The sequence below is a fragment of the Pseudaminobacter sp. Soil_N_29 genome (assembly GCF_057656055.1).
Genome location: NZ_JBDGLC010000010.1, coordinates 55,230 through 112,094, shown reverse-complemented (window position 1 = coordinate 112,094; position 56,865 = coordinate 55,230). Strand labels below are relative to the sequence as shown.

At 61.7% G+C, this 56,865-nt stretch carries 51 protein-coding genes and 2 pseudogenes (1 of these 53 cut by a window edge); 25 read left to right on the top strand and 28 right to left on the bottom strand.

Features of this window, described 5'->3' with window-relative positions; translation table 11 throughout:
* Positions 1–264: 264 nt before the first annotated feature.
* The gene (locus AC3A4H_RS20890) at positions 265–570 is read right to left on the bottom strand and encodes a hypothetical protein (protein ID WP_487768432.1); all 306 of its coding nucleotides are present in this window, start codon (positions 568–570) and stop codon (positions 265–267) included.
* 754 nt (positions 571–1,324) lie between these two features.
* Between AC3A4H_RS20890 and AC3A4H_RS20885 the strand changes: the two genes are divergently transcribed.
* From AC3A4H_RS20885 to AC3A4H_RS20840, 10 genes are all read left to right on the top strand, one after another.
* The gene (locus tag AC3A4H_RS20885) at positions 1,325–1,957 is read left to right on the top strand and encodes a site-specific integrase (RefSeq protein WP_487768431.1); all 633 of its coding nucleotides are present in this window, start codon (positions 1,325–1,327) and stop codon (positions 1,955–1,957) included.
* 237 nt (positions 1,958–2,194) lie between these two features.
* Positions 2,195–3,340 (top strand): hypothetical protein, encoded by a 1,146-nt coding sequence (locus AC3A4H_RS20880; RefSeq protein ID WP_487768430.1) that lies wholly within the window; start codon positions 2,195–2,197, stop codon positions 3,338–3,340.
* A 300-nt stretch (positions 3,341–3,640) separates the two neighbouring features.
* On the top strand, positions 3,641–4,216 hold the full coding sequence (locus tag AC3A4H_RS20875; RefSeq protein WP_487768429.1) for a hypothetical protein: 576 nt from the start codon (positions 3,641–3,643) through the stop codon (positions 4,214–4,216).
* A 6-nt stretch (positions 4,217–4,222) separates the two neighbouring features.
* Complete coding sequence (locus AC3A4H_RS20870; protein ID WP_487768428.1) at positions 4,223–5,533, top strand: plasmid recombination protein; 1,311 nt, start codon at positions 4,223–4,225, stop codon at positions 5,531–5,533.
* A 511-nt stretch (positions 5,534–6,044) separates the two neighbouring features.
* Positions 6,045–6,176: a hypothetical protein gene (locus tag AC3A4H_RS20865; protein WP_487768427.1), complete on the top strand. Its 132-nt coding sequence runs from the start codon at positions 6,045–6,047 to the stop codon at positions 6,174–6,176.
* Between the two features lie 51 nt (positions 6,177–6,227).
* Complete coding sequence (locus AC3A4H_RS20860) at positions 6,228–7,853, top strand: site-specific DNA-methyltransferase (RefSeq protein WP_487768426.1); 1,626 nt, start codon at positions 6,228–6,230, stop codon at positions 7,851–7,853.
* Between the two features lie 5 nt (positions 7,854–7,858).
* A complete protein-coding gene (locus AC3A4H_RS20855) occupies positions 7,859–10,468 on the top strand; it encodes a DEAD/DEAH box helicase (protein ID WP_487768425.1) in 2,610 nt (869 codons plus the stop codon).
* 169 nt (positions 10,469–10,637) lie between these two features.
* Complete coding sequence (locus AC3A4H_RS20850) at positions 10,638–11,144, top strand: hypothetical protein (protein ID WP_487768424.1); 507 nt, start codon at positions 10,638–10,640, stop codon at positions 11,142–11,144.
* Between the two features lie 322 nt (positions 11,145–11,466).
* Complete coding sequence (locus AC3A4H_RS20845; RefSeq protein WP_487768423.1) at positions 11,467–11,703, top strand: hypothetical protein; 237 nt, start codon at positions 11,467–11,469, stop codon at positions 11,701–11,703.
* Positions 11,704–12,072: 369 nt separating this feature from the next.
* Positions 12,073–12,636 (top strand): hypothetical protein, encoded by a 564-nt coding sequence (locus AC3A4H_RS20840; RefSeq protein ID WP_487768422.1) that lies wholly within the window; start codon positions 12,073–12,075, stop codon positions 12,634–12,636.
* Here AC3A4H_RS20840 and AC3A4H_RS20835 read toward each other — a convergent pair.
* Together AC3A4H_RS20835 and AC3A4H_RS20830 are read right to left on the bottom strand one after the other, a co-directional pair.
* Positions 12,611–13,321, bottom strand: a complete 711-nt coding sequence (locus AC3A4H_RS20835; protein WP_487768421.1) for a helix-turn-helix transcriptional regulator — start codon at positions 13,319–13,321, stop codon at positions 12,611–12,613. The genes AC3A4H_RS20840 and AC3A4H_RS20835 overlap by 26 nt on opposite strands.
* 468 nt (positions 13,322–13,789) lie before the next feature.
* Positions 13,790–14,308 carry a hypothetical protein gene (locus tag AC3A4H_RS20830; protein ID WP_487768420.1) on the bottom strand — a complete coding sequence of 173 codons (519 nt, stop codon included), beginning with the start codon at positions 14,306–14,308 and terminating at the stop codon, positions 13,790–13,792.
* A 401-nt stretch (positions 14,309–14,709) separates the two neighbouring features.
* Here AC3A4H_RS20830 and AC3A4H_RS20825 point away from each other — a divergent pair, with 401 nt between their 5' ends.
* A complete protein-coding gene (locus AC3A4H_RS20825) occupies positions 14,710–16,026 on the top strand; it encodes a hypothetical protein (RefSeq protein WP_487768419.1) in 1,317 nt (438 codons plus the stop codon).
* A 249-nt stretch (positions 16,027–16,275) separates the two neighbouring features.
* Here the strand turns inward: AC3A4H_RS20825 and AC3A4H_RS20820 are convergent, their stop codons facing one another.
* From AC3A4H_RS20820 to menC, 5 genes are all read right to left on the bottom strand, one after another.
* Positions 16,276–16,401 (bottom strand): hypothetical protein, encoded by a 126-nt coding sequence (locus AC3A4H_RS20820; protein ID WP_487768418.1) that lies wholly within the window; start codon positions 16,399–16,401, stop codon positions 16,276–16,278.
* Positions 16,402–17,079: 678 nt separating this feature from the next.
* Positions 17,080–17,475 (bottom strand): hypothetical protein, encoded by a 396-nt coding sequence (locus tag AC3A4H_RS20815; RefSeq protein ID WP_487768417.1) that lies wholly within the window; start codon positions 17,473–17,475, stop codon positions 17,080–17,082.
* 65 nt (positions 17,476–17,540) lie between these two features.
* Positions 17,541–17,861: a hypothetical protein gene (locus tag AC3A4H_RS20810; RefSeq protein WP_487768416.1), complete on the bottom strand. Its 321-nt coding sequence runs from the start codon at positions 17,859–17,861 to the stop codon at positions 17,541–17,543.
* Positions 17,862–18,179: 318 nt separating this feature from the next.
* Entirely contained in the window at positions 18,180–18,911 is a 732-nt protein-coding gene (locus AC3A4H_RS20805) for a GNAT family N-acetyltransferase (protein WP_487768415.1), read from the bottom strand.
* 29 nt (positions 18,912–18,940) lie between these two features.
* Positions 18,941–20,074: an o-succinylbenzoate synthase gene (gene menC, locus AC3A4H_RS20800; protein WP_487768414.1), complete on the bottom strand. Its 1,134-nt coding sequence runs from the start codon at positions 20,072–20,074 to the stop codon at positions 18,941–18,943.
* 113 nt (positions 20,075–20,187) lie between these two features.
* Between menC and AC3A4H_RS20795 the strand changes: the two genes are divergently transcribed.
* From AC3A4H_RS20795 to AC3A4H_RS20760, 8 genes are all read left to right on the top strand, one after another.
* A complete protein-coding gene (locus AC3A4H_RS20795; RefSeq protein WP_487768413.1) occupies positions 20,188–21,120 on the top strand; it encodes a MurR/RpiR family transcriptional regulator in 933 nt (310 codons plus the stop codon).
* A gap of 29 nt (positions 21,121–21,149) precedes the next feature.
* On the top strand, positions 21,150–22,718 hold the full coding sequence (locus AC3A4H_RS20790; RefSeq protein ID WP_487768412.1) for an ABC transporter substrate-binding protein: 1,569 nt from the start codon (positions 21,150–21,152) through the stop codon (positions 22,716–22,718).
* A gap of 27 nt (positions 22,719–22,745) precedes the next feature.
* Positions 22,746–23,672: an ABC transporter permease gene (locus AC3A4H_RS20785; protein ID WP_487768411.1), complete on the top strand. Its 927-nt coding sequence runs from the start codon at positions 22,746–22,748 to the stop codon at positions 23,670–23,672.
* Positions 23,669–24,517, top strand: coding sequence for an ABC transporter permease (locus tag AC3A4H_RS20780; RefSeq protein ID WP_487768410.1), 849 nt, complete (start codon positions 23,669–23,671; stop codon positions 24,515–24,517). Before AC3A4H_RS20785 ends, AC3A4H_RS20780 begins: the two co-directional genes overlap by 4 nt.
* A complete protein-coding gene (locus AC3A4H_RS20775) occupies positions 24,514–25,473 on the top strand; it encodes an ABC transporter ATP-binding protein (protein WP_487768409.1) in 960 nt (319 codons plus the stop codon). The genes AC3A4H_RS20780 and AC3A4H_RS20775 overlap by 4 nt, the downstream gene beginning before the upstream one ends.
* Entirely contained in the window at positions 25,470–26,417 is a 948-nt protein-coding gene (locus tag AC3A4H_RS20770; protein WP_487768408.1) for an ABC transporter ATP-binding protein, read from the top strand. The genes AC3A4H_RS20775 and AC3A4H_RS20770 overlap by 4 nt, the downstream gene beginning before the upstream one ends.
* Positions 26,418–26,429: 12 nt before the next feature.
* Positions 26,430–27,935 (top strand): M81 family metallopeptidase, encoded by a 1,506-nt coding sequence (locus AC3A4H_RS20765; protein WP_487768407.1) that lies wholly within the window; start codon positions 26,430–26,432, stop codon positions 27,933–27,935.
* Between the two features lie 863 nt (positions 27,936–28,798).
* Positions 28,799–30,121 (top strand): glutamine synthetase family protein, encoded by a 1,323-nt coding sequence (locus AC3A4H_RS20760; protein ID WP_487768406.1) that lies wholly within the window; start codon positions 28,799–28,801, stop codon positions 30,119–30,121.
* Between the two features lie 73 nt (positions 30,122–30,194).
* On the opposite strand, the gene AC3A4H_RS20755 is transcribed toward AC3A4H_RS20760, so the two are convergent.
* From AC3A4H_RS20755 to AC3A4H_RS20720, 8 genes are all read right to left on the bottom strand, one after another.
* Positions 30,195–30,872, bottom strand: coding sequence for a cysteine hydrolase family protein (locus tag AC3A4H_RS20755; RefSeq protein WP_487768405.1), 678 nt, complete (start codon positions 30,870–30,872; stop codon positions 30,195–30,197).
* A gap of 51 nt (positions 30,873–30,923) precedes the next feature.
* Entirely contained in the window at positions 30,924–31,943 is a 1,020-nt protein-coding gene (locus tag AC3A4H_RS20750; RefSeq protein ID WP_487768404.1) for a branched-chain amino acid ABC transporter permease, read from the bottom strand.
* Positions 31,944–31,957: 14 nt separating this feature from the next.
* The gene (locus AC3A4H_RS20745; protein ID WP_487768403.1) at positions 31,958–32,848 is read right to left on the bottom strand and encodes a branched-chain amino acid ABC transporter permease; all 891 of its coding nucleotides are present in this window, start codon (positions 32,846–32,848) and stop codon (positions 31,958–31,960) included.
* 5 nt (positions 32,849–32,853) lie between these two features.
* Complete coding sequence (locus AC3A4H_RS20740; protein ID WP_487768402.1) at positions 32,854–33,561, bottom strand: ABC transporter ATP-binding protein; 708 nt, start codon at positions 33,559–33,561, stop codon at positions 32,854–32,856.
* Positions 33,554–34,300, bottom strand: coding sequence for an ABC transporter ATP-binding protein (locus tag AC3A4H_RS20735; protein WP_487768401.1), 747 nt, complete (start codon positions 34,298–34,300; stop codon positions 33,554–33,556). The genes AC3A4H_RS20740 and AC3A4H_RS20735 overlap by 8 nt, the downstream gene beginning before the upstream one ends.
* Positions 34,301–34,515: 215 nt before the next feature.
* Positions 34,516–35,646, bottom strand: coding sequence for an ABC transporter substrate-binding protein (locus tag AC3A4H_RS20730; protein WP_487768495.1), 1,131 nt, complete (start codon positions 35,644–35,646; stop codon positions 34,516–34,518).
* Between the two features lie 163 nt (positions 35,647–35,809).
* On the bottom strand, positions 35,810–36,421 hold the full coding sequence (locus tag AC3A4H_RS20725; RefSeq protein ID WP_487768400.1) for a helix-turn-helix domain-containing protein: 612 nt from the start codon (positions 36,419–36,421) through the stop codon (positions 35,810–35,812).
* A 211-nt stretch (positions 36,422–36,632) separates the two neighbouring features.
* Positions 36,633–36,821, bottom strand: a complete 189-nt coding sequence (locus AC3A4H_RS20720; protein WP_487768399.1) for a hypothetical protein — start codon at positions 36,819–36,821, stop codon at positions 36,633–36,635.
* A 79-nt stretch (positions 36,822–36,900) separates the two neighbouring features.
* Here AC3A4H_RS20720 and AC3A4H_RS20715 point away from each other — a divergent pair, with 79 nt between their 5' ends.
* Together AC3A4H_RS20715 and AC3A4H_RS20710 are read left to right on the top strand one after the other, a co-directional pair.
* Positions 36,901–37,215: a hypothetical protein gene (locus AC3A4H_RS20715; protein WP_487768398.1), complete on the top strand. Its 315-nt coding sequence runs from the start codon at positions 36,901–36,903 to the stop codon at positions 37,213–37,215.
* Positions 37,203–37,528, top strand: a pseudogene (locus tag AC3A4H_RS20710) (IS3 family transposase); the annotation flags it as partial. The gene AC3A4H_RS20715 and the pseudogene AC3A4H_RS20710, both read left to right, overlap by 13 nt.
* Before the next feature lie 62 nt (positions 37,529–37,590).
* On the opposite strand, the gene AC3A4H_RS20705 reads toward AC3A4H_RS20710, so the two are convergent.
* Positions 37,591–38,880, bottom strand: coding sequence for an acyl-CoA dehydrogenase family protein (locus tag AC3A4H_RS20705; RefSeq protein WP_487768397.1), 1,290 nt, complete (start codon positions 38,878–38,880; stop codon positions 37,591–37,593).
* A gap of 1,418 nt (positions 38,881–40,298) precedes the next feature.
* Here AC3A4H_RS20705 and AC3A4H_RS20700 point away from each other — a divergent pair.
* Complete coding sequence (locus AC3A4H_RS20700) at positions 40,299–41,285, top strand: hypothetical protein (RefSeq protein ID WP_487768396.1); 987 nt, start codon at positions 40,299–40,301, stop codon at positions 41,283–41,285.
* A gap of 316 nt (positions 41,286–41,601) precedes the next feature.
* On the opposite strand, the gene AC3A4H_RS20695 is transcribed toward AC3A4H_RS20700, so the two are convergent.
* Positions 41,602–41,841: a hypothetical protein gene (locus AC3A4H_RS20695; RefSeq protein WP_487768395.1), complete on the bottom strand. Its 240-nt coding sequence runs from the start codon at positions 41,839–41,841 to the stop codon at positions 41,602–41,604.
* Positions 41,842–42,355: 514 nt separating this feature from the next.
* Here AC3A4H_RS20695 and AC3A4H_RS20690 point away from each other — a divergent pair.
* Complete coding sequence (locus AC3A4H_RS20690; RefSeq protein ID WP_487768394.1) at positions 42,356–44,374, top strand: S8 family peptidase; 2,019 nt, start codon at positions 42,356–42,358, stop codon at positions 44,372–44,374.
* Between the two features lie 667 nt (positions 44,375–45,041).
* On the opposite strand, the gene AC3A4H_RS20685 is transcribed toward AC3A4H_RS20690, so the two are convergent.
* The 9 genes and pseudogenes from AC3A4H_RS20685 to AC3A4H_RS20645 all read right to left on the bottom strand — a co-directional run bounded on the left by AC3A4H_RS20685 (position 45,042) and on the right by AC3A4H_RS20645 (position 54,164).
* The gene (locus AC3A4H_RS20685; protein ID WP_487768393.1) at positions 45,042–47,420 is read right to left on the bottom strand and encodes a transketolase; all 2,379 of its coding nucleotides are present in this window, start codon (positions 47,418–47,420) and stop codon (positions 45,042–45,044) included.
* Between the two features lie 62 nt (positions 47,421–47,482).
* Positions 47,483–48,544 (bottom strand): translation initiation factor eIF-2B alpha/beta/delta subunit family protein, encoded by a 1,062-nt coding sequence (locus AC3A4H_RS20680; RefSeq protein WP_487768392.1) that lies wholly within the window; start codon positions 48,542–48,544, stop codon positions 47,483–47,485.
* An 11-nt stretch (positions 48,545–48,555) separates the two neighbouring features.
* On the bottom strand, positions 48,556–49,569 hold the full coding sequence (locus AC3A4H_RS20675; RefSeq protein WP_487768391.1) for a tetratricopeptide repeat protein: 1,014 nt from the start codon (positions 49,567–49,569) through the stop codon (positions 48,556–48,558).
* Positions 49,566–49,856, bottom strand: coding sequence for a type 2 periplasmic-binding domain-containing protein (locus AC3A4H_RS20670; protein ID WP_487768390.1), 291 nt, complete (start codon positions 49,854–49,856; stop codon positions 49,566–49,568). The genes AC3A4H_RS20675 and AC3A4H_RS20670 overlap by 4 nt, the downstream gene beginning before the upstream one ends.
* A gap of 386 nt (positions 49,857–50,242) precedes the next feature.
* Positions 50,243–51,133: a hypothetical protein gene (locus AC3A4H_RS20665; protein ID WP_487768389.1), complete on the bottom strand. Its 891-nt coding sequence runs from the start codon at positions 51,131–51,133 to the stop codon at positions 50,243–50,245.
* Complete coding sequence (locus AC3A4H_RS20660; RefSeq protein WP_487768388.1) at positions 51,133–51,837, bottom strand: hypothetical protein; 705 nt, start codon at positions 51,835–51,837, stop codon at positions 51,133–51,135. The genes AC3A4H_RS20665 and AC3A4H_RS20660 overlap by 1 nt, the downstream gene beginning before the upstream one ends.
* Positions 51,827–52,438, bottom strand: coding sequence for a hypothetical protein (locus AC3A4H_RS20655; protein WP_487768387.1), 612 nt, complete (start codon positions 52,436–52,438; stop codon positions 51,827–51,829). Before AC3A4H_RS20655 ends, AC3A4H_RS20660 begins: the two co-directional genes overlap by 11 nt.
* Positions 52,435–52,629 (bottom strand): helix-turn-helix transcriptional regulator, encoded by a 195-nt coding sequence (locus AC3A4H_RS20650; protein ID WP_487768386.1) that lies wholly within the window; start codon positions 52,627–52,629, stop codon positions 52,435–52,437. Before AC3A4H_RS20650 ends, AC3A4H_RS20655 begins: the two co-directional genes overlap by 4 nt.
* Positions 52,630–52,823: 194 nt before the next feature.
* A pseudogene (locus AC3A4H_RS20645) lies at positions 52,824–54,164 on the bottom strand (tyrosine-type recombinase/integrase).
* Between the two features lie 388 nt (positions 54,165–54,552).
* Here AC3A4H_RS20645 and AC3A4H_RS20640 point away from each other — a divergent pair.
* Positions 54,553–55,734 (top strand): MFS transporter, encoded by a 1,182-nt coding sequence (locus tag AC3A4H_RS20640; RefSeq protein ID WP_487768385.1) that lies wholly within the window; start codon positions 54,553–54,555, stop codon positions 55,732–55,734.
* On the opposite strand, the gene AC3A4H_RS20635 is transcribed toward AC3A4H_RS20640, so the two are convergent.
* Positions 55,719–56,606 carry a LysR family transcriptional regulator gene (locus AC3A4H_RS20635; protein WP_487768384.1) on the bottom strand — a complete coding sequence of 296 codons (888 nt, stop codon included), beginning with the start codon at positions 56,604–56,606 and terminating at the stop codon, positions 55,719–55,721. The genes AC3A4H_RS20640 and AC3A4H_RS20635 overlap by 16 nt on opposite strands.
* Before the next feature lie 97 nt (positions 56,607–56,703).
* On the opposite strand from AC3A4H_RS20635, the gene AC3A4H_RS20630 reads away from it, so the two are divergent.
* Positions 56,704–56,865, top strand: the 5' portion of a protein-coding gene (locus tag AC3A4H_RS20630) for an NAD-dependent epimerase/dehydratase family protein (RefSeq protein WP_487768383.1). It continues 843 nt past the right edge of the window; 162 of the gene's 1,005 nt are visible here — the first part of the coding sequence; the start codon lies at positions 56,704–56,706; its stop codon lies beyond the right edge, outside the window.

Sequence of the window (56,865 nt, the reverse complement as noted above, 5' to 3'; positions counted from 1 at the left end):
GGTTGAGCCACTCTCCGCCAATTACCCGTAAATCCTTGGTTTTCTTCCTAAAGTTCCCGTTCGCCTGCGGCTTTCCGGGGATGGAAATACATGCGGGTATCGCGCCGGGTACACCTTGGGGTATCGCTGGAGCCTGTGAATGGCGGCACTGAGGCCACGAATCGAGACAAGTTGGTAGGACGTGGGCCGGGGCCTTATCTTGCCAGATCAGGTACCGTTTACATTTTCCAGATTAAGCTGCCGAAGAACCTTGGCGGCGGGCGCTCAGGCCCTCCCGTCCGGCTGAGTCTTGGTGCATGCCCCCAGAGACGTGCGCGGTTGCTTGCCGATCTGCTTGCCGCGCGGGCGAGGCTGCTGTTCGACAGAATAAGGATGCGACGGATGATGGAGCCCGCAGAGAGCGGCAAGGATACTGATCAGGAGATGGCTCGCGAAGCTACCGCCGAAACGCTCGTGGAAGTGCGCGGCGAACTGAAAGCCTATCTCCGGATGATCGATCGCCCTGATACTCCCGCCACCTCCGAAGAATTGCAGAAGACAGCCGGGCTGCGCGATCTTGTCGGCCTGCATCAGGAACTTCGGAAACAAGAGGACGGCGAGCCGTACAACGACCTTATCGTCAGCAATGCCGAGTTGCTGAAGCAGGCGGCTCTCGCCAAGTTCGGCCCCCTCTCTTCCGAGTCCGCTTCGGCCGCCGCTATCGCCCCTGAACCTGCCGCCGTTCCTGTTCCGGTTTTGCCCGCCATCGAGAAGCCGCCTCAGTTGGCGCTGGACGAGAACGGCAAGCTGATCCCCGCTTTCAAGCTGGATCGCAGGACGGTGGCGCGCAAGCCGTCAAATCTGCCGCGTCTCAGCGAAATGATGGAGGAGTACCTTGAAAAGCGGAGACTCAGGAGTGGACCGAAAGGGGCCAAGGACATCAAGACGGCCCGCGCTCGCCTCGAGGTCTTCATCGAATTGATCGGCGACCACCCCGTCGATACGTATAATCTCACCGATCTACAGGCCTTCATCGACCTCATGCAGTATTGGCCCGGAGATAACAACGTGCGTGATTCCTCCATGTCGGCGATGCAGATCATCGACAGTAATCGTGACCTTCGCCTGCAGCCGCTTGCCCGCAAGTCGCTGGAAGAAGGCTATCTGGCCGTCGTCAAGGCTGCCGTCCGTTCTCTGATGACCACTGGGGAATACCCTGATCCCTTTTCGGGACCGAGGCTCGTCTTTCCGTCGACCGCTGCGGCGGCGGTCAAGTCGGAGCCGCTGGCGACAAGCAAGATCAGTCAGGTATTCCGCACAGGCCTCCGGGCTCATGGAGGACGTCATGCTGCCGTTGCTCGGCCATCTGACGGGCCGCCGCATCGGTCTTCTCATTCATCTGACGGGCAACGATCTTCGCGAGAAGTTCGAAGGTGTATGGGTGGCGCAGCTTGCGAGCGTCAAGAGGATCGACGGCGTTTGGGTGTCCACCCCGCACAAGACCGACGCAAGCACGAGCTATTTCGTTCTGCACGAGTTCCTGAGCGAGATCGGCTTCGTCGAATGGGCCGTCCGACAGAAAGGCCGCTTTCTCTTCCCCAATTTGATGCGGCTCGCCGATCCGAGCAAAAGTGCGTCATCATACATGGGTCGCCTGTTCCACCGCGCGGGGATCAAGCAAAAGAAGAAGGACGAAGGCAGCGGCAAGGAGGTGTTCCATTCATTGCGCGGCGGCAATATCGACGACATGCGCGATGCGAACATCGAGGGTCGCGACAGACGAATGCAGTCTGGTCATCAGGTAGGAAATGACGAGCACGACAATTACGGCTTCATGAATCTGGGCGAGCGGCAGGCGCGGCAGATTGCCCGGCTCCCCCTCGATCCGGACATCGATTTTTCCGTCTTCCGGGGGCTGGATTTCGACAGGATTGCCCGCAACGAAAGAGCACCTGGAGCGCGGCGCGGGAAAAAGTAACAGGTGCGCTTGACCCGCGTTCCGCCGACAACGACCATAAAAAAGACCGCCATCGACGGGCTGGAACCCTCCGGCGGTCTTTCTTGGAGATTGTTCAATAATGATGAACATCGGCGTTGAAATTGTAAAGACTCCTGAAACGGCTCGGTGAGCCGGGGGCTGGCAAATCAGCCAGCCCGAACATCAGAACTTCACACCTTACAGCGTCAACAAATTTGGCCGGGAGATCGGGACCGGTTGCTCTGTCTCGACTGGTCGATCGATGCAGATGAGATTCGCCAGCATGTTCCCATGCCGCCCGCAAGATCGGCGAAGGCCGCGCATGTACAGGCCGTCATTGCTGCCGATGCCGTCATGTCGGCGCGCCGCGAACCGCTTCGTCGCATCTCCTATTCCCGCCGCAAGGGATGGTGGACAGAGAGCAGCCGCTACCGGGGCCGCGAATTCACATATGATATGGTCGTGCCTGCCGTGGATGCCCTCGTTGCCGCGGGAATTCTTGTCGATCATGATCTCCAGCCCGGAGGGCGGGCGACCGGGATTCAATCGAGTTATCGCCCCGCGCCTTGGCTCGCCGGCACCAACGCGCCAAAACTCCCCCGGGCATCGGGCGAACTGATCCGGCTGAAGGATTCGGCGGGTTCTCTTGTCGGCTATAGGGATACCGAACGTACGCATCGGGAGCGCAAGCTGGTGATGAAGGTGAACCGCCTCATCGGCGAGACGGAAATCGCCCTGGACGCGCCCGATGCTGTCTTCGATGGCGACGTGATCCGGTTCGGGGATCATGCGGTCTATCCCGACATGATCGCACTTTATCGCGTGTTCAATGGTGGCTGGACGCTCGGCGGGCGCTTCTATGGCGGCTGGTGGCAGTCGGTGAAATCGAAGGATCGGCAGCACTTCATTCTCGACGGCCAGCGCACGGCGGAAGTCGATTACGAGCAACTTCACCCAAGACTGCTGTATGCGCTCGCCAGAGAGCGCCTGGATGGCGACGCCTATACACTTCATGGCTGGGACCGGAAGCTGTGCAAGATTGCCTTCAATGTGCTCCTGAATGCGTCGGGCTATCATCAGGCACATGGCGCGCTGCTTCCCTACCTCGATGGCTGCGAAGTCTCCGCCCGCGATCTGATCCGTGTCATCAAGGATCAGCATCCGAAGGTGTCCCGGTATTTCCACAGCGGCATCGGGTTGCGATTGCAGTACGTGGATTCGGAGATGTGCCGCTTCGTCTTGGCGGACATGTCCGTAAAGAAGGGGATCGTCGTGCTGCCAGTTCATGACAGTTTCATCGTGCCGGAAACGGCAAAGGATGAACTGGCCACTGCGATGAAGACGGCGTTCGAACGGGCAACAGCGGCTGTCGGAGATAGATGAGTTAATTCAAGTGGTTGGTACGGAAATGGACTACAAACGCAAGCCCGCTCCGCATGTGGGCATGGGCCTGCCTGTACGTGCCTAGCCAATGTGGCCCGTGCTTGTCGTTGACGTGACCGAAGGCTTCTTGCTGATCCCCACGGCGTGGTCCGGTTGAAGGCCTCCTCGAAGAGCCGACGCTTTGACTGGAAACCGCGCAGGGGTTGTGAAGGAAACGCATTAGTCGGTCACTAAATCTTCTTGCTCCTGGCTCCGCCGGCCAACACAATTCTGTAACCAGCAGTGTTCAGGAGGATCATCATGCAGGAATATGAACGGCAGATCGTTGTCAGCGGCTATAGCGCACCATCTTTGCCAATACTCAAAGTAAGCCGCCTGCGATCGGTATGGCTCGCTTCAATCACGCCGTGGACGAACTCGGAACAATGCTTCTCCTTCACCGACGTCGAAGAATTAAAGATGACGGAATTGAATGGGCGCTTCGTTCATCTGAACGACCGTGATTTCTTGGAACGTGTGCAGCTTGTCGCTCGCGCCACTCAAGGGATCGATTTCAGATATGTAGATCCCCTCACTCCGGGCGAGAGCTCGGCTGATAGTCCTCCGAACGAAAAGAAGCGTTCGAAGAAATGTGAAGGGCAAGCAGTCAACAGGTGCGGCGATGGGACCGTCTTGACCATCCTTCCGGTATGCGACGCCGTGCCGGATGTTCGAACGCATGACAACCGTTGGCTCTGTCTCGACTGCGCCGCATATCATTTTGGCGGATGGAGCGAATCTGACGCAGAGCAGTGGGTTGCTCGACATCGTGAGGACATCGGCTTCGATCCTGATGAGGAAAGCAACGCTCAGGCCGTCGCCTATCTGAACAGGTGATGGCGCATGGCCTTTCAATTCGTCCATCTCGAATCCTACGCCAGGAAGCCGGACGCCAAGGGGCGTTCGACAGGATTCGTTCTGGCCGAAGCGCGCCGCGATCCGGCGGCGTCTCTTCACGTCCCGTCTCGGGGAACTCCGATGGTTGTCTATGGGGCGAGCCCGGATCAGGTCGAATCCTTGCATGATGCGGCTGCCGATGTGGCCCGGACGACGCCGAAGAATGGGAAACCGCGTAAGATTCGCATCGATCAACATACCCTCCTGACCGTCGTCGCCAGCCATCCCCATACCGTCGATGAAGTCCATGCCGATCCTCAGAAGCGGACCGAAGTCGATCGCTGGGAGGAACTGACGGTGGACTGGCTCCGTGAGTTGTATGGCGATGCTCTCGTTTCCGTCGTCCGGCATGAGGATGAAAGCCACTGGCATCTTCACGCCTACATCTTGCCGCCATCGCAGAACATGAAGGCAGCGGCCCTCCATCCTGGGCAGATGGCAAAGGCCGAAGTCATGGCTGCCGGTCCCGGCGCGGATGAAGATTCAAAGACCCTGAACCAACGTGGCGACAGAGCCTACCGCGCGGCGATGCGAGCCTGGCAGGATTCGTATTTCGAGGCTGTGGGGGTCAAGTGTGGGTTGACGCGCCTCGGTCCGGCGCGACGTCGTCTTACACGCGAGGAGTGGCGGGCCGAGAGAACACAGGCGAAGGCCTTGCGCGACACCCTTAATCGGGCGGATGAAGTTCGGCGGAAGGTCGAATCCTTCGTTGCCAGCGCCAAGACTGAAACAGCAATTCTGGTGGCGAGCGCGGAAGCGGAAGCCACCAAACTCCGGGCCGAAGCGGGCGCCGCAAAGGCCGAATCCTTGCGCCAGATGGAGGCGGCGAAGAAAGCGACCGCCGCCGCATTGGACGCGCAGGATCGGGCAGTTGCCGAACAGCGGCGCGCAAGAACGATGATGACGCGTGTCCGGGCAGAGACCGAACGGGTCCAGAAGGCAGCGGCAAGGATTCAACGGCTGCCCGGCCTGTTGCGCTCGCTGTGGGACGGGTTCCGGCAATCGAAGATCAGGGCTCGTATCCGCCAGTCGGTCGATGCGGAGATGTCCCTGCTCCGGGAACAGGCAGCAGTGGCAGCCGAACGTGCCAGTGCTGCCGATGCGGCACGAAGAGCGGCAGAAGAGAAGCGCCGGAACATGGAGCACAGCCTTGCCGAAGTCGGTATCCAGCGCGATGCCGCTTGGCGGGAATTGTCGAAGCTCAGGCCTCCGGAGACGGACCCATCTCTTTCCGGGCGGCCGCGCCCAAGACCATGATTCCGGCCGAATATGGCCTGTGTCCACAAATTGAAGGCCAGATTCAGGCCCGTACAGTGCATCGGGCGGGTGCTGCCGTATACGAACCCACCCCGAAACGGTCATGAATCCTTGTTCCTGGCGCCCGGCCGGAACTTGAAGTGCAGGCAGCCGGCACATTCTCGCGCGCAGGATTCATGCTGTCGTGCCGTCACTCTTGACCGAGACCGCCGAAGAGAACCCGGAGTGATCCGGGACCCAATCATGATGAGCATATCGGAGCGTTCAGCATAGCGCCGCCATCGGCGGGAACGCAGGAATTCGCACATCCGGCGATCGGTGCCCGATGGTAGCCACAGGAGCGTCAGCGAAGCGCCGCACAGGCTGGACGCGGGACAGACTGCCCCCGACGCCGGATTCCGTACCCAGTCCCGCCAGGTCATGGACTGCGTCCCCTTCGACCTTGCGTTTTATGGCCGCAAGGATTCTAAGTGAGGCACTGATTTGATGCCGGAAGATATGGGGACCAGAGATGACTGAACTGAATTTCAAGGGGAAGGAATTCGTCTACAATCATCATCTTTCCGTTCCATTCCGCCCCCTGGAAATTCACCCGGAAAAGGGCATCGGCGAGCCACGGCTTGACGGCAACCTGATCATCTAGGGCGACAATCTCCATGCCCTGAAGGCTTTGCTACCAATCTATGCGGGCAAGGTGGACTGCATCTTCATCGACCCGCCCTACAACACGGGCAATGAAGGCTGGACCTATAATGACAACGTCAATTCGCCGGTGATCAAGGAATGGCTTTCATCCAATCCTATCGGGATCGAAGACGGCCTTCGCCATGATAAGTGGTGCGCCATGATGTGGCCGAGGCTTCGGCTCCTCGAAGAACTTCTTTCGGAAGAGGGTAGCATCTGGATCACGCTTGATGACAATGAAGTCCATCGTGCCAAATTGATGCTAGATGAAATATTCGGCGAAGATCAATTCATCGCGAATCTAATCTGGGAAAAAACAACAAGCGCCAGGAATGACGCGCAACGTTTTTCGTCGGATCACGATCACATTCTGGTTTATTGCAAGGCACCCGATTCCATAACCTTGAACAGAATAGATCGCACGGTGAGTGCCGATGCAGCATATTCAAATCCTGACGAGGACCCTCGTGGCCCCTGGAGAGAGGGGGACTACAAGTGTGCCAAATCAGCGGAAGAGAGGCCGAACCTATACTACGCCATAACGAATCCGTTCACGGGCGACGATGTTTGGCCTCGGCGAGAGCGGGTATGGGCGTACAGCCCAGAGGAAACGGAAAAAAACATCCGTGAAAACCGCCTTTGGTGGGGGAAAACTGGCAATTACACATTTCCCAAGCTCAAGCGATTTCGATCGGATGCACCGTCTGGTCTGGTTCCGAGGACTCTTTGGCGGGCGGCTGAAGTGGAGCAGACACGAACTGCCAGAACTCAACTTCAGGCAATTTTTTCCGGAGAAAACCCGTTCGCCACTCCAAAGCCTATCGAGCTCATTAAACGTATCGTCGAATTGGCGACTATGAATGATTCCATTGTGCTTGACTCTTTCGCAGGCTCTGGAACCACTGGCCACGCCGTGCTGGAGGCGAACAAGCGCGACGGCGGCAATCGCCGCTTCATCCTCGTCGAGATGGAAGATTATGCGGATCGGCTGACCGCAGAGCGCGTGCGCCGCGTCATCAAGGGATATGAGTTCAAGGGTACCCAGAAGACCGAACTTCTCCGGGAACGGATAAGCTGGCGGACGCTGGAAAAGCCCAATGCCCTGACGGACAAGGCGCAGGGAATCGAGAACCTGCGTGGTCACGAGTTCGACCGGATCAAGAAGGAAATCAAGGATTCCGAGCTGATCGTGACCGGGGAAAAGACGGTTGCCGAGCGGGCGGAAGGTCTGGGCGGTGAGTTCACCTACTGCACCCTGGGTCCAGCGGTGGAACTGGATAAGATCCTTACTGGCGAAACCTTGCCGGACGTCGCGGCCCTTGGATCGGTGTTGTTTCACACAGCAACCAACCGCGCCTTCGATCCGGCAACGGCGGACCTCGATAAAGGCTATCTTGGCTCCAGCGGCGGGCAGCATATCTGGCTCATCTACAAGCCCGACCTCGAATGGCTGAAATCCCCGGAGGCCGCACTTACCCTGTCGAAGGCAAGGGAATTCGCTGCCGCGCACCCGGAAGACAAACACCTCGTTTTCGCTCCGGCTCGCTATGTTTCCCAGAAACTGCTTGTTGAGGAAAACATTGCCGTGGAGTTCGTACCGCTGCCCTTCGCGCTCTATCGCATTGAACGGAGCTGAGGGCGATGCTTCGCGAACTCGACTATCAGAAGCGCGTCCTGGAAACGCTGGACGCCTATCTCGACGTTCTGGGCGATGAGAAAGGCAAGGCCGACAAGGTGGCGGCGCTCGTCGCCGAACAGCCCGATCTCGGCATTGAGCTCCCGGACTACGCCAAGAAGGCATGGGAGCGAATGGGAGCAACAGGCACGTTGCCAACGTCGCGCGCCGCCATTCCCTTTTCGCCCAGAGCCGACGGCGTTGGCCGGACCGTGCCGAATGTGGTCTTCAAGATTCCCACAGGTGGCGGCAAGACCTTTCTGGCGGCCAATGCGCTCTCCCGGATTTTCGGACGCTTCCTGAACCGGAATACGGGATTCGTGCTCTGGATCGTGCCGAACGAGGCCATCTACAGCCAGACACTGAAGCGGCTGAAGGATCGGCAGGACCCCTATCGGCAGGTTCTGGATCGCGCCGCTGCGGGGCGCGTGAAGATCATGGAGAAATCCGATCGGCTCGACGCCCGCGACGTGGAAGGCCAGCTCTGCATCATGTTGTTGATGCTCCAGTCGGCGAACCGCGAGACCAAGGACACATTGAAGATGTTCCGGGACCGCGGCGACGTCGCGGGTTTCACGCCCCCGGAGGGCGACCAGAAGGCGCATACCGAACTGATCAAGGCCGTAGGCAATCTCGATTGCTATGATGATCTGTTCCCAATGGTGAAGGATTCGCTGGGCAACGCGCTGCGCATCATCCGACCCGTCGTTGTCCTGGATGAAGGACACAAGGCGGTTTCCGACCTCGCCTTCAAGACGCTCTACGGATTCAATCCACGCTTCGTTCTGGAACTGACGGCGACGCCGCACGATGTCCAGCCACGTGGCGGCAATGACCCCAGAGAGGGCCGTTATTCTAACGTGCTCGTGGAGGTGACGGGCCTGGAGCTTGATCGCGAAGGCATGATCAAGATGCCGCTCAATCTCATTCCCAAGCAGGGAACCGATTGGAAGAGCACGCTGAATGAATCCCTGAAGCAACTCGACTTTCTGGATGCCAAGGCAGCCGAACTCCGTGCGGATTCCGGGCGCTATATCCGCCCCATCATGCTTGTGCAGGTGGAACGAACGGGAAAGGATCAGCGAAACGCCGAATTCATCCATTCCGACGACGTGAAAGAGTGGCTGCTGACGGCAGGATTCGATGAAGCCGAGATTGCCATCAAGACGGCGGAAACGAACGACCTGAGCCAGCCGGAAAATCTCGACCTGCTGTCCCCTACCAACCCGGTGCGGGCCATCATTACCAAGTCCGCGCTTCAGGAAGGCTGGGACTGCCCCTTCGCTTATGTGTTGTGCTCATTGGCCGCCAGTTCCAACCTCAAGGCCATGACCCAGCTTGTGGGCCGCATTCTGCGCCAGCCGGCTGCCCTGAAAACCGGGGTTGCTGAACTGGACGAATGCTACGTCGTGACTCATCACGTTGGAACTGGTGATGTTGTAGCCGCTATCAAGGATGCCCTTGAGAGCGATGGCTTGGGTGATCTTGTTCTGAAAGTGGCGCCGACCGAGGCTCCCGGAAACGTCAGAAGCAGTCGCACCATCCAGCGCCGCAAGGACTTCGCATCGACCGACATCTACCTGCCCCTAGTTCTGCATGTGCATGGCGAGCATGTCCGTCCGCTCGATTACGAGACGGACATTCTCGCCAATGTGGACTGGCGTGGCTTCGATCCCAGGAACATCGCCGACGGGATACCGGACAACGCACATCGGCCGGAGGGGCAGATTCAGCGCATCAGCCTGACGGACGCTGACGAGCGGTTCAAAGCGGAGCGGATAGCAGCGGCTGCGGAAAGCCTTGTCTTCGATCCTTCCTACGCGGTGCGGATGATTTCGGACCTCGTGCCGAATCCATTCGTGGCCCGAGCAATCGTTGGGAAATTGGTCGACGCCCTTGTTGCGCGCGGCTTCACCATCGAGAAGATCGGAGAGCTTGCCGGGCTGATTGTCGGGGAAATGCGCCGCAAGTTGGACGCCGCCCGAACAGGACTGGCAGAGAACCTGTTCCGGGAGAGGGTCAAGGCCGGAAAGATTCAGTTCCGGCTGCGTCTCGACAGCAGCAACTGGCGGATGCCTTTTGAATACGAGATGCCCGAGCCTGCGAGCTTGCAGCATCTTCCCCGGAGTGATGGCAGCCCCCTGGAGAAAAGCCTGTTCTCTCCAGTCTTCGCCAATGAACTCAATGGCGACGAACAGCAGGTTGCCGTCTATCTGGATGAAGACAAGGCCCTGAAGTGGTGGCATCGCAACGTCGCCAGGACGCAATACGGCTTGCAGGGCTGGAAGCGGGCGAAGGTCTATCCAGATTTCGTCTTCGCTGCCAATCGGGACAATGGCGGTGCGCGCATCACTGTCTTGGAGACCAAGGGCGATCAGTTGGACAACCTCGACACCGCCTACAAGCGCGAGCTTCTGAAACTTCTCTCGGAAAGCTTCGCCTGGGATGCGACGGTTCCCGCCGGACAGCTCCAGCTCGTGCAGAATGACGGCGCAACGGTAGAATGCACGCTCATCCTCATGAGCGAATGGAAATCGAAGTTGCCGGAGTATCTGAACGGCGGCGACGTCGTGTAATCACCCCCGGATTTGCGCCGGTCCTTCTGCTGCCTCATCCTTTCTGGAAGGATTGAGGAGGTCACGCATGGTCGGGGGACTCAAGCGCAGAAAGCGACGGCGAACATGCGTGGATTGGATGCGTCGGAATGTTGCCAGACGGCAGCGACGCGATCCGGCGGCGAAAACCATGCTCCAATTGCTCGGCCTATTGTCGGCTGCGCTGGCGCTGCTTCCGGAAAGTGCCGTCGCCACACTTCCGGGACGCGGAAATAATTTCCGCCCGGATCGCCGAACACCGCCCGCGGATTACGAGCTTGGCCCTGATGCATGGGCCCGAGAACGCGGCATTGAGCCGATCTGGTATCCCGTCGACCGACCAAAGCCTCGCCCTTCCTGGAATCGTCTGGTCAAAGACCTGAAACGCCGATCCGGCAGGGACCGCGCGCGGGCCATGATCGAAGAGTGTGTTCCGCCGGAGGCCCTGGAGTGGTTGCGAGAGATGATAAAGACCGAGGACTGGATCGCGCTGCGCATCATCGGGCATGACTGCACCAACGAGGAAATCCGGGACCGGGCAGCTCTGGCAGCAATGCGGTGGGAAATCGAGCGCCAGACGACTGCAATGACTTCTTCGGACCCGACTGACGATGCAGGCGCCGCCGCGCCGCCACCCGCTCCAAGGCCGAGATTCTAGCTCAGACGGAAGGGAGGGGTGGCATCCGATCGGGCGGCATAGGCTCTCATCGCGACTCGCCGAATGGGCGGGGCGTACGCTCGTTGACCTCTGACATGTCCGATCCTCCGTTGCCTTGCACTCCAAAAAGGATGCTGTCAGGCCAAGACCGGCGCAAATCGCGCAGCAGAAGATTTTTAGAGGGGGAATCTACGGACCCGCCTAGCTCATCGCGGTAATGATTCAGTCATACTTTCTGGGTGTCGCGGAAATGATTTCCGTCAGCTTGGGCTCGACCATCGAAATCCTCTATAGAGACCTTATATTTCAAGGAGTTGACTAAATGCTACGCACCTCCAGAACCATTCGTGGCAAGGTTGCTGACTTGATCGTCGAAGAGTCGAAATCCATCGATGGTGACGGGAGGTTGAGTTGGTATGTCGCAGCCATCTACGTCCGCGAGCGCGGCTCGGTGCGGCCGCGCTTCATCCGAAAGACGAGGCTGCCTGAAACTGCCGACGTTCTGGCAGCAGCTATACAGCGTCACGGACTCCGCGCTCTTGGCGCCGCGACGGTATGAAGACGCATTGTTGACACCAACGGCTTCCGACACGATTAACGGCCTCGCGCGCCGTCTAGTACGCAATACAATCAGATAGATGAGTCTGTTGACGCCTCCCCGCAAATGCGAGCTCGATGACCGCCGCCATTCACAGGGAGACACCAAAATGGCGACCACCGTCATTCTGCCGTGGACGGCAACGAAGCATCCGAGACGGAGGCGACCTTCATCATGCGCTGCTCCTGCCGGCGCCATGAATGCCGTCAGGCCGCGACCGGCGCAAATCGAGCACCAGGGGTTGCTAGAGGGGGAATCTACGGATCCGCCTAGCTCATCGCGTTAGTGATTCAGCGATACTTTCTGGGCCGCGGACAAGGAGCGGGAACAATGAATCCAGCATCGAAACTTCAGTACGGCGACCGCTTCGGTGGGGGCGTGCAGAAAATCGCGGTTTTCATGCGGAGAATTCTACTGGCGGCGATGATGCTGGCACCCTCAGCCGCGTCAGCCGAAATGTTCGACCACAACGGTTCGCTGATGATCGTGAACTACGACTGGAGCGACATCCGTTACGACACGCCAGGCGATCGAATGGGATCGCTGGTCAGCCCCGGTGATCCGGCTTTTACGGGGCACATCGAGCGTCGTGGAAAAATCGAAGGTACCGCTTACGTCTACAAAAAGGGCTGCAACTTCATTTTCTACAAGGTCTCTGGCCGCTATGACCACGCCGTTCCGGGCTACGTCCTGACGGGTGCCGCTCCCATTCGCGCGAAGAAGGGATGCGGCATCGTCGGCTACACGATGAAGTCACCGAATGCCCGGCTGGTCTTCGTGGACATCGTAGAGAAGGAAAAGCGGGAACAGGACGGCTACGCCAAAGCAGTCTACGAGGATGAGTCCGATCCGAACTGGATGGATGGTTTCAACGACCCGACGGCGAAGAAGTAGTAGCGGGGCGAAATAGCGCCTGGCCGCCCCCCTTGTGACCAACCTGAGTGGCGACGAGCTTCGCCACCAGATGGACCAGGTTCTTGGCATCAAACCGATCCTTCAGCTTGTCAATCCGATGCTCGATCGTTCTCGGCGACAGATTCAGGAGCCCGGCGATCTCCTTCGTGGTCTGGCCTTCGATCAGTAGCTGAATGATATTTTCATCGGTGATGTCGGTCTTCGCAGCCTGCATCGGAGACACAAAGAAACGCCCCTCGACCAGACTGATGCACCAGGCGGGCTTCTCACTGCATTTCTGTGGCAGGATCAGGCGCTCGTAGCCAATCCGGACACCGAGAAGCCTCGTCCTGACAAGCTCAAGCGTCGGGCGCCCAACCTCCAAGGCTCGCGAATACGCGGGAATAATCGCGTCGTCTATGAAGCTTCTATTGAGGTCACGTAGGACGGCATCGGGAAATTCACGCTTCATCAAATCCAATTGGCGGCTTTTGAAGCCGAAATCCCTGACCCGACGAAAACCCCAGTCGTACGGATCATCGGCCACCGTCGTGACCACGGAAAGCGCCATTTTGACGCTCAGCCTGTTCGCTACCCCAGAATAGAGACTGTCTGGAATCGTCGTTTGGTCGGACTGCAACCATGCGTCGATGAGACTTTGAGAAAGCGAATTGAATGAACCCATGTCTGTATGCGCCGCCCGAAAAAATATCTTTTTGTTTCAACCGTGTATACGCATAGTCGTTAGCAAACGGTAGCAGCGATACCCAAAAAACATTCTGTAAATCGTCAGTTGATCCCGCCCAGAAGTACGCCTCAGACTTTCGTCATGCAACGAAAGCAAGCAATCAGCGCGACATTTTGCAGATGATCGCGTCTGCCGTTCCCGCTCCTGTCGCGACGGCACTCGGTCGCGTGATCCTTGACCGCGAAGCAGGCAACTCCGCCCCTGAGATTTTGGGAGGATTCCTGCACTGGCTGGTGAAGCGCGGACGATCCAAGGCTTCCGCCCGGAACGTCAAGGCAGCGGCGCGGCGGAGGTGGCTTGAAAAGCCCTACTATGTGGTCAAGAGGGCAACGAAAAAGGGGAGGTCGCCGCCCCCCTCCTCGTCATGTACGAAGAACCAAATACCGAGAGATCTTCCCTGGGGACTCAATGGCCTTCCGAATTTCGATCCTGTACCGCAAGCGTCGGAATCCGTCCGAAATCAGCGCGGCGACGGCCAGACCAGACCTGCCAGCCGCTGCCAGCCAGAAGCAGAAAGAGCGCGATGCAGCCGCCCGGAGCCAGGGATACGCCGCCGATCGCTGACAACCGTTGGGCGTTCACCGCCCCCAGCATCTGCGTCATTTGCTGGTTTGCCCTGCCCATTTCGTTCATGCCGTTGAAGAGCATCAAAGCGGCATAGACGGCGATCCCGATCGCGATGACCAGCCCGACAATCTCAAGGGTACGAATGTGTGGCTGCGCCTGAGGCGCAAACCGCGCCGCAAGTCCGGCCAGAAAGGCTAGAGGAAGAAGAAAAGCGATGCCGCCCAGAAGAAAGGGCGAGGCAAGCGACACACCGGCGCCTCCGAACATAACCTTGACGTTTACAATCGGGAGCGCCACAGACGCGACCGAAAACGCGGCAAGCACCGCCGCTTGAATATTTCCGTTCTTCTCCACCAAAGGAAGAGAATTTTCCTGAGAAGTTGTCATAATCAGCCCCATAGTCAGAATTTAGAGAGAAAGCGCCTCGCTCTCGAAAGACAAATTCCAGGCTAAAACTTGGATTTATGGAAATCTCAGAGGGTAGAAATACCGTCGTGGAAGCGTCATGAGGGTACGGAAGAATGTAAAGTTAACGTCCGATGAAGCCTGCCCAGGGCAATATTTCTACTTCGGAACAAAGCAGAGTAGGCTCGCCATCATGCGGCAGTGAGAAGCGTGTGGAATTAGCGTGTGGAGTCGGATGGGTAAAGACATCACCCGACTTGAGAATCGCGCTCCACGAGTCGTTTAAACGCACCGGAATGTTGACGACGGGGCCAATCGGCCCCGTTCCCGGTTCTTAGGTCACGACGATAACAATGGATGCCGTCGCCGCTGCGTCGGCTACATCCGACGCAAGCACTGACACCGAGTACGCGCCCGCGATCTGTTCGACCAGCTATCCGGCCAGTCGCCGCGTTGAAGGTCGCCCCTTCCAGAAGGGCTCCGAGCAGCAGCAACGACACCTCCGGGTCGGCCCGGCAACGACCGGCCGCAGATCGAGCTCCCCGCCCACCGACACCGAGGCCTCGTCGGCCATGCACAATGAGAACCCTGCCGGAGCTTCCCGCGGCAGTGTCGGCATTGAAGTCGCAGCAGGCCACGGCAGCACCCCAGAAGACGGTGCCCGCCACACCACCTCTCCTGCATGGACCGGCACAGCCACGATGAATACCAGCGGCAGCGCGGCAGCGCGGATCATTCTTTGCCCCAATCCATGCCGTCGAAGTCGAACCGCCGACATCGCCCCATCCGCTCCAGTCGAAGCCCAGCGGCCCGCCGCATGCGGTGAGGTCGGCAGCTTCGAAGACAAGGGACGCGCAGCCGCCCATGTCTGGCTTATCGGTCTCAAGCTCGCGGGCAAGCTCCCGATCGACGGCGACCACCCGATCACGAGCAGACGTAGGCAGCCCGAGACGAGCGAGGAAATCGACAAGGCTGGGGCTAGTGAGTGTGATGGTGGCGGTCATGGCTTCGGCACATTCGAGTCCGGATCGTTGGAACCCTCCGTCTCCGGAGTCGGCGGCGGCTCTGGTGTAGGTTCTGGTGGCTCTGTCTCGACTGGCGTGAGGATGCCGATGAAATCCGCCAAGCATGTTCATCTGCCTGCCGTAAGATCGGCGAAGACCGCCCATGCGCAGGCCGTCATTGCTGCCGATGCCGTCATGTCGGCGCGCCGCGAACCGCTTCGCCGCATCTCCTATTCCCGCCGCAACGGATGGTGGACGGAAAGCAGCCGTTACCGCGGCCGGGAGTTCACATATGGTGCGGTCGTGTCCGCCGTGGATGCCCTCCTTGCCGCCGGAATCCTTGTCGATCACGATCTACAGCCCGGAGGGCGGGCGACCGGGATTCAATCGAGTTACCGCCCCCCGCCCTGTCTAGCTGGCACCAGCGCCCCTAAACTCCGCCGTGCATCGGGCGAACTGATCCGACTGAAAAATTCGGCGGGTGCCCTTGTCGGCAATAGGGATACCGAACGGACGCATCGGGAGCGTATGCTCAAGGAAGCAGCCGCACGTCCGAATAGGGAAATGGCGGGCGCGTCCCCGATTTCAGGCTATCCGCCGCTTGCGGTGCATAACCGCCCCGGATGGTCGAAGGCATGGCGCCGCCATCGTCGAGGAAGCATCTGAGGTGGGTGCCCTGCCGGATCTTCTTCCGCCTAGCCGCTTCAGATACGGGCCAGGATCAAGGCTGCTAGTGCGCTCCGGAGAATGACCCTTGCCATGCGGGTATCGCTTCGGGTACATCGCCGGGTATCGCAATTTCCGCAATGCAGATGGGCTTTTACCAGAGGCCTTGGAAACGCGGGTATCGCAGGGCTATCTGGGGGATAATCCCTCCCTCTCCGCCAATCATGTCAGAAAAGTTATATATTCCAATCAGATGAATTCATGCTGGCGGGAGACCCGCCATAGTGCCCGCCTTCCTAGGATCGCCATCATGGTGAGGTCGAAGTCGAAGACATTCAGGAAGAACATGGCGCCCACCGCCTGGCCGAGCGACATCCCCGGCGCCCGATTGAACGACAGCGTGACCGAGGGGAACTGCCCCTGATGGGGCCGCGCTTCTGCACACGCTGCGCATCGGCCGAGGCGGCATTTCCATCATCGCCGTTTTGACGGAGCGCCGCCATGCCGCTGCCGACGCCGACAATGGCACGAAAGAAAAATATTCCGGCTGTTTTCACCGTAGACGCATTCTAGAGGGGCCTACGCATTCTAAGTCGCAGCGAAGTGACAAACCGCCTAACGTTGTCCCTTTGCAGTTCCGGGACCACTCTCAACGTTTATCGATGCCCGACGACGGCATGGCCCGGCGGCTCAAGCCCGCTGGCCCGAGAGGCCCACACCCTTGATCGGCAGACCGCGCGGGCGGGTCCCGATGCTTTCGCAGCCTTTCGAAAAACCCGTTCGCGTATTGGTTGGAATTGGGTTTGCCAGCCTAGTCGATAATACCACGGACGCCTACGGAGATTCTGTAATTAGGCTTTATTGCAGCCAAATTCTAAACGCCGAGATGTCGGGGCTGGGCCGAAAGCCGACCGGCAGCTTCCGGGTCAGCGCCGCGATGGAGCAGACGTTGCCTACCGCCGGCCCGCGGACCCTTCTAGGACATCGGACCTGACCCGTAGCTAGGTGTCGGTGCCGACCGGCGTTGTTCCATGAAGCGGCTCATCCACCGGGTCAAGCGACCAGTGTTGTTCTCCCCTGCGATCCGGCGCCCGTCCGGCAGGAGCACTCTTCGGTTGTGAGAGTCAACAACCGCCCGTTCCGAGCAACCAGCGTGGTCGCGATCAGCCTGTCGATGAACGCTTCAGCGTCGAGCCCTTCACTTGCTATGAAGCTGAGAAAATCAGGATCGTCTGCGTCGATGTCCTCGCGACACATAATCACGAATTGAGTCGCGTCCAATTCAACGGGCGACCAAGCTTCCCGGTTGGGGCCATCGGCAAGCTGTTTGTTCGTCAGATCATAGCTGTGGTATCGCCATCCCCAGCCCGAAGGAGAGGCGGCAGACTGAGCTGGCTCCGCGTCCAGCAGCGGCGCCAAAGCTTCGACGTCGAGGTCCTCACCAAACAACGGCTCAACGGAGTGATCGTAGGACAGCCGAGTCCACAGCAGCTCGAGGACGAGCAGCAGCGGGTTCAGGTGAGAGAGCGGGCCATGATCGGCCAGCGTCCGTTCGTCTGCCGCGGAGCGCGATAAGGGTACCCGCTCAGCTTCACGAGCGATCCGCCCTTCGCCACGACGAGATTGGGACCGCTAGTGCCGCCGCGCCCATCTACCACGAGTCCATCGACAACGTGAAGGTCCAGGCCGTCCGGGACCGTGTGGAGGAGCAATTCGCGGGTCAACCCCTCATACATGCCGCCGATCAAGGTCGGATGCTTGATATCGCTCTTGCCGAGCTTCTCCGCTTCTGCTCGGGCGAGTTCGCCGAGCAAATCGGCAAGGGTGGTAATCACGACGGGACCATCCTCATGTTGCGCATGCCGTAGGGGCCGAGTTGGTGGCCGCCGCGCGTTGGACGCTGATCCAACGCAGCAGCGCCTCAATATCATCCGCGGGTGCGGGGAGAGGCAGCGAAGTCGTCGATCTGCAGCGCGAACGCCGTCAGCAGTAACGGCTGAGTGCGCAACGCCTCGACGAGAAGGTTAGCGCGCATCTCCTGCGAATAGAGCGTGAGCCGAAGCCCCGCCGGGCAACCCGCGGCGCGGCGGTGCCCGGGGTGGCCCGAGCTTTCCTACCTTTTCAAGGCGTGACATCATCAGGTTAACCTGCCGTCATCCCTTACAGCCGCATCGCTTCCGGCCAGAATCGTCAGCCGTGCTCGATTGCTCATCGGCCAGAAGATAGCACCGTTTGTTCCTGTCGAAATCAACGATCGAGCGCCCCTTTGCGAATGCCGTCTGCAACAGATCGCGTAGCCGGTTGCGCAGGTCGCGGGCGTGACCGGGCGCCGTTTTCGTCAGTTGCTCGAGGTCTTTCGGAAGGGAAAGCGGTAGCGGTGTGGCTGGCTGCAAAGGGCGCTGCCCACCCCGCGCCAAGGCGGCGACCACCGGGGCTTCGAGGTGCCAGTCCACCAGAAGCCGGTCGGAAGCGAGGCCGCGGTTGATCCCTTCCATCTCGCCATAATAATCCTCGAGATAGGTGTTCGAGGTCGCCGCCAACTGATGGATATTCAAGACGGCGTTCACTGCGCGCAAAGGATCGAATGTCCAGCGAATCAGGGTGATGCCCCGCGCCAGGCACCAGCTGCGTTGATAGCGCTTGAGGCTGACGCCGAGGCCGGCGCCGCGCGCCATCGGCCGTACGGCGAGCCGATGCGAATGCTGGATCGAAGGGTCGCGCGTCGGAAAGCCGAAGACGTAGCCGAGAAGCTGCCCCTCCGCAAAGGCGCCGCCGGCGAGGCCGCCTTCGGCCTGGATCACCATCATCAAATCGGCCGGATCGGGCAGGTCGCCCTGACCCCAGACTTCGCGCTGAAGGGCCTCGGCAGCGCGGAATTCCGCCATGCCGGACAGTTCGCGCAGGACAACGCCGCTCATGGCCGAAATTCCTGCCGCGACAGGGTGGCGGTGGCGAGATAATGCTGGTCCAGCGTAACGCCGATCCCGGGACCTTCAGGCACCGGCATCCGTCCATCCCGGGCTTCGAGTTTCTGCTCGATGATGTCGCGGGTAAAATAGCGGCTGGCCGAGGAGGTGTCGCCGGGCTTTGTAAAATTCGGCAGCGTCGAGAGGTGGATGTTATGCGCCCGGCCAATGCCCGATTCAAGCATTCCTCCGCACCAGACCGGCACGCAGAAGGCTTCGCACAGATCGTGGATGGCGCGCGCCGCCGCATGGCCGCCGGCCCGCCCGACCTTGATGTTGATCACCCGTGCCGCATCCGTTTGCAGCGCCTTGCGCGCGTGCTCCACCGTGCGGATGCATTCGTCGAGGCAGATCGGCGTGCGGACGCGCGATTGCAGCGTGGCGTGATCGTGGATGTCGTCCCAGGCCAGCGGCTGCTCGATGTAGTCGAGGTCGAATTCATCCATTCGCCGGATCAGGTCGCTATCGGCCAGCGTGTAGCTGCAATTCGCATCCGCGGTCAGATGGGCGTCCGGGAATTCCTGCCGAACGGCCTTGAGGAGCGCGATGTCGTGGCCGCGCATCACCTTGAGTTTGATCCGCCTGTAGCCCTGCCGCACATGGGAGGCGACGCTGTCCAGCGTCGCGGCTATCGGCGCGATGCCAAGCGAGACGCCGACGTCCACCGCCTCGCCCTCGCCGCCGAGGACGGTCTGGAGCGGCATGTCCAGCGCCTTGGCCCACAGGTCCCAGAAGGCCATCTCCAGCGTCGCCCGGGCCATTAAGTTGCCGCGCCATGGCGCGAGAGCCCGCGCCAGCGATGACGGATGGGCGAACGCCTTACCCAGAACCTGCGGCAAAAGCACGGTCGCCAGAAGGTCCATCGCCCCGGTTACCGTCTCTTCCAGATAATCGGGCAGCGTGTCCATCACCCCCTCGGCGTAACCTTCCAGCCCGCCCGAGCGAAGGATCAGCAGCGGGAAAATCTTCTCGGTCATCGTACCGGTGGCGATGGTGAACGGGTTCACCAGCGGCAGCCGCACCAGGCGCAATTCGGCGCCGTCGATGCGAAGGGGCAGGCGGGTGGACGTGAAATCGGGCATGGCGGGCATCCTCAGCAGTGCGCTTCCGAAGCATCCTTACAGTTTACTTGCATTGTTGACGAGGTGAAAGATTCCTGTCACGCTCAGTCAACTAACACGGGAGGGGAGAGCCGGTGGGCCGCTCGCAGGAGGCGCAATCTAACGGTACGGCCGATCGGACGGCCTTTGACGGCAATCTACATGACCGTCTGACCGCAGCCGTGGAAGGCGGCACGCCTTCGGAGCGCGCGCTGGCGCATTATCTGCTGGCCAACCAGTCGTCGCTGCCATTCGAGACCGCGGCGACGCTTGCCCGCAAGGTGGGGGTGTCCGAGGCCTCTGTCGGTCGGTTCTGCCGTTCCATCGGCTACCGCCATCTCAAGGACATGAAATCCGGCCTCCAGGCGGATCTGGGCGACAAGCCCTGGCTCATCGGCGATCGGCTGAAGGATTTCCACCGCCGCAGTCGCGAAGGCGGGGCGGAACTCGCGCGGGCGCTGGAACGCGAGATTGCCGCGCTTGTCACCGTATACGAGCTTGCGGCGACGCCGGCCTTCGAGGCGGCGATCGAGCGGCTGGCGCGGCGGCGCTCGGTCTTCATCGCGGGGTTCCAAACGGAGCGCGGCCACGCTGTCGAGTTGGCCCACAACCTGCAGTATCTACGGCCAGGCGTGCATCTGGCAGATGTCGCGGGCGGCCATTTCGCGGAAATTCTGCTGGGAGAAGCGGCCGAGACCACGCTCGTCCTGATCGATGGGTTGCGCTATTCGCGCCTGACGCACGATCTGGCATTGGCCGCGCGCGACGAGGGGATTCCGGTGACGCTGATCACCGATCCCTATTGCGACTGGGCGCCCGGCGTCGTTACCGAACTGTTCGCCGTGCCGACCGATCTCAATCAATTCTGGGACGCCACCTCGGCCATGTCCTCCCTGATAGGGCTGATGGTGAATGGCGTCTTTCGCGAGCTGGGGGCCGACGTCGAAACCAGGATTGCCCGCGTTTCAGCCCTCTACGACGAGTTCGTCGGCCATATCGTTCCCGGGCGCAGTCCGGGCAAAAAGTGAACCACAGGTTCCAACACAGAGGAAACGCCATGACCTTTCCCTTCCGCAAGACCTTGATCTCAGCCTCCGTCAGCCTTGCCGCGATCTTCGCCGCCCAGGCCCAGGAGGCGGTTTTCGTCGCTCCCAACAGCGAAGTGGGGATACCGACGCTGGATCCGATCCGGGCTAACAATCTGGGCCGCGGGACGGTCCTGATCTTCGACCGCCTGGTGAGCCAGGCAGCGGACCTGTCCTATCACCCCTGGCTTGCGGAAAGCTGGGAAGAAGCGCCGGACGGCATGGCCTGGACGTTTCATCTCAAGAAGGGCGTGACATTCCACAACGGCAAGCCGTTCGACTCCGGTGCGGTCAAGGCCTGGCTGGAACAGTTCAAGGCCAGCGAGAACGCCTATATGAGCGAGGCGATCGCCGAGGTTCAGGTGATCGACGGCGACACGGTGAAGTTCGTGATGGCGCGGCCGGAGCCCAACCTGCTCTACAATCTGTCTTCGAGCTACATGTCGGTCGTCGAACCGGAGTCCAGGGCCGCGCTCGGCGAGAATTTCGGCGTGACCGAGGTGTATGGCACCGGTCCGTTCAAGCTGGAAAGCTTTACGATCGGCCAGGAGACGGTGCTTGTTCGCAACGACGATTACAATTGGGGTCCGTCTCTGGCCAAGAACGCCGGGCCGGCGAAGATCGCCAAGCTGACGCTGCGCGAAATCGCCGAGGATTCGACGGCGCTGCTGGAACTCAAGACCGGCGGCGTCGACCTACTGCTGAGCGTTCCCGCCGACCTCACTACCGAGGTGGAGAAGAGCGCGAACCTCGCCGTCCTGACCATGCCCGGCGAGGACGTCTACTACATGCCGATCAATGTCACGAAGGCCCCCTTCGACGACATCCGCGTGCGCGAGGCGGCCTCCAAGGCGATCAACCAGGAAGAAATCCTGGCCTCGGTTTTCGGGGGAGTCGGATCCGTGGCCGACACGTTCCTGATTTCGGCCTTGCCGGAAAGCCATGTCTCCGACAGCGCCAGGATCCACTACGATCCTGACCGCGCGAAGGCGCTGCTGGACGAGGCCGGCTGGCAGATGGGTGAAAACGGCGTGAGGGCCAAGGACGGAGCCCCCCTGAAGGTCAGCCTGTGGACGCAGTCGGATTCAATCTTCCGCCGCCTCTCCGAAGTGATCCAGGCGCAGTTGAAGGCGGTTGGTATCGAAGCCGACATCACCACCTTCGACAGTTCGATGATCCGCGACCAGTACAAGACCGGCAACCAGCAACTGGCCGTGCGTTCCTATAACTGGGACAATGCCGACATCGTCGACTGGTTCTTCGGTGCCGACCGGCTGGGTTATCCCAACGTTTCCATGTTCAACGACCCCAAGGCGGAAGAACTGCGCGCAAGAGCCATGACCGGCTCGAAAAACATGGAGGAGCGCGTGGCGAATTTCACCACCTATCATGACTATGTGCTGACCCAGTTCCCGATGGCGCCGATCTATCAGCCAGTCCAGGCGGTCGCCTACAACAAGGACCGCCTGGTCATGCCTGAAGAGATCAATGCACCGGGCATCAGCACGGTGGCGATAATGGACATGGAGGTGAAGGAGTAGGCGCGACGGCGGCAAGGGAGGACCGGCATGCTGCCGTGGCTGATCCGCCGTGTGCTGATGCTCGTGCCGGTTTTCCTGGCCGTGTCGGTGGTGATCTTCTCCATTCTCCACTTCATACCCGGCGACCCAATCGACAACCTGTTGAAGGTCGGGTCGCCGGCTTCGGCCCGCGCCGAGATGGAGGCGCGCTACGGTCTCGATCGGGCGCTGCCGGTGCAATACGGCATCTGGCTTGGAAAGGTGCTCCAGGGGGATCTCGGCACGGCCATCGTGGCGCGCCGGCCGGTTGCCGAACTGATCGCGCAGGCGATGCCGCATTCCTTGCGCCTGGGCGGCCTGGCGCTGCTTTTCTCGAGTGTCGTAGGGATAACGCTAGGGATCATCGCGGCGCTCTGGCGCGACCGCTGGCCGGATCGCGCCATCATGGGTGGCGTGCTCGTTGGCTCCACCATGCCCAACTTCTGGCTGGGGCTGATCCTGATGCTGATCTTTTCAGTCTGGATGGGATGGTTCCCGGTTTCCGGCGCGCGCGGCTGGAACTCGCTGGTGCTTCCGGTGCTGACGATCGGCCTCGGCGGCACCGCGCTGGTCACGCGCATCACCCGCGTGGCGATGATCGAGGCCGTCAGGCAGGACTTCGTCACGCTTCTGCATGCCAAGGGCCTGCCGCCGTGGCGCATCGAACTCCTTCACGTCCTTCGCCACGCGCTGATCCCGGTGGTGACGATCCTCGCGCTTAGGATCGGCTGGATCCTCGGCGGAGCGATCACCGTCGAGGTGGTGTTTGCCCGTCCGGGTCTCGGGACCCTGCTGATCAAGTCGCTCGGTCAGCATGACTACCCGGTGGTGCAGGCGTGCCTGCTGATGCTGGCGATGGCGGTGATGCTGGGCACGCTCCTGGGCGACGTCCTGCAGGCGATGATGGATCCGCGCGTCAGGGCGGCGATGGCATGAGCGCGTGGCCTGCCCCGTTGCGTGCGCTGCGCTGGCCGGTCGGCGGCATCGCCGGCGCGTGGCTCATCCTTATCGTCGCAGCGGCGCTTTTCGCCCCGGTGATCTCGCCCTATGCCTATGACGCGCAGGCCTTGAAGGAGGCCTATGGCTCGGCCTCGGCGGCCCATTGGCTGGGCACGGACGAGTTCGGGCGGGACCTTTTGACCCGCCTTATGTACGGCGCCCGCACATCGCTTTCGGTCAGCGCCACCGCCATATCGCTATCGGTGGCATGCGGCATGGTGCTCGGCGCGGCCGCGGCGTGGTTTGGCGGCCGGTTCGACCGCACGGTGACGGTGGTCGTCGACCTGACCTGGTCCTTCCCGGAGATCCTGATCGCGCTGATCCTGGTCGCCATCATCGGCCCCGGCACCACTGGCACCATGATCGCCATCGCTGTTGCCTATCTGGCGCAGTTCACCCGCCTGACCCGGGCCCAGATCATGACGCTGAAGGGGGAGACCTTTGTCGAGGCGGCGCGCAGTCTCGGGGCCGGCAACACGCATATCCTGCTGCGCCACCTGTTGCCCAACGCGTTCGCCCCCGTCCTCGTCGCGGCGATGCTGGCCACGGGCGATGCGATCATCCTCGAAGCGACGCTCGGCTTTTTCGGCCTTGGCGCGCAGCCGCCGGTGCCCTCCTGGGGCGGCATGATGTCAGCCGGCTCGGCGCTGATGTTCAAGGCGCCCTGGATCATCATCTTTCCGGGCCTTGCCGTGGCGGCGACGGTGCTGGCGATCAACCTTTACGGCGATGCGCTGATCTCCGAACTCGATATCCGTTCGAAGCTGCGGGGTGCCGGATGAGTCCGCTTCTGGAACTCTCGGGCGTCAGCGTCGCCATCGGCAATGTGGCGCTCCTCGACCGCATCAGCCTCAGCGTCGAAGCCGGCCGAATCCTCGGCCTCGTCGGTGAAAGCGGCTCGGGCAAGTCGCTGACCACCATGGCCGCGATGGGGTTGTTGCCGCTGATCGGCGGGCGCGTCACGGAAGGCGAGGTGCGCTTTGCCGGACGGGACATGGCCGCGATGAGCGAGGCCGAACGCCGCGCGCTGCGCGGCCGGCGCATCGGTTTCGTTACCCAGAACCCGATGACCGCCCTCGACCCGGTGCAGCGGATTGGGGCGCAGGTCGATATCGTATCGCGCCTGCACCTTCACCTGACGAAAGCCGCGGCGCGCGCCCGCACGCTGGACCTGTTGACCCAGTTGCGCATTCCCGACGCGGCAGCCGTGGTCGATGCCTATCCCCACCAGCTTTCCGGCGGCATGAAGCAGCGCATCGTGATCGCCATGGCGCTTGCCGGCGAACCCGAGTTGATCATCGCCGACGAGCCGACCACGGCGCTCGATGTCACGGTGCAGGCCCAGATCATCCAGATACTCGGCGCTCTGGTGCGCGACCGCGGGCTGGCGCTGCTGCTTATCACGCATGACATGGGAGTCATCGCGCAGATCTGCGACCGGGTCGCGGTGCTCTATAGCGGCCGCCTGGCCGAAGAGGGGCCGGTCGGCCCGATTTTCGCGGCCCCCGCCCATCCCTATACCGCCGCCCTGATCGACTGCATCCCGCAGGAAGGGACCGCCAGGGGCAGCCTTCGCGGCATTCCCGGCGCAGTGCCCTCGGCCCTCGCCTTCCCGACCGGCTGCCGCTTTCATCCGCGCTGCCGGCGGGCGACCGGAATCTGCCGGGACAACGCCCCGCCGCTTCTACACCGGGACGCGGCCAGCGTCGCCTGCCACCACGCAGGGACCGCGCCGTGACCGCCCCCCTGCTCCGCATCGAAGGGCTGACGAAACGCTTCCGGTCCGGCGGTGGCCTGTTCTCACGCGAGCGCGCCATGATCGCGGTACGCGATGTCTCGCTGGAAATCGCCCGTGGCGAAGTGCTGGGCGTGGTCGGCGAGAGCGGCTGCGGCAAGTCCACGCTGGCCCGCCTGATCCTGCGGCTGATCGAAGCGACCAGCGGTCGCGTCGTCTTTGACGACACCGAACTGACCGCCCTGTCGGCGTCCGCCCTGCGCGCGATGCGTAAGCGCATGGCGATGGTCTTTCAGGACCCCTATTCAAGTCTTGATCCGAGGTTCACCTTGGCCAGGGTGCTGGCCGAGCCCTTCCGTGTGCAGGGCCGTGTCATGCCGCCGGATGCCGTGGCCGCCATGCTCGCCGCCGTCGGCTTGCCGGAAACGCTTGCGACCAGTTACCCGCACCAGCTTTCCGGCGGGCAGCGCCAGCGCGTCGGCATCGCCCGCGCCCTGGCCCTGCGCCCCGATTTCGTCGTGCTGGACGAGCCGACCGCCTCGCTCGACGTCTCGATCCAGGCGCAGATCATCGCGCTTCTCGCCGATCTGCGCGACAAAATGGGGCTGACCTACCTGTTCATCAGCCACGACCTCGGCCTCGTGCGCTATTTCTGCGACCGCATCGTGGTGATGTATCTCGGCTCGGTGGTCGAGGTGCTGCCGGATACCAACGCCGCGCCGCGCCACCCTTATACCGATGCGCTGATGCGGTCGGGCTTTGCTCCCGATCCGGCCCGCCGGCGCGAAATCGCGCCGCTTGGCGGTGAGATTCCCAGTCCCTTTGCCTTGCCTGCGGGATGCGCCTTTGCGACGCGCTGCGCCTTTGCGTCTGACCGCTGCCGCAGCGAGCGGCCGGTGCTGTCACAGGACCCGGCCCATCCCGTTGCCTGCTTCCATCCTCTTTGAAAGCCACATCCGATGCCATTCCACGTCCTTACCGCCGCCTTCGTCCACGAAAGCAATACCTTCAAGAAGGGCGAGACCACACTTCAGGACTTCCGCGACGGTGTCCTCGATATCGGCCAGGCGGCCATCGACCGGTTCGGGGACGTAAATGACGAACTGGCGGGGTTCCTCGACGCGGGCCGAGAGGCCGGCTGGCGCGTGACCCACGCCGTTTCAGCCCATGCCACGCCGGGGGGGCGCGTATCGCGCGAAGCCTTCGACCACATCGCTGGGATCATCTGCGAGGCTGCCCGCACTCATCGCGCCACGCTCGATGGCGTGGCACTCAGCCTGCACGGCTCCATGGTGCCCACGTTCTGCGAGGACGGCGAGGGGGAGCTTCTTGCCCGCCTGCGTGCGATCCTAGGTGACGCACTTCCCATCGCCGTCACGCTGGACTTGCACGCCATGGTGACGCCCGCGATGGTGGAGCAGGCGCAGATATTTGTCAGCTACAAGACCTATCCGCATGTCGACATGCGCGAGACCGGCCGCCATGCCGGCCGGCTTCTCGATGCGGCGATGCGCGGGTCGGTCCGGCCGCGCACGCTGCGCGCCCACCGTCCGATGCTCGACGAGGCCAATGCCGGCCGCACCGATGTGCCGCAGACGGCGGCTCTCTACACCCGCGCCAGCGCCTTTGAGGCCGAACTGGGGATCCTCGCCGTCTCGATCAACGCCGGCTTTTCGGAAGCCGATATCGAGGAGATGGGTCCGACCGTTCTGGTGACGCATGACGAAGGCGCCGGCCCGCGCGCCGGCGAAATCGCCGAGGACCTCGCCCACGCCATCTGGGAGGGCCGTGGGCAGACCTCGAACGATTTTCTCAGCCCGACCGAGGCTGCCGCCATCGCCCGCGACTTCGATTCATCCCAGGGGCCTCTGGTGATCGCCGACTATGCCGACAACCCGGGCGCCGGCGCCTATGGGGATGCCACCGCGCTTCTCGCCGCTCTTCTGAAGGTTGGTGCCGCGGGAGGGGCCTTTGCGCCGATGATCGACCCGGCCGCCGCAGCGGAACTTCATCGGCACGCGGTCGGCGAGACCGTGACGTTGGCGATCGGCGGCAAGTGCGACCCGGCCTTCGGCGGCGGCCCGCTTACTTTAACGGGTGAGATCGTTCACCTGTCGGAGGGCACCTATACCGGCGACGGGCCGATCCTTGGCGGTATCACCCACAGCTTCGGCCAGACCGCCGTGTTTCGCGTGAAGGGGATCGATATCCTCATCGTCACCTTGCCGGGGCAGATGCTTGACCTCCAACAGGTGCGCACCTTCGGCATCGAGCCCTCGCGACTGCGCTTTCTGGTGGTGAAGTCGATGCAGCATTTCCGCGCCGCCTTCGAGCCGGTCGCAGGGCGGGTGATCGTCTGCGACACCGGAGCGCTCGCCACTCCGCAGGCGCACCTTCGACCCTATGTTCGCGTCCGCCGTCCGGTCTGGCCGCTGGACCGTGTCGGGTTTCCGCATGAACTGTGACAATCGTCCGCCGCCGGCTTCGTAGGCCAGAACCTCAGCGAGGGTTGGTGGTCCTGGTGCTCGGCTTGCAGGCTCAATTGTCCCGGATATCGACCCGAGGGTGGCACCGAATATCCAACCACGCCCTCCCGAGACAGGATGGGAACTGGTTGGGTCTATTGCGCCGATCTTTGGGGCGTTGGCGTCCTGAGCCAAAGAACTTCGCAATCCAGTAATGTCCGCTTCCGAGCGAAGGCAAAGTTTGCCTCAACGACCGACATCGGGCGCGTTGCTGACGGCAGCATCGGGCCGTTTCCGGAAAGTCCGGTTTGCAGATGATGGGACTGGAAGGCCGACATTCTGCCGCCGATCGCGGTTGCGAGAGACGACCAGTTGGTCGGAATGTCTAATAAGGCGCCCCCAACCATCGCGCCCCAGGCCAGGTTTGAAGCTGATCTGGGCCTCGCCCAACGCTCCGGGAATCCGCGATTGGATATCCTCCCATGCCCAACTGCTGCAGTTTACTAAGGTAAGTCGAGGTGCCTAACGCCATCGCATCGCGGTGCTACCCAAGACTAATGTGGCCATAGTGAACAGGACCACGGCGGCGCCAAAGAACAGTCCGTCATAACCAAAGCCTGAAACTGCCGGCGTGCTGAGCAAGGGGGAGACATGCGCCCCGAGTAGTCGGACGCGAGCTAATCCTGCATTCCCTCGTCGGGATCGGACTTTCGCATCCCTCGGTAGCAAGATACGCGGGACCCCGGGGCCTTACGACTGCGGGGTGTAAGGTATCCGCACTGCCCCTGCGTCGATTTTCCATGGGTGTTTCCGGATCGACATGCGGTATGTGCGGAACTGCACGGCTTGGTGGAGAATTTTACATGGCAGGCTTGCTCGAACCGCTCACAGGTGTGGTGACGACCGATCTGGCCGCGATCACCCGGGGGCGATTTGTTGCCGAAAGCAAGCTCGAGAAGATTGCCGCCACCGGGGTCGGCTGGATACAGACCAACCTGTCGCTGACGGCGTTCAGCGTTGGCGCGGAGCCCAACATCTGGGGTTCGGGCGGCGACCTGCGCCTCATTCCCGATTTCAATGCCCGCTTTCGCTGCAATGGAACGGGCAGCGAAACTCCCTTCGACATGATCATCGGCGACCTGGTGGAGATCGACGGCAGTCCCTGGGCTGCCTGCTCGCGCACCATTCTGAAAAGTGCGCAGGCGGCACTTGAGGCCGCGACGGGGCTTTCGCTCAAGGCGTCGTTCGAGCAGGAATTTTATCTCCTGGGGCAGGAGGGGACACTGGGGCACTCCCTGTCCTTTGCCGCGCTTCGGCAGGCCGACCCCCTCGCGCCGCGCCTGATGGCGGCATTGCAGGAGGCCGGGCTCAACCCCGAAGTCATTCTGGCGGAGGTTGGTCCGGGGCAGATCGAGGTCAGCACCTCGCCGGCCGATCCGGTTGCGGCGGCCGACCGGGCGATTGCGGTGCGCGAGATCACCCGCGAACTCGCGCGCAACTGTGGCCGGCAGGCGAGCTTTTCTCCAAAACCCTTCCTCGATCACGTCGGCAACGGCGTGCACATCCACTTCAGCCTGATGGATGGGACAGGAAGAGCCGTGACCTACGACGCCGAGGGCCCGGCGCATCTTTCGCCGCAGGCGGCAGCGTTCTGCGCCGGCATTCTGCATCATCTGCCGGCATTTCTGGCGTTCACCGCCTCCAGCGCGCCGTCCTATTATCGCCTGAAGCCTTACAGCTGGGCCTCATCCTACACCTGGCTTGCCCGGCAGGACCGCGAGGCGACCTTGCGGGTCTGCCCTATATTGAAAATGTCCGAGCGGGCCCCGGCCGACCAGCTCAACGTCGAATATCGCGCCGCAGACGCCTCGGCCAATCCATATCTGGCGCTGGCCGCCCTGATCTACGCCGGGCTCGAGGGGCTGAAGAACGGATACGAGCTTCCGCCGCTGACCGCCACCAATCCGGAGGAACTGTCGCCTGAGCAGCACGAGTTCCACCGCCTTTCCCGACTGCCGGTGAGTCTGGAGGACAGCCTGCAAACCCTGGAAGCCGACGAGACGGTGACCGGCTGGTTTGCAAAATCGCTGGTCGATTGCTTTCTGGCGGTCAAGCGCACGGAGCTGACAAGGCTCAAGGGTCTCGACCAGCAGGCGGTGAGCGAGCTCTATCGCAATCTCTATTGACCGCGTCGCGGCAGGAGACTGCCTCCATAGGAGAGCACAGGGCCGGGCGCTAACCGGCCCCGTGTTGGTCCACTTAGTTCGCCGGCTTCAGGAAGCCCAGCGTCTCTTCCAGCGAGGCGACATGGCAGTAGATCATGTTGATGATCTCCAGCTCATGGTCGTGCAGCTGCTTGGTGGCCGCGGCGCAGCAGTCTTCCACGACGACCACGTTGAAGCTCTCGTCCGCGAGGCTGCGCACCGTGGAGGAAATGCACTGGTCGGTGAAGATGCCGACGACGATGACGTTCTTGACGCCCATGTTCTGCAGGATCAGCCGCATGTTGGTGCCGGTGAGGGCGCTGTCGGTGGTCTTGCAGAAGACGATTTCGTCGTCCTTCGGCTCCAGTTCGGGCACGATCCGGGATTCTTCGGAATCCTTGGGCAGCAGCAGATAGTTCCAGCCCGGCTTCTTCTGGCTGAGCGAACGGTCGCGACCGTCATTCTTCATGCAGGCGATGCGGGCATACATGACCTCCACGCCCTGGGCGCGGCTGTCTTCAACCAGCCTGGCGATGTTGGGGATGACCACCTCGTTCATGCGTTCGCGGAAGGGTTCCCAGCGGTCGCGCTGTTCGGGGTCTTCGGACGGGACCAGGTAGATGCCCTGCACGTCGACGACGAGCAGCGCGGTTTCGGACGGGTCAAAGACGATATCGTCGGGTTCCGGGGCTCCCTGATAATAGAACGAGCGATAATTCGTCTTCCAGCTCATGGCAGTCTCCAAATAAACGAGGGATGAAATTGGTGCGGGCTCGGGCTGGTCTCAGCCGCGGCGCCGCCATTTCTGAACGATGGCGCCGAACTCCTCGGCGCCGATGATGCCGCTGGGGCGCAGCACGAGCACGATGATCATCGCCAGCGCCAGGACGATCTCGGTGAGACCGACCAGCTGCAACGGAAAGACTGACGAGCTGTTCAGGGCGTTCTCCGTGGCGCGCAGCGTCTCGAAGGCGAAAGTCACCAGGAACGTTCCCAGCACCGCGCCCGACACCGTGGCCGAGCCGCCGATGACCAGCATGCCCAGGATCACGAAGGTCTCCTTCAAATAGAACGCCGAGGGCTGGAAGGAGGTGATGAAATGCGCCCACAGGCCGCCGGCAAAGCCGGCCATCAGCGCGCTGAGCACGAAGCCGCGCCAACGCAGCAGCGACAGGTTGGCGCCCATGGCGCCTGCCGCCACCTCGTCGTCGCGCACAGCACGCAACAGAAGGCCGGTGCGCGATTCCTTGAACCACAGGGCCACGATCGCGGCGAGGATGGCGCCGCAGGCGGCCAGATAGACCGTGGTTGCCTTGGGCACGCCGAACAGGGTGCGCGGCCCGTTGGTGACCTCGCTCCAGTTGACCATGATGGTGTGCATGACGACCAGCAGGGCAAAGGAGGTGATAACGGCGGCGGCATCGGACAGCCGCATCAGCGGATAGGCCACCAATGCCGCAACCAGCATGGCGAAAAGCGCGCCTATGGCGATCGAGATATAGGGGCTGAGCAGGATCGGCTTGACCACCAGGTAGAGGTCCGGCAGCACCATTCCGCGCATCTGCAGGGGAATGGTGAACAGCGACGACGTGTATGCGCCAATCCCCATGAAGGCGATGTGGGCAAACGACAGGATGCCGGAATTGCCCATGAACGCCTGCAGACCCAGAACCAGGATCATATTGATCAGAAGCAGGGTCGCGATGCGTTCGAACACCGGAAAGCCGAGCGCAGCCGAGGCGAGCGCCAGCAGCACGACGGGCGTGATGACGGCGGCGAGGGTGATGAGCTTGCTGTTATTCATCGTCATTTTGCCTGTTAGGTCCGCTGTCCGGTCGCCGGTCCCTTGATCAGCCCATCGGGCCGCCACAGCAGGATCAGGATGACCAGGGAGAAGGTGAATGCATCGCGGAACTTCAACAGCTCGGGCGGGAGCGAATAGTTCAACGTGGTCACGATCAGCGACAGCAAGAACCCGCCCACGACAGCCCCCTGCAGGCTGCGCATGCCGCCGATGACGGTGGCGATGAAGGCGACCAGCAGCGGCTCGAGGCCGATGCCCGGAACAACCGAGCCGATGCGGCCGAGCCAGAACAGCGACACGACGCCAGCCAGCAGGCCGCTGATGGCGAAGGCCGAGGTTATGACCAGATTTGCGGGAATGCCGAGCATGCGGGCCATAGTGAATTTCGTCGCCGCCGCGCGCATCGCCAGACCCAGCACCGTCTTCTTCATGACGAAGGAGAACACTGTGAGCAACAGCGCCGCTGCCGCGATGGTCAAGATGTTGCGCAGCGGAATGATCGCCCCGCCGATCATGACGGTGTCGGAAAACACCGAAGGGAGCGGCACGGTGCGGGCGCGCGGCGAGATGAACAGAAGTGCTGCGTTCTGCAGCAGGGTGGAGAAGGCGAAGGAGGTGATGAGCACCGCCGTCACCGATTTCGAGCGCACAGGCCGGAAGGCGACGTATTCGGTGGCGATGCCGGTCAGCACCGCCATCAGAATGGCCACCATCGCCATGGCCAGCCACGGGAATGGCGAGCCGCCGAGCAGGAAAAGCGTGTAGCCGGCTACCATGATCAGCTCGCCATAGGCGAAGTTGACCAGCTTGAGGATGCCGTAGACGATGACCAGCCCCAGCGCCATCAGGGCATAGAGGCTGCCGAGGCTGAGCACGTCGATCAGGAATTGTATGTAGATGCCCATCGGCCTCAGCTCCCCAGATAAATCGACTTGAGGTCGGACCGCTCGGCGATTTCGGCGGCGGTGCCTTCGGCCGCAACCCGCCCCAGCGAGAGCACGTAATTGCGGTCGCTGATCTTCATTGCCTTCGTCGCGTTCTGTTCGACCAGCAGAATAGTGACGCCCGACTGGCGCAGGGCCCCGATCATCTCGAAGATCTTGTCGACGATGACCGGCGCGAGCCCGAGCGACGGCTCGTCAAGGAGCAGCAGGCTCGGGTTGGACATCATTGCCCGCGCGATCACCAATTGCTGCTGCTGTCCGCCCGACAGGGTTCCGGCCGGCTGCTTCACGCGCTCGGCGAGCAGCGGAAACAGCTCGAACATCTGCTGGCGCGTGGCCTCCACCTCGCGGGTCTTCCAGCGGCGGCTGAAGGCGCCGAGCTGCAGGTTTTCATCGACCGTGAGGTCGGGGAAGACGTCCCGTGTTTCGGGCACCATGGCAACGCCACGCCGCACGAGTTGTTCGGGCGACAGGCTGGAGATGTCCTCGCCATTGAGGCGGATCGTGCCGCGCACGGGCTTGAGCACGCCGGCGATCGACTTCAGCGTCGATGATTTTCCCGCGCCGTTCGCGCCCAGCAGCGTGACGAGCTCGCCCTTTTGGACCTTGAGGCTGACGTCGCGCACCGCCTTGACCGCGCCGTAGCGCAGTTCGATTCCGTCGATCTCAAGCATGGCTTTCCGCCTCCAATGCGTCGGCTCCGAGATAGGCCTCGATGACCGCCGGCAGGCGACGCACCTCGTCAACCCCGCCTTCGCCTATGGTCTTGCCCTGGGCGATGGCCTGCAGGCGGTGGCACAGCCGCATGATGAGCGGCATGTCGTGGTCGATGATGACGATGCCCAGGTCGCGCTCTTTCGGCAGCCGGGCGAGAATCTGCATCAGCGTTTCGGATTCCTCCTCGTTCATGCCGGCCGCCGGCTCGTCGAGCAGCAGGTATTTGGGCTCGGCGGCAAGCGCGCGGGCGATCTCCACCCGGCGCTCGTCGCCATAGTTGAGCGAGCCGGCAAGCTCGGAGCGATAGGCGGTGAGGGAGAATTCCTCCAGAAGCCGGTCTACCACGGGGCGCGACGCGCGACGGGAGAGACCCTTGGCGATGGCCGCAACTTCGATGTTCTCGCCTACCGTCAGATTTGAAAACAGGCGAACGGTCTGGAACGAGCGCATGATGCCGCGCAATGCCCTCTGGCGGGGCAGCAGCAGGCTGATGTCCTCGTCATCGCAAGAGACCGATCCGGATACAGGCTTCACCTGTCCCGTCAAAGCGTTGATCAAGGTGGTCTTTCCCGATCCGTTGGGACCGATCAGGCCAAGAATTTCACCCCGGTTCAATGTCAGGCTGACATTGTCCAGGGCGCGCAGGCCGGAAAATTCCACGACTATTGAATTCGCCCGAAGGCTTGGTTTCGCCATGCTGTCTTACCGAATTCGAGAAAACAGGCCCCCGGAGTCACGTGGCTCGGGGGCCGTGGCGGAGCTGGTATGAGGGGTGCCGGATAGGGCAACCTGCTTCGCCGAGAAACGGCAGACGCGCCGCGGCGGCAAGCCGACGCACGCTGCCGTGATGCGGATGCGGGGCACGTGCCACCGCATCCGCCTGCCTCTTTCTGCGGAGGCAGGTGCTGCAATCAAGGAGCCGGCTGGCTCTCGGCCTGGCGCCATCCCAGGAAGGAAGGCTTGCCGCCATTGATGGCGATGACCGCCGCCGACTTGTTAGGCTGGTGGCCGAGTTCGGCAGAGGTGTAGGACAGCTTTCCGGTCAGCAGGTCGAACTCGTTTTCCTCGAGCGCCTTGGCAACGGCCGCGCCGTCGGTCGAGCCGGCGATCTTGACCGCCTGCGCCATCAGCATGACCGTGTCCCAGCCGGTGGCGACGAAGGAGGTGTCCGGCTCGGCGCCGTACTGGGCCTTGTAGAGCTCGATGAACTTCGGCATGTCCGGGTGCGCCTCGGGGCCCATCCAGGTGTGGCCGACGAAATAGATCTCGTTGCCGAAGCGTTCGCCGAGCGCCTCGAACAGGCCCGGATCGTCATAGGAATCGCCGCCCATGATCGGGGTGGTGATGCCCACTTCGCGGATGGCGCGGATGATGGTGCCGAGGTCGGGCATGTAAGACGAAATGAAGATGACGTCCGGCTTTTCCGGCAGCGCCTGCAGGCGGGCGAGCTGTGCGGAGAAGTCCTGCGCGCCCTGCGTGTAGGCGTCCTCGAGCACGACCTCGCCGCCCAGATCCTTGAAGTGCTGGGTGAAGTACTTGCTCAGGCTCTTGGTGTAGGCGATGAACTGGTCGGTGACGACATAGGCCTTCTTCCAGCCGCGTTCCTTGAAGGCGTATTCGGCCGCCGTGGCACCCATCGCCGTATTCCACATCGACAGCGTGAACTGCTTGTCGCCGAGCGACCAGGAGCTGTAGAGCGGGTCGGAAGCGCAAGTGGAGATGCCGACGATGTTGGCGCTCTGCGCCTCGCGGCTGGCTGGGCCGCCGAAGTCGAAGTCGCACGGGGCGATGATGAGCTGCGCGCCCTGGTCGATGACGTTGATGGCGTTGTTGCCGACCGTGACCGGGTCGCTCTTGCCGTCGATGTTGATGAGCTTGATCTGCTTGCCGAGCAGCCCGCCCTCTTCATTCAGCTTCTTGACGGCAACTTCCGCGCCCTTGAGGCCCGCTTCGTCGAGCGGCGCCTGCACGCCCGTCAGGCTCAGTGCGCCGCCGATGATGATCTCGTCGGCCGAAGCCTTGCCCACCAGGCTCGTTGCCATGGCGAGCGCAAAGGCAAGCGCCGATACTCCCCCGTTCAATCTCACGTCATTTCCTCCCTCAATCAAACTGGCTGCAAAGGCTTCAACGCATTGAAATCCTCGGAGAAAGGCTATGGAGCAACCCCAAAATTGTCAATAATGAAAATTTTCACTTGTGAGAAATTTAGCTTCGAATGCTATCGTCCGCCCGCGTCGAAACGAAAATGATCTCGGCGGGTTCGTCGCTTGTGCAGACATAGGCGTGAGCAACGCCAGAATCGAAACAGGCACTGTCGCCCTGTTCCAAGCGCAAGGGCTCGCGGCCCTCGTAGTGGAGGTCGATTGAGCCGGAAAGGACGGTCACCACTTCCTCGCCCTTGTGGTTGCTCCAGTCGAGGCGGTCGGGCACTTTCTTTGTGTGGATGATCATGATGCTCGGGTTGAGCCTGCCATGAGTTCGGGTAGCCTGCGGGTAGTAATCGTAAAGAACGGTGCAGTGCGGTTCTATCTGGGAGCGTCGCTGGAATACGAGCTCTTCTTCCTGTGGCTCGTCGTGGCGCATGATGTCTGTTACAAGTATTCCAAGGCCGCGGGCAATTTTGTAGATAGTCTGGAAGCCGCCTGAGACTTTTCCTGTCTCGATCTTGCTTATTGTGGCAAATGATACGCCAGACTTCTTGCTAAGTTCTACGAGAGTAATATTCTGATCAAGCCGTTTTTGTCTGAGTCGCGTGCCGATGCTCGCGGGTGACTTGGAGGAACGGTCTGCGTTCTGGGGCATGAGAACTTTTTCCATGCCAAATCAGTTAAAAGCTTTACTGCGCTTGTCAAGCCGATGGGCATTCGGATCGCTGCACATTCGGTGATCTGACCGGGCTTCGGCACATGCCCAAACAGGCGGAGCGGTGAGGCGGCCATCCCGATCAAGAAAACCGGCGCGAGGGTGGCTGCCACCCGTCGCGCCGGAAAGACGATGGGGCGATGGCCCCATGATCCTTTGAATCGGCCTACACGTTCTTCACTGCCAGGAACATCAGCGCATAGGCCGCCTTGCGCCTGTCCCATCCGGCGGCCTCTGCCTTGTCGAGCAGTTGCAGAAGCACCGGTTCCAGCACCTGCTTGCATTCGGTCTCATATGCAAATTGGGTCGGCGGATGGCGCGGCGCGATCCCCGCGAAAGTTTCCGTATTCGTCATGAAAGCACCTAGAAGTCTTCCGCACCGGCTCCGTTGGCAAGGGGTTCTTTGAGCACTGCCGTTGCTGGTTGGTGCGGCCATGTATCCGATCTGGGTTCTCCTGATCCGGCGGTATCAACCGGCTTGGTGCATCAGCTCCTGTCCGCCCTTTCCAACCTCGTCGGCGTTTCCTCGCCTTGTCCATGCGATGACCGGCTCCCTGCGGCGCTCGCCGCTGGTCATCAATGCCCAGACCATCCGGGCAGTCTTGTTGGCGAGTTCAGATGCGAATTTTTACAACTGGAAAGCCAAAGATGACGGCATGGAAGACTCTGAGAAGGCACTCAAGGTAGAAACTGACAAGCTGAAGAAACTGCTCGCCGAACCGATGCTGGACCCAGCCGCACTTCCATGATCGTCTCTGACCAAGGAACAGAGTTCACCTCGAATGCAATCCTTGCCTGGTCGAAGACCACAGGTCGAACGGCACTACACTGTTCGACGAAAGGCTGTTCTTCGGCCTCAATCATGCCCGAAGCGCCATTGCCGAGTTGGCAGGCGATTACAACCATTCCGACTCGGATACCAGATCCGGCAAACCACGCCGAGGCCATCGCCGCAACCGGCTCCAACGCTGCGCAAGATGAAAGCTTCGCGTTGCGCCGGTTGCTCACACCGCGCCCATGGGCGTATTCAAAACCGTTGAGGCTCTCATCGCAGCCGGATGAACGTGGCAGATCAATCCGGCTACATAAACTGTCGCCAATTCTGTGTCAGCGAGAGTAGAGTTTTACCATCCTTCCATCGATTTCTTGAACTTGACGGGCTCGCAGTCTCTGAAAGCATTGGTGGGGAAATCCGGGTCCGCCATGACTCCCCAGATTTTTCGACGCTGCATCCCCATCGTTCCCGCGTCGTATATCGGGAAAACGGCAGCTTCGCGCAAATATCTCTCCAGAGGGTACTCCTTGTTCAGCGAGTTCACTCCAGCGATTTGCATGCATTTGTAGACAGTATCGAAAAGCAGTTCGCAGGAAAATACCTTGGCCATGGCGCCGAAGGCCTGCCCCTCTGACTGATACATGTCGAGATAATGCGCCGCCTTCCAACAGAGATAGCGACTGGCTTCGATCCGCATGGCTATATCGCCCAGCGCGTAACCGACATTCTGATGGTGCATGATGGGCTTGTCGCCGGCAGCAGTATACGTTTTTGACCACTCCATGGTCCATTCATATGCCGCGCGCGCCACCCCCACTGCGGCAATGCCGGCAACTGGGCCGGACCATGTGAATGCCTTTGAGATGATCAGGTCGCCATCGCCGACCGCAAACACGTTTTCCTCAGGAACCCGGCAGTTATCGCACTCGATCCAGTTGTTCTGATTGGTTCTGTGGCCAAACTTGTCAATTGGTGCCTTGAAGGTCATGCCTGGTGTGCCCCGCGGCACCAGTATGGCGCTCAAGCCCTCCTTGCCACCCTTGTGGCGATCCGTCCGCACGATGAACATGTTGACGTTCGCCCCCTTGAGATCCCAACCTCCCGAACTGCTCGGCCAGTACTTCGACCCACTGAGGACATATTCGCCCCTCCCCTTGTCATGCTCTGCAGTCATCTGCATGCCTGAGGGATATGCGCCAGGGTGATCAAAGTTCGCCGTACCCGCCGACTCGCTCACATTGTATCCGGCAATATATTCGCCCGTCTGATCGCTTGTGGCCTCGAACAACCACTTCCTTCTTTGTTCTTCCGAGCCGTACCAGACCAATGGCAGCAGCGCGAGCCCGTTGACGAGCAGAATACACCCGAAGCCCGGGTCCACCGCGCAAATTTCCTCAGCAACAATCTGGAGGTCGACATTGCTGATACCCGCGCCGCCATATTCCTTCGGAATGAACCCGAAAGTGAGGCCAAGTTTATGCGCCTCTCTATATACAGGCTTCATCATGGAGAAGGCTTTTTGCGGGTCACGTTCTGCATCTGCCTCTATGGCAACGGGCTTGAGAATATCTTGGGCAAACTCGCGTGCCGTCTTCCTGATAGCGCTTTGTTCACTGGTCAACGTGAAGTCGATTGCCATATCTTTCCTCCATCAGATCAGTGCCCTCAGCCGTACCGTGATCGTCCTCCTTACGGTCGTATTGGAATAGCGAGTGAAATAGTGGCGCTACATACCCAATAATGGTCAATGAACTGCGCCCCCCAATTCGACGGGACAGTTGGCATAAGCAGAAATGCTTAGAGCAGCTTGAGTGTAGACCTATGTCCGATGAGTATGGACTCATCGAAGTGTCCACCGGCGATGTCGAGGGAAAAGCTGCAGATCATCAAAGAAAGGTTTGGGGCGAGAGCATTTCTTCGACCGCCGGCGTCATGGAGTTGCGCCAACCTTCTCTATCGCATGCACAGGAGATCGACAGTTGTCGGACGATCCAGATCGGCCTCGGAGCCTAACGCGCCATCAGAATTCCAGCACGGTGGTCGAATGCTGATCGAGGAAGAAGCGGATCACCCAGACCTGCCGTGGTTCAATGGCCATCCAGCCCAGCGAATCCGCCAACTACTTCGAGGACGCTGGATACGCTTCCGTCAAAACCTGAAAGGCTCTAGCTCTGCCCCTTCCGATTCAATAGTATCGCAGCGACAGCGGGAGCCCGGACATGTCGCCCAACGTGCAATCGCAACTTCGCTCATTTAGGTCCGCGTTTGCGTCGGCAGGTTTCGCCCTATGTGCTGCAGTGAGTGTTTATGTCTTGCCAGCCTTGGATGGGGTTTTGCCCGGGGGAGCAATCATTTGGCAGGTAGTGGCGCTTGTGACTGCGTTTTTGGGGGCGACTTGGGCTTGGCGGCGACTTCCCAATGAATCGTTATGGTCGCGGGCTTTGGTCGTCCGCTTCATTGTTGCGGCGGCGCTATTGATAGCGCTGCTTTGGCTCATAGGCGTGGGGATTCTCTGGCTGGTGTGGCCGCGCTAACCATAGACCCACCTTGTCACCTCTCATCCCGTTTACCGCTCCCGCCAGAGCCGCGCCGACAACGACTTCAGCGGCAGTAGCTGTAGATTATCGGCACTGGTTATCACTCCGCATCTATGTCCGGCATCGGCGCTGATGGCCCCGGCCCGAGGCCCTCGTGAAAGCTCACATCAGTCGGAGAACCTCGTAAAGCTCCCTGGCGCAGCACCATCGTGCTGGACATGCACGGCGTACGCGACGTGTGCTTCTACAAACTGGGAGTGGCTCTTCCCAGGTGGAGGTGAGAGGAACCACGGTTTGGAACCGCAACCAGCAGTGTCAGGTAGCACGTCCAGACGTCACCTTGCGCTGCACCGACATTAAAACAAACCTGAAAGAATAATTTATCGGATCGGTGAGGTTCTGCGCGCTAACATCAGCGTCCAACGAATCGGAGGCCCCCATGTCTTCTCCAATGCGAGCAGCCGTTGCAAAAACCCCATTTGCGCGTGCATCCGTCGTTCTTGGATGCGCAACAGCCCTCATGCTTCTGCCGGTCCTGACTGGAAGCATCGGGTCGTCCCACGATGTCTTGTCACACCAGGCCCATGCCAAGGGCGAAGGCGGAGGAAAGGGTGGCGGCAACGGTGGTGGAAACGGCGGCGGCAAGGGAGGCGGCAACGCTGGAAGCAACGGCGCCGGCAAAGGTGGCGGTCAAGGAGCCGGTGCCGGGAAAGCTGGCGAGCGCGGCAACGCGAAGGGCCCGGGGGGCCAACTCGGTGGCAGCGCCAGTGCTTCGCCGGCCAAGGGCAAGGGCGCGGTGAAGTCGCAACCGGCAGCAGTGTCGGCCAAGGACAGCGGTCGCAAAACCAACAAAGCTTCGGCTGCCAAGGCGAAGGAGAAGAACCTGCACGCCAAGCTCGGTGGCCTCAATTCCCTGAAGCGGAACGTCAACGCCTTCATCAACGCGAATGACCCGAAATTCGCGGCTATCCGATCCTATGTGATGGCATCTGCCAATTATGACCTGACGCAGGCTGAACTCGCGAGCGCCACTGCGGCGTTGGCTGCAGCGGATGCGAAATTCGCTGAGTCGGTCGGCGCGATCGAACCGTATGATGACTTTTCCTATACCGCCGACCTGACGACCGCGGATCTGGAGGCGCGCCTTGGCGATCTCGAGGCGATCGATCCCTCCACGCTGGATGCCGACGCGGCTGCAGCCCTCGCGGCGGAAATCGATGCCCTTAACTCCGCCCTTGATAACGCTGCGGCGGTCAGCGAGGCGGAAAAGCAAGTCGCCGATCTCGAAGCCAAGCAAGCAGAGCAGATGGAGGCCATCACGGACGAGGCGCTCACGGCGGCGCTGCAGGCGGGCGCGAATCCGAACCGGGTGGTCGATCAAGAGATGGTGGACTGGGCAAAGGATGTGCTGGGCGTGGGAGAGGCCTACGGCAAAATCGATCAGGTCCGCGAGGCGCTCCAAACGCAGACCGCCGAACTCACCGATCCCAGCAACGGTGCCGAATAGCTGTATTCATGACTATGGGTGGCCACCGTCTTTCTCGTCCGCCCGAGATCGGAGATCTGATCACAAGGCCGGACCCCTGGGGTGGGCAGTTTTTCTGCTTTCGCGGTGATTGACCTTATGGGCTGAATTGGCGGTCTAACGCATTTGCGGTCGCGCAAAACCCTTTTCTTCCAGCGCCATTCCATGGTCCTGACACAGCAGCGATGTATCGAATAAGCATCTATCACCGCCGTGCTGCGTTGATCGTTAACCGACCACCGGAGCGGCGAGCCGCCCCGGTGGTGGCGAGTGCTGGCGACCAAGCTATGTGGCACTGCTACTGACGAGCACCGAGCAATGCGTTTATCTTGCCGATTTCGTCGCCCATCAGCGCGGCTCTTCCAAAATCAGCCGCCAGCCGGGTTTCCGCGTCGTCCAGCGCCTGCTCCCGCGCGACCGGATCCTCGATCGCCAGCGCCGCCTGCCCATCGCTGCGGCGGAGATCCCCGACCAACAGATTTGCTGTCGGTGATGTCCGCTTCTGGGGAGTGGCAAAAACGTCACCGACGGCCGACATGGTGCGCGTTGCGGACTAGGCAAAGTTTGCCCGAAGGGGCCGAAATTTGCTGGTCCGCTTTCAGCGGTCCGAGCCGCGACCCAATCTCATCGAATTCCTCTTGCCAACCAGTATCGCCGGACTACCAGACCCGATGCCGCCGCCCCGTCAAGGCAAACCCTGACCAAAGCGTTTGCGCGCGTCCAACCGGTCGAGGCGGGCCTCCCAGATGCCCCGCTGTTCATCGAGCTATGTCCGCACTGAAGCGCTTCATCAACAGTCGCTGTATTCATCGTGCGCTGCATTCAAGCGTCATCCGAGGCGCACTCTCAACTTCGCGGGCATGACGCTTCTTTTGAGCTCTCTCAAATGCGATCAGCCTGCGGGATTGCTGCCATCTGGCCAAAGAGGTAAGGGCGGGCTGGAGCTATTTGGGTTTAGGGGGACGTGACAGGTGGCAGTGGTCTCTACATCTTGTGCTCGCTCGTATCAGCACACTTACCATCATCTTGTATTCTCGCGAGAACACTGACCGATGCACGCAAATGCTTTTCCCGCGCGCCGCCTGCTGCTGCTCGCAGTAACCACGTTGGTGTCCAGCAAGGCCGCTCTGGCGTCGGACGGACCGGCGCTGTGGGGCCTCGAAATGGTGGGGCGAAACTATGCCCTTGAGAAGGGATACAGCGGCGCGGGGGTAAAGGTCGGCGTCATGGACGAAGCGGCGCGCAATACCCATCAGGAGTTTGCCGACCGATGGATGGGGGGCTTCAATGTCGATGGCTCGCCCTATGGCCCGATTGCTCCGCACGGTACCCACGTATCCGGAACGATCGCGGGAGAGCATGTCGGCGTGGCACCCGGCAGTCTGCTATATGGCATCAACTGGTCCGTCCTTAATGGCGATACCGGTTATGCCAACGGTTACCGGTGGGGCCTTGCGCAGGGTATTCGCCTCTTCAGCAATTCTTGGGGGTTAGAAATCATCGATCCTGATACCGGGATTAAAAGAAGTATCACGGTCAACGACATCTCACGCACACAACTCGAGAGCGGCGTGCCGCAAACGCTCAGCGCATTGGTTGATTCAGCCGCCGCTGGAAGTGTCCAGGTCTTCGCGACCGGGAACGATGCAATGATTCAGCCAGGTATTTTGGCAAGCCTGCCATACTACTACCCCGAACTGCAGCCGCACTGGATCGCCGTGACGGCTGTCGGACCGACAGGCGTTCTGGCCAGCTACGCCAACATGTGCGGTGTCGCCGCGGCCTGGTGCATCGCGGCCCCCGGGGGAGACGGCTTGGGCGACGACGGGATTTGGTCGGCGGGGCCGAACAGCGACGACTATTACGTGTCGATGAATGGAACATCGATGGCAACGCCGCATGTCACCGGCGCGATGGCCATCGCCGCGCAGATGTTTCCAGATGCCGCCTATTCGCAGCTGGCTCAACTGGTGCTGCAGACGGCCACAGACATTGGCGAGCAGGGCATAGACCCCGTTTATGGTTGGGGCCTGCTCAATCTTCGCAACATTGTCGATACCGTCGAGCCGGCCACCGGCGACATCTTCGCCGGCGCGGCCTGGTCGCGGTTCACAGCAATGGATCGTGTCACTCAGGTCATGAGAAGCCGGCTCCAGGCGCCGATTGCCTACGCCATCAACGCAACATCGACCATTGCGTCCTCCGACGCGGGACGCACGCCAGCGGGACCGAGCGCCTGGCTGACGCCCGTCTATGGAACTGCATCTCTGGCAGCAAGCGCCTCGTCTTCGGCGTATAGCAGCGAAACTGCCGGCCTTGTCGGGGGCATCGATCTCATCGCCGATACGGAACTGCAGTTCGGCATCGTCGGTGGCTTCACGCACGCCCGGCTGACCACCACTGGCAAGGACAACTCCGCAACGGCCACCAATGTTCACCTTGGCGCCTATGGCAGGTGGGCCGCCGGTGGCTGGTTCGCTGACGGAACCGCGCAATTTGCACACTTCGACCAGTCGATCGTCCGCCGTTCGATTTCCGGAGCAACGGGCACCAGCCTGGCGCCGACCGGCGGGTCGAATGTCACCGGTCTCGGAACGGAGGTCGGCTTGCGTGCTGGTCACCGCTTCGAGTTGGACGACCTAGGATCCCTTTCTCCCTATGCATCGATTACGACGCGATGGCAGCATGCAAATGCGGCAAACGAAACCGGCGCCGGAATATTTTCCTTGACCGTGCCGTCGGCCGAATACGCGCAGATCGAGGCCGGTCCGGGCGTTCGCATCGAGTCCACGCCGATTGCGTTGACGCATCACACGCTTCGACTGGCGGGAGATATTTCCTACACCCGGCTGGCGGGCGACAGGAACCTCCATGTTCCCGTCGAACTTCTCGGACGCACGTTGGACGCCCGTACTGGCGCCCTTGGCGGCGATGTCCTACGCCTGGCCGCAGACGTCAATCTGACTTCCGCAAGCTCCACCGGGATGAATTGGTTTGCCGCCTATGATGGCGCATTCCAGAAACGCGCGTCGTTGCACACGGTGACATTGGGCGCCCGCATGCGGTTTTGAATAGTCCCTCAGCGACTCCGTTTACGCGCAGCCTGTTCTGCCGGGTAGAACGGCTGGGCGCCCTTCAAGCAGGGGGCCTTGGCTAACATGCGCTCAAGATGTGTGCGGGCGGTGATCCTGCAGCCTTCATGGCGCAAACTTTTAGTCACGACAATTCGTTGAATGTCCGCTTTCAGGCGAAGGCACCGTTTGCCTCCACGTCCAACATCGGGCGCATTGCTGCCGTTCACATCGCCAGCCAGACACAACTCGCCGGACAACTCCTACTGTCTATCGAGCCCCGACCTGAACGATCAGCTTTCTCGTGGGCTTTCTCATTCAGCACGCAGCCGTCCCTCTTGCGGACGGACGGGTGGAGACTTCGACGGTTGCCAGGACCTAGGCGGGATGGCTGGATTAGCGCGGCAGGCTGCTCTGCCTTGCAGTCACCCGGTCCGGCTTGCCCGCGTGGACAAAGACCGCGGCTTCATGGGCATCCCATCACGAATGCTTTGTGGACTGCTCCCCATTTACTGGCGGCGCCAGGCTTTCCCCTCTCCTCAATCATGGGCGGCGCTTATGGGGCATTGTCATTCACCCCGGCCCGTAATGGACGAGGCGTTGGGTATCGAACGCACTGTCCTCATCGGCCACAGCGCAGGGGATGTGTCGTTCAAGGACTCGTCCTCTAAAGAAATGTCTCGCGGATTCGTCGGCCGGATGTCAGGCTTGAGGCGATCCTGACGATGCTGTCCGAATCCAGCCCGTAGTGGCGGTAGAGGTCGGCGATGGTGCCGGTCTGGCCGAAATGCTCGACGCCCAGCGGCACCGTCCGGTGGCCTGCGACGCCGCCGAGCCAACCCAGCGTCGCCGGATGTCCGTCGGTGACGGTAATGATCGTGCAATGCCGCGGCAACTCACCGAGCAGCTTGTCGATGTGGCTTGTTGCACCCATATGGCCCCGCCGCCGGGCGCGCTGCGCAGCCGTCCAGCCCGCATTCAGGCGATCGGCGGACGTCAGCGCCAGGACACCGATATCGCGCCGGCCGTCGCCAAGGCGACCCGCGGCTTCAATCACCTCTGGCGCGACGACGCCCTGATAGGCGAGCACGATCTCGGCGTTCGGACCGGGCTCCCGCAGCCAGTATGCCCCATCGATGACGCCCTGCCGGAACGGCTTGTCGTCGCGCCGGAGCGGCTGCTCCAGCGGACGGGTGGTCAGACGCAGATAGACTGAGCCGCCGGTTTCATCGCGCAGCCATGTGCGCTCGTCCGGGTCGCCCTCGCCGTCTCGCTGCATGTAGTCGAAAGCCCAATCCATGATGATGGAGAGTTCGTCCACGAAGGCCGGCTCGAAGCTGGCAAGCCCGTCCTGGCTCATGCCGATCAGTTGCGAACCGATCGACTGATGCGCTCCGCCCTCGGGCGCCAAGGTGATGCCGGAAGGGGTTCCGACGATCATGAAACGGGCCTCCTGATAGCAGGCATAGTTCAACGCATCGAGGCCGCGCGCCACAAACGGGTCATACACGGTGCCGATCGGCAGCACCCGCGCGCCAAATAACGAGTGCGAAAGACCGGCCGCACCCAGCAGCAGGAACAGGTTCATCTCGGCGATGCCCAGTTCGATGTGCTGCCCGTCGGGCGAGAACATCCATTTCTGTGCCGAAGGCACACGTTCGTCGCGGAAAGTATCGGCCAGCGTGTCGCGCGCGAACAGGCCGCGCCGGTTGACCCAGGGACCGAGATTCGTCGACACTGTGACGTCCGGCGCCGTGGTGACGATGCGCTCCGCGACGGCGCCGCCTTGCTTGGCGAGCACGTCCAGGATCTTGCCGAAACCCGCCTGGGTGGAGAGGACACGATCCTCAATCAGGATTGGCCCGTCCGTCCGCACCTTCTCGGCCCTGAAGCGGCGTCGCCCATTCTCGAAGAATGGAACCGCAGTCAAGAAATCGCGCAGGATGCTCGGATCACCGATCGTCGCGAAGGGATCCCATTCCTTGCCGGTCGGCACACCCATTGCCTTCTGGAATTCGGCCATCTGAGCGCTCGTCATCAGGCCCGCATGGTTATCCTTGTGGCCGGCCAGGGGAGTGCTCCATCCCTTGATCGTGTAGGCGAGGAAAACGGTCGGGCGATCGTGATCGATCGCGTCGAAAGCATCGGCCAGGCTTTCCACGCAATGGCCGCCGAGATCGTTCATCAGTTCCGACAGTTCCTCGTCGGTGCGTCGCGCCAACAGCGCGCTAACTTCGCCCTGGTCACCGATATCGTCCATCAGCCGGCTGCGCCAAGCCGCGCCTCCTTGGAACGTCAGTGCCGAATAGAGTTGGTTGGGGCAACGGTCTATCCACTCGCTCAGCTTGTCGCCGCCGGGTTCGGCAAAGGCGGCGCGCTGCAGAGCGCCGTGCTTCAAAACGACGACATCCCAGCCGAAGGCACGGAAGACTGCTTCGATACGCTGCCACAGGCCTTCGCGGACGATGCCGTCGAGGCTCTGTCGATTGTAATCGATCACCCACCAGGTGTTGCGCAGATTGTGCTTCCAGCCTTCCTGCAGGCATTCATAGATGTTGCCTTCGTCGAGTTCGGCATCCCCGACCAGCGCTACCATGCGGCCGAGGTCGATGTTTCCGGCCCAACGCTTGGCCGCCAGATAGTCCTGCATGATCGAGGCGAATGCCGTGATTGCGCCCCCGAGGCCGACCGAGCCGGTCGAGAAATCGACATCATCGGTGTCCTTGGTCCGGCTCGGATATGACTGAGCGCCGCCGTAGCCGCGGAAGTTCTCTAGCTTCTCGCGCGACTGGTTGCCCATCAGGTACTGGATGGCGTGGAACACGGGCGAGGCGTGGGGCTTCACCGCGACGCGGTCGCGCGAGCGAAGTGCTTGGAAATAAAGAGCTGTCATGATCGAAACCATCGAAGCTGACGAAGCCTGATGCCCGCCGACCTTCACCTCGCCCTTTTCGCGGACGTTGTTGGCGTTGTGGATCGTCCAGCAGGCCAGCCAGAGGATCTGCCTTTCGATCGCCTTCAAGTGCCTGACGCGTTCCGTTTCCATGGCTTCCCCTCAGCTCCTCCCGGGCGCTTGCCCGTCAACTTTCTGCCTTTTGCCGACGCTCCCTACAGGATGGCGTCAGGCACCATGGCGGGCCGCTCAAAATAGGTTCCGACGGCGTCTGGAGCGAAATCGCCGCGGTCGGTCACTATCCGCCGCACGAAACGGGGCGAGATGATATCGAATGTGGGGTAAAGCCCCGTTGCTGCCATCGGCGCCGTGCGCTGGCCGAGAAATTCAACCACTTCGCGCCCCTCGCGCATTTCGACATGGATGTCGGCCTCGGTTCGGCTGTCGGGGTCCGGCCCGCTCTGGCGAAGCACCATATAGGGCTTGTCATTATCGGCGCAGGCGAGCGCGTATTGATAGGTACCGATCTTGTTGCAGACGGTGCCATCCAGGCACACGCGGTCCGCTGCCGTGACAAAATGCGAAACGAAACCCTCGCGCATGAGATAGCCGCCCATCCCGTCGGTGATGACATGCGTGTGAAAGTCGAGTTCAGTCGCGACCAGCGCCGTCAGACGAGCGCCCTGGAGGTAAGGGCGCGTTTCGCTACACACGATCTTGTAGCTTTTGCCTTGGGCTTTTGCCGCAAGCAGGAGGTAGGCAAATGACCGATCGGGAAAGCAGTGGGTGAGGATCGTCGCCTGATCGGGGATTATGGCGCACGCGTTCCGTCCCGTCTCGTAGCCCTGCCGCGCCAAGGCCGCGGCAGCACGATCAGTCAGGGCGACGATCGCCGCCATTCGGTCGCTTCCGACTGACCGGGCAACTGCCAGCGCCGCATCGAGCATCCTGCCAAGCGCCTGCCCCGTTGGCCGCGTTGCCCGCAGCATCGCGGCGGTGGTTTCGATCTCGGTCATGGAGGTTCCCCGGGCTCCGAGCGCAAGGCCGTAACCTGCCGCGATCGCAATCGAAAACGCCCCCTGAATTACCATATCCCGAATCGCGGCGGCGACGTCTTCGGCGGTCTTGCAATCGACATATTCGATACGCTCGGGCAACTGGCGGCGGTCGAGAATCCGCACCCGGTCGTCGAGCCAGTCCGCCATGCCGGAACGGCGAATCAGCCGGGGCAGATCATTCTCGGCAAAAATGCCTTCCAGTCCCATCCTGCGATCCATCTGTCCCTCCTTCAACCGCCCGCAATATGAGCGCAGGCGGCCTCATGTGTATCCGCAACGAGGCGGCGCTGCGGGTTCGAGCCGCCAAGCAGCACGGTATCATCGAGAACCGGCGCAAGCAGCGCCGCCGCCGCTCGATAGCGCCCCTCCGCAAAGGCAAAAAAGCCATCGCACAGCGTGACGAGAAGACCGCTCGCCGCCGAACCCTCCCGCTCGCATTGGCGGCGCAGGTCTTGGGCAAGCGCCGCCTTGCGGTCATCGTCGCCGCCGAGTGCGGTGATCGCGATACGGTGCAGATCGGCAAAGGCGAAACCGGAGAACACGAAATGCCGGTCCATATAGGCAAGGGTTTCGGCCACGGGTTCGCGGGCGGGAGGCAACTGACGCAGCGCCATGCGCCACAGGAAGGATGCATTGTCCGAAAAGGTGGATAGCGGCATCGGATCGCAGACCGCAGCGCTCATTTCGGTGGCAAAATGCCGGTGCAGATGGCCGGCATCGCCGACCTTGAGATCGTATTCGAAGACCGCGGCATGCCAGCTGATATGATGGCGCATGTCCGAAGCGCGGCCCGGCGCCGCCAGCCAGTCGCGCGCGAAGCGAAGGCCTTCGTCCTTCATCCCCAATTCGAGCTGGGCGTGACTGACCGAATGCGCCGCCAGCCCGGTCGACCTGAGCCCGAGCGCATGTTCGCCAATCTCCAGCGCCAGTGCCGATTGCCCCGCTTCCGCCTGGGAAAAGGAAAGGTTGGAGAGAAACCACCAGTCATCGGCCGGCAAGGCCGGTCGATGGCGCTCCATGAGGGCAAGGCTTGCCTCGCGCCAGTCGCGGCGGCCCGACGAGGAAAACAACCCGAACGGACCGATGAGGAGCGAAAAGACGAGCGCGTCGCAGGGCCAGTCTTCAAGATGCTCGAGCGCACCCGCCATCGCCGCGTTGGGATCCTCCATCGCAAGGTGGAGCAGGCGGACTGCCGAGGCTTCACGCCCGGTCTCCGCCGCGCTCAATGTCAGTGCGTGTTTCATGGCCGCTTGGCCTTGAGCTCCGGCTCGTCCTTGCGAATGCCGAGGCAGACATTCGTTGCCATGATGCCGCCAACGAGCAGCGGCCCCGTCGTCTTCAGCGCCCCCTGGCTCCTGGCCGGGCGGTCGCGGGCAAACACGACGTTGTCGAACTGGCCGTCAAGGCGCCCGCCTTCCAGGTCCAGTTGCACTTGCTCGGAGGATTTGTAGGTCCGCACCTCGACCACATCGCCGAAGTTCTCCTCGACGAACTGCAACTGGCTGGTGGAGAGCGAGACGCCGAGCGTCATGCCTTTCAGGGCCTGCTACGACAGGATCAAATGCCCCGCCCCGGGAAAGGGAACTGCGGCATCTGAGGCGATCAAGGCCGGCATGTTGCAGCAACATGAACGCGGAGATGGATGGCGTAAGGCGGAGCTGGCGGGCCTGTGCGGCTAGCAGGACCTGTTACTGTGCTTCACTGTGGAACCCCTCTCCAGGGAACGGGGGGCCGGCCCAAGCCGCTCCCGCTCGCGCTGTCCTAAGGAAGCAGAACGATTTTGCTCACGTCTTGCGGCTTTCCAGTGCCGGTGCGGGGCATACGAAGCCGGTGACCGCCTGATTAAGCTCGATGTCGTGCTCGCCCTTCCATAGACTTGGCCGGCTCCTCACCGGGGCACCGGCCAATCGCCCCTGATTAGAACCTTGCCCGCTGCAGAAGCATTCGGATCAGCTTCTGCGTCGCTTGCCGATCCTGCATGGCTTCACGCGAGTAGAAGCCGTGCCTGAACCGGCTATTGGCGACCCCGGCCGGCTGCCCGCCTCGGGCGCCGTGGAAACGGCACACGTTCCAGCCGGTCACGGCGGGTGCTTTGCAACGGCACCCGGTCCGCTTCGAGCGAGCGCTGCACTGCCTTGCGTTCGGAAAGACGCACCCGTTCATGGGGTTGATCTCCGCTTTTTTCATTACCCTCTCCCCCTGCTGCAAACTTGCGGCTGAGCCGTCTCCGGCATGTTCGTGAACGTGTCGAACGGTCACCTTCTGCTCGCCGCTGCCGCGATGCCGTTTCAGCGCCTCCATTTGCATGGTGAAGGTCCGGGTCAGGCGGCTCAAGGCGCGCTCGGCAAAGTCCATCTGCGCAAGCGTTTCGGCAACCCGCAGCCGCCAGGCATGCTCCATCGTTGCCAGATGCGTGGCGACCATCTGGACGGCCAGCATCGTCTCGAGCTCATTTGCGGGATTGATCGCCCGGATCAGTGCCATGACCCCGTTCACTTGCGTCTCGGCATAGTCCCCGCCGCCTGGCTCAACAAGCCGAGAGACCTGACGAAGCAGGAACATCGCCGCATCAGGATCGGCGGTGGCAAGATTTTCCATCAACAGCGCCGCTTGCAAATGCTCAAGAGGGCCTCCCGCGAGATCGGCGCCGACATTCGTTTCGGAGAGTCTCTTCGCGGTCAGCCGCGCTCCGGGTTGTTGGTTCTGCCTGCGTGCCTCGAATTTCTCGGCTACCGCGAGTTCCTGCGGGGTGGGCTCCCGTTCGGCGATCTGCTGCCGCCCTTGTACCTTATTCGACTTCCGGGACATCAGGCGTCTTCCTCATCAGATCCGCGAGCATCCTCATCAGGTTCGCCGGCGTCCTTCTTGGTGGGCGACGGTGTCTTGAGGCGGGCCCATCCGGCGCCCCCGGGCTTCGCCTCTGCCGTCAGGGCGCCATCCGGGGCGCTCGCGGTCGCCGAGGAGGAGCTGGGGGCCGGCTTGGCGATAGGTGGCGCCTTGAGCTGAGACCATGTGGCGCCTTCGCGCTTCGGCCGGTCCGGGATCTGCGCCACCAGATCCTGATCCAAGCTGCTCTTTATGTGCCCGCCAGGCGGCATTGCTGCCCGAAAATTAGCGGCCAGGGCGTTCACCCGTGCCTTCGATTCGGGTGTTTTCTGCTTGTGGAGGTCGTCGACCCGCTTCTGCTCGGCCAACTGCTCCGCGCGCTTGCGAGCGCGATTTTCCTCCGCGGCAATCGGCCCCTGAAAATCCATGCAATATTTGTGGAGCTCGGGCGGGGTGGGGCACCAGCCTCCCTTGCTTTTCACATCCTTCAAGGCCGCGCGGACCCCTCGTTTCAAAGCATAGGCACACACGCCTTCAAGCCCGATCTTGTAGGCGGCGAACGCGACTTCAGGGCTCGAGGTATTCTTCTCTTTCAGCACGCCGAGCAGAGCCAGTGCCCGCGAAAATTCCTTGTCCGTCGGCATACGCGAAATATCCGGCCTGATCGCCGGTTGCTTAGTCGTCATGTTCAATTTCCATCAATTTTTGGATCGCAAACTCGCTCAGATTTCTGGGGCTGCCAGAGCGCGGCGGTGCGGCGGCGCGGGCGATCGCGGTCTTCCGGTTCTCGAGCCACTCGGGCTCGATGTTCTTCCAGCCATTGGCGACCATCGCCTCCGCCGCGGCATTTGGGTCCGGGAAACGGGAAAACTTCTCCGCAAGCCGGGCTGCGGCAAAGGCCGTCAGCGGTGCGCGGAGGCTCTTGCGGTGATCGATCACGACCTCGGCGTGCTCGGCATCGAGCACCGTCTCGAGTTTGCGGCGAGCCGTCTGGGAAGGTCCCCCTTTAGGGGGGGAAGGGTAGTTATTTTCTTGGGAAGGGGTTTGGGGAAACCCTTCTTTTTTGTCCGCAATGTCCGCGCCTGTCCGCACCTGTCCGTCGGACACGGTCGTTGATTTTGCTGACTTTTCTTGCGCGCGCACCTTGCGCTTGCGGGCGCGATCCTTCACCCGCCGTTCGGCGGCCTTTTCAGATTTCACGCGCTCGGTCGCCTCGATGTAGCGAACGATCTCCTTGGCTGTAGAGCCGGCCGCCAGCATGGCATTGAGGACGTCGAGCTCGATCATTCCGCCGCTCCCATGCGTCGCTCGAACTCGAGCAAATCCGACAGACGCCAGCGGGTGCAGCCGGGGCCGATCTTGACGGGCGAGGGGAAATCGGGGCGCGTCTTCACCCACCGCCATAGAGTCGTGGGAGACGAACTGTAGCGGCTGGCGGTCTGCCTGACGTCGAGGTAGCGCTCTTCAGGCGGAAGCAAAGAAGAAGGCGCTTGGGCGGCATGATCGACGGCATTGCCGCCGTTAAGGGAGGTTTTTCTAGAAGGGAATGGCACGACCGACTCCTGGACGGAGGCCGGCCCCTCGCGCTAGGGCATGACGGATCCGGCCAACCTTTGGTTGGTTTGGACCCGCACCTCTTGCGCGGAAGCTCACTTTCTGAGCTGACCCGAGATTACATGATTCGGGTCTTGTTGCAACCAGACGCTAAGCTCGCCACAGCTTCACGCCGGTTCGGACATTGTGGCGACCTCCACCGGTCCTGCCCACAGTGATGCCACTGGGCTAGCTTGTGCTTCTCGAGCGGCGGATCGCCCACACTCGAGACCGTGCTGCAGAAGTGGGCCCAGTCGTGCATCATCAGGCGGCGCTTCTCGAACAAGTCGCCGCGCCGGTAGGCTGCCTCCACCTTGTTGCCAATTGCGTGTGCCAGCGCCATCTCGGCGACATCGCTCGGGTAAGCCGTGCGTTCGGAGGCCCAGTCACGGAAGGTAGACCGGAAGCCGTGCGGCACCGCATCGACTTCCATGCGCCGCAACACGGCCGACAGCGTCATGTCCGACAGCGCCCCACCGCGCGACGCACAGAAGACGAAGTCCGACCCTTCGAACCGCGGCAGCTTCTGCAGCAGTGCAATGGCTTCCGGCGACAGCGGCACCTTGTGCTCCTTGCCGGCCTTCAACCGAGCAGCCGGCACGGTCCAGATGCCAGCCGCGAGATCGATCTCGCTCCAGACGGCTCCCCGCACCTCGCCTGATCGGGTCGCAGTCAGAATGGCAAATTCCAGTGCCCGGGCGCCCATGCCATCGACGTGGCGCTGCCGGACCATGAAGGCGGGCACGGCATCGATCGGCAGCGCCCGATGATGCTCGACCTTGGCCACCTTGCCGGGTTTTGGTAGGACAGCATCCAGATTGCCCTTCCAGCGGGCCGGATTGTCGCCGGAGCGGAAGCCGGACACGGTGGCCCATGACAGCACGCTCTCCACCCGCCCAAGCAGGCGGCTGGCGGTCTCAGTCTACTCTTTCCAGATCGGCTCCAGCACCTGCATCACATGCGCCAGCGTGATCGCGCTGACTGGCAGACCGCCGATGACCGGGCTTGCATAGGTGGTGATCGTGGTCAGCACCTGGGCGGCGTGCTTGTCGTTGCGGTATTCATGCCGTTTGCTGTCATGCCAGCGGCGCGCCGCCTCGTCAAAGGTGACGAGCGCCGCCGCGGCGGCCCGAAGCGCCGCTTTCGCCGCCCGCTTTTCCTCGATCGGATCCACCCCGGAAGCGATGCGGTCGCGGGCCTCCCGCGCCTTATCGCGCGCTTGGGCCAGCGTCACGTCCGGATAGCCGCCGAGGCCGATCTCTCGCCTTTTGTCGCCGATCTTGATCCGCAGCAGCCATGAGCGGGCGCCTGTCTCTTTCACCTGCAGGTGCAGGCCGGTGACCCCTCCGACCGCGTGCACGCCCGGCCTCGTCAGACGCTTCACGTCGAGTGGCCCCAACTCTCTCGCTTTGCGTGGCATTCTTCCGCCTCTCACCCTGGGATCCGCCATTGGACCCGCCATAAAGGTTACAACATGGTGCGGAACGCAACGCGCTGGAATAGGCGCCAAGGGCTAAATAGTTGCTCTTCAGAGCCTTTTCGTTATGGCGTGGAACACGGTGGGGCACTGCGATGGCGGGCTCCCTCTCCGCCATACAATTTCCATCTGATTGATACCCAACCGCTTTTGGCGCTGATCGCCAGCTCTCTCCGGCTTGGCGCAGGCGACACTTCGCCCAGGCATTTGATCCGCAATAATCCTTGGCATAGGTACAGGCTGGTCCAATCTTTCGCCGCTCTTATCGTGTTGACTAAGTGTTAAACCGATTTAAGTTCGCGCGCGCCAACGCCTCTTGCGGAATCCGTTCATGTCTTCCACCCAGATCCTTGAAACTGCCAGGCGCGGCCGCTGGGCTGTGGCGGCGATGTTTTTCGCCAATGGGTTCCTGACCGGCAGCTGGGCCCCGCAGATCCCGCTGTTCCTGCCCCGGCTCGGCATCAGCCCATTCACGCTTGGTCTGCTGATCCTTGCCTTCGGTCTGGGCGCGCTCACGGCGATGCCATGGTGCGGCTATCTCATCGGTCGGCACGGTTCGCGCAAGGTGCTCAGGATCTTCTCCGTTGTGGCGACCGTCGGTCTGCTGCCGGTCGCGCTGGCGCCGAACGTGCCGTTCGCGGCGCTGGCCATGTATGTCTTCGGGGCGGTCATCGGAGGCATGGACGTCACCATGAACGCCAATGCGGTGGCGGTCGAGCGCAAGCTCTCGCGCGCCATCATGTCGTCCTCGCACGGGTTCTGGAGCCTGGGCGGCTTTGCCGGCGGCGGCCTTGGCGGTCTGGCGATCCAGATTTACGGCCATGCTGCCCATGCCGTCCTGGTGACGGTGGTGGCGCTTGTCATCGTCGCGCTGGCGCTGCGCCATATCATGGCCGAGGACAAGCCGGTGGTGCGCGAGCACCGCAAACTATCCTTGCCGTCCAATCCGTTGATCTATCTGGTCGGCCTCGTCGCGCTGTTCTCCATGGTGCCGGAAGGCACGGTGCTCGACTGGGCTGCGCTCTACCTGCGTGAGGAACTCGGCGCGGATATCGCCACCGCGGGCTTCGCCTTCGCCGGTTTCTCGGCGACGATGGCTTCCATGAGGTTTCTCGGCGATGGCGTGCGCAACCGTTTCGGCGCCGTGCGCACGCTTCGCATTTCCAGCCTTATCGCCGCCGCGGGCATGCTCACGGCCGGCCTGGCGACATCGCCCTGGATGGCGATCTGCGCCTTCACCTTTGCCGGGCTTGGCGTTGCCAACATGGTGCCGATCGCCTTCTCGGCCGCCGGCAACCAGCGCGGCATGTCGCCCGGCGCGGGCATGAGCGTGGTGACCGTGATGGGCTATTCGGGCATTCTGGTGGCGCCATCGGCGATCGGCTTCGTCGGCGAGCATACCGGTTTCGCGCCGATTTTCGTTGCCATGTCCTGCCTGCTGGTGGTGGTTTGCCTCATGGCGGGCCTTGCGCGCGGTGCCGATTTCATGCCCGCGTCTCAACCGGCGGAATAGTGCTTCAAAGCCGAAAAAAGGAAGTCCGCTACCCGCCTGATGCGAACGCTGCTCCGCACGTCGCGATGCATGGCCAACCACATGGGCAGCACGGGTAGCTGGAGATCCGGCAGGATCGCCTCGACCAGCGGGTCGGCCCGCACCAGCGACTCCTGGGCGAAGCCGATCCCGTTGCCCATGCGTATTGCCTCCCAAAGTACGATCTGGTTGTCGGTGCGGAAGCGAAAGGCGTGGCGGTCGAGCTTGACGCCCAAGGCGGCGAACCCCTTGATGATGTCGTCACCACGGTCGTAGCCGACCAGGTCGTGTCCGACGAGCTCGTAGGCGTTCCTGGGCGTTCCGCGCCGCGCAAGGTAACTCTTCGCCGCGCAGGCGCGAAGGGGGAGATCGGCGACCTTGCGCGCCAGAAGTTCGTTCTGAGTTGGTTTGACCATGCGCAGAGCAATGTCGGCATCGCGGCGCAGCAGGTTCTCGATCTGGTTCGAGGCAACGATCTCGACCTCTATGCCCGGCTCCTCGATGCCCAGCCTGGCAAGCATGTCGGGCAGCAGGTAGGCTGCAACGATCTCGCTCGCCGCTATGCGCACCGTGCCTTCGATCGCCTCGACCGACCCAAGCGCCAGGCGCGAAAAGGCGGTCGCTTCCTGATGCACGGCCCGCCCGCGCTCGAACAACAGGCTGCCGGCCTCGGTCAGAACATAGCCCTGCCGACCGCGCCGGAAAAGCGTGACGCCCAGCGCCTGCTCGAGTTCCGCGATGTGGCGGCCGAGCGTCGGCTGGCTCGCGGCAAGTTGCCGTGCGGCAGCCGAAAGGCTGCCTGTCTCGGCGACGGCCACGAAGCTTCGGATGAGGTTCCAGTCGATCTCGTTCATATTCGATAATGAATAACGAAGTGCCGATTTCAGTCAATTTCAATTCGTCTATGCATGGATCATATGAAGGTTACTCACACAAACAGGAGTGACCGAAATGACCAAGATCGCAATTCTGGGCGCCCGCGGCCGGCTTGGCCGCATGGTGGCCAACGCCTTTCTCGACGCCGGCTATGAGGTGCGGGCGGTGACCCGCGACGGCAAGCTGCCGCCGGAACTCTCCGGCGCGGAAGCTGTCGCCGCCGACGCGCTGGACAGG

Excerpts from the sequence above, each read along its gene's own strand:
- AC3A4H_RS20680 (WP_487768392.1), bottom strand. The coding sequence starts at position 48,544 with ATGGATCGCAGGATGGGACTGGAAGGCATTTTTGCCGAGAATGATCTG.
- AC3A4H_RS20755 (WP_487768405.1), bottom strand. The coding sequence starts at position 30,872 with ATGAGCTGGAAGACGAATTATCGCTCGTTCTATTATCAGGGAGCCCCG.
- AC3A4H_RS20715 (WP_487768398.1), top strand. The coding sequence starts at position 36,901 with ATGTATCCGATCTGGGTTCTCCTGATCCGGCGGTATCAACCGGCTTGG.
- AC3A4H_RS20690 (WP_487768394.1), top strand. The coding sequence starts at position 42,356 with ATGCACGCAAATGCTTTTCCCGCGCGCCGCCTGCTGCTGCTCGCAGTA.
- AC3A4H_RS20730 (WP_487768495.1), bottom strand. The coding sequence starts at position 35,646 with ATGGCAACGAGCCTGGTGGGCAAGGCTTCGGCCGACGAGATCATCATC.
- AC3A4H_RS20735 (WP_487768401.1), bottom strand. The coding sequence starts at position 34,300 with ATGGCGAAACCAAGCCTTCGGGCGAATTCAATAGTCGTGGAATTTTCC.
- AC3A4H_RS20850 (WP_487768424.1), top strand. The coding sequence starts at position 10,638 with ATGCTCCAATTGCTCGGCCTATTGTCGGCTGCGCTGGCGCTGCTTCCG.
- AC3A4H_RS20695 (WP_487768395.1), bottom strand. The coding sequence starts at position 41,841 with ATGTCGGCCGTCGGTGACGTTTTTGCCACTCCCCAGAAGCGGACATCA.
- AC3A4H_RS20870 (WP_487768428.1), top strand. The coding sequence starts at position 4,223 with ATGGCCTTTCAATTCGTCCATCTCGAATCCTACGCCAGGAAGCCGGAC.
- AC3A4H_RS20790 (WP_487768412.1), top strand. The coding sequence starts at position 21,150 with ATGACCTTTCCCTTCCGCAAGACCTTGATCTCAGCCTCCGTCAGCCTT.
- AC3A4H_RS20750 (WP_487768404.1), bottom strand. The coding sequence starts at position 31,943 with ATGAATAACAGCAAGCTCATCACCCTCGCCGCCGTCATCACGCCCGTC.
- AC3A4H_RS20845 (WP_487768423.1), top strand. The coding sequence starts at position 11,467 with ATGCTACGCACCTCCAGAACCATTCGTGGCAAGGTTGCTGACTTGATC.
- AC3A4H_RS20890 (WP_487768432.1), bottom strand. The coding sequence starts at position 570 with ATGCAGGCCGACAAGATCGCGCAGCCCGGCTGTCTTCTGCAATTCTTC.
- AC3A4H_RS20685 (WP_487768393.1), bottom strand. The coding sequence starts at position 47,420 with ATGGAAACGGAACGCGTCAGGCACTTGAAGGCGATCGAAAGGCAGATC.
- AC3A4H_RS20700 (WP_487768396.1), top strand. The coding sequence starts at position 40,299 with ATGCTTCTGCCGGTCCTGACTGGAAGCATCGGGTCGTCCCACGATGTC.
- AC3A4H_RS20820 (WP_487768418.1), bottom strand. The coding sequence starts at position 16,401 with ATGTCGCTCGGCCAGGCGGTGGGCGCCATGTTCTTCCTGAATGTCTTC.
- AC3A4H_RS20675 (WP_487768391.1), bottom strand. The coding sequence starts at position 49,569 with ATGAAACACGCACTGACATTGAGCGCGGCGGAGACCGGGCGTGAAGCC.
- AC3A4H_RS20805 (WP_487768415.1), bottom strand. The coding sequence starts at position 18,911 with ATGGCGGAATTCCGCGCTGCCGAGGCCCTTCAGCGCGAAGTCTGGGGT.
- AC3A4H_RS20665 (WP_487768389.1), bottom strand. The coding sequence starts at position 51,133 with ATGTCCCGGAAGTCGAATAAGGTACAAGGGCGGCAGCAGATCGCCGAA.
- AC3A4H_RS20635 (WP_487768384.1), bottom strand. The coding sequence starts at position 56,606 with ATGAACGAGATCGACTGGAACCTCATCCGAAGCTTCGTGGCCGTCGCC.
- AC3A4H_RS20875 (WP_487768429.1), top strand. The coding sequence starts at position 3,641 with ATGCAGGAATATGAACGGCAGATCGTTGTCAGCGGCTATAGCGCACCA.
- AC3A4H_RS20785 (WP_487768411.1), top strand. The coding sequence starts at position 22,746 with ATGCTGCCGTGGCTGATCCGCCGTGTGCTGATGCTCGTGCCGGTTTTC.
- AC3A4H_RS20640 (WP_487768385.1), top strand. The coding sequence starts at position 54,553 with ATGTCTTCCACCCAGATCCTTGAAACTGCCAGGCGCGGCCGCTGGGCT.
- AC3A4H_RS20840 (WP_487768422.1), top strand. The coding sequence starts at position 12,073 with ATGAATCCAGCATCGAAACTTCAGTACGGCGACCGCTTCGGTGGGGGC.
- AC3A4H_RS20720 (WP_487768399.1), bottom strand. The coding sequence starts at position 36,821 with ATGACGAATACGGAAACTTTCGCGGGGATCGCGCCGCGCCATCCGCCG.
- AC3A4H_RS20740 (WP_487768402.1), bottom strand. The coding sequence starts at position 33,561 with ATGCTTGAGATCGACGGAATCGAACTGCGCTACGGCGCGGTCAAGGCG.
- AC3A4H_RS20865 (WP_487768427.1), top strand. The coding sequence starts at position 6,045 with ATGACTGAACTGAATTTCAAGGGGAAGGAATTCGTCTACAATCATCAT.
- AC3A4H_RS20825 (WP_487768419.1), top strand. The coding sequence starts at position 14,710 with ATGGATGCCGTCGCCGCTGCGTCGGCTACATCCGACGCAAGCACTGAC.
- AC3A4H_RS20885 (WP_487768431.1), top strand. The coding sequence starts at position 1,325 with ATGCTGCCGTTGCTCGGCCATCTGACGGGCCGCCGCATCGGTCTTCTC.
- AC3A4H_RS20765 (WP_487768407.1), top strand. The coding sequence starts at position 26,430 with ATGCCATTCCACGTCCTTACCGCCGCCTTCGTCCACGAAAGCAATACC.
- AC3A4H_RS20725 (WP_487768400.1), bottom strand. The coding sequence starts at position 36,421 with ATGGAAAAAGTTCTCATGCCCCAGAACGCAGACCGTTCCTCCAAGTCA.
- menC (WP_487768414.1), bottom strand. The coding sequence starts at position 20,074 with ATGCCCGATTTCACGTCCACCCGCCTGCCCCTTCGCATCGACGGCGCC.
- AC3A4H_RS20660 (WP_487768388.1), bottom strand. The coding sequence starts at position 51,837 with ATGACGACTAAGCAACCGGCGATCAGGCCGGATATTTCGCGTATGCCG.
- AC3A4H_RS20855 (WP_487768425.1), top strand. The coding sequence starts at position 7,859 with ATGCTTCGCGAACTCGACTATCAGAAGCGCGTCCTGGAAACGCTGGAC.
- AC3A4H_RS20670 (WP_487768390.1), bottom strand. The coding sequence starts at position 49,856 with ATGACGCTCGGCGTCTCGCTCTCCACCAGCCAGTTGCAGTTCGTCGAG.
- AC3A4H_RS20760 (WP_487768406.1), top strand. The coding sequence starts at position 28,799 with ATGGCAGGCTTGCTCGAACCGCTCACAGGTGTGGTGACGACCGATCTG.
- AC3A4H_RS20780 (WP_487768410.1), top strand. The coding sequence starts at position 23,669 with ATGAGCGCGTGGCCTGCCCCGTTGCGTGCGCTGCGCTGGCCGGTCGGC.
- AC3A4H_RS20745 (WP_487768403.1), bottom strand. The coding sequence starts at position 32,848 with ATGGGCATCTACATACAATTCCTGATCGACGTGCTCAGCCTCGGCAGC.
- AC3A4H_RS20775 (WP_487768409.1), top strand. The coding sequence starts at position 24,514 with ATGAGTCCGCTTCTGGAACTCTCGGGCGTCAGCGTCGCCATCGGCAAT.
- AC3A4H_RS20705 (WP_487768397.1), bottom strand. The coding sequence starts at position 38,880 with ATGGCAATCGACTTCACGTTGACCAGTGAACAAAGCGCTATCAGGAAG.
- AC3A4H_RS20835 (WP_487768421.1), bottom strand. The coding sequence starts at position 13,321 with ATGGGTTCATTCAATTCGCTTTCTCAAAGTCTCATCGACGCATGGTTG.
- AC3A4H_RS20655 (WP_487768387.1), bottom strand. The coding sequence starts at position 52,438 with ATGATCGAGCTCGACGTCCTCAATGCCATGCTGGCGGCCGGCTCTACA.